Consider the following 51,579-nt stretch of genomic DNA (forward strand, 5'->3'; position numbering starts at 1 on the left):
AAAGCCATGAAACTGATAAATCTATGCCTTTCTAAATGTGCCTGTCCCCTTTATTTACCGTTCGTCAGTTAACCATTCATCTTTGAGCATTGCCTTTGGGTCTGAAAGCACAAAGCCATGAAACTGATAAATCTATGCCTTTCTAAATGTGCCTGTCCCCTTTATTCGCCGAAAGCGCGAACATCCCCAACAAAATGTACAGTGACTTAAAGATCGACCCAACACCAGGTGACTGAATTCTCTTAAAGCGAGACAACGGGAGTTTGTTTGCATCCGCACCGTAAAGCATCTGCTGTAAAATACTCCTCTCGATCTCCTGACGATCCACCGTTTCTACCTTCGTTTCAGCTTCGGTAATGAAAGTCGCGAGAGAAATATGAAGAACTGGCCGTCGATACGTCTTCAGAAAAGATTGAATAATGCTGCTCTTTCCTGAGCCATAAGGACCCGTCAGGGCTATATTTGAGATTTTAGAATTATTCGTTGCAAATCGTAACGCTTCTGAGTAGGTGCCTGCTTTATCCGCGTCATCTGTCGGAGCTAGATCTACGAACTTCGATTGCATATCGTTGGCGTTTTTTTGTTCCAACCAAGACACTGTTTTATCAAGCCCCTTGATGAGCCAACGTACAAATGAGGTAATTATTTTGTTCATATATGTATAGTTATTAGATTTAAACGAATTGGGGGGACACAATGACGGTACATGTATTTAGCTCTCTGTATTATGAATCTCTGCTAAATCAAAGGACTTAATCCAATCAACATCATAATGCAATCAGTACGATACTGAATCATTAGGGAAATTTGGTCAAATGCTGATGGTTAAAAATGGAATTATTAGAAACTCTAAATTAAAAAGGGGCACAAACGTGTTAGCAGTGACAGTGCTGGTACGTCTCGGTCCATGAGCCTACCAGAACGTATCGACTTGACACGTCTTGGGACATAAACAACGTGTCAGATCGATTCTACCGCATAAAAGTTGGGGCAAACACGCTTAGGGCGCAATGCGGAAAACGCTCTATCTAAGTGTTACCTCCTTAATCGCTCCTTTTTTAATGCACCTCTGAAATTGCGTACAGCAGATGATGCGTTTTTCCATGAGCATCATGCATTGGCAAAGACGAGGTAAGCACACCATCACGTTGTAAAATCTCTGCAAGCTCTTTCCACGTAGGAGAAATGTTGTCCCAGTTCTCGCTCGCACACCACCAATTCGCATTGCTCGTTATTTCAGTCACGGCAAGCAGCAAAACATGGTGCGGCAAATTGTTGTGATCATGAAGATAATTTAGCGTCTGTGCCCGTTTGAAATCAGAGAGCATTTCTTGGGCTTTTTCTATCGAATACAACTTCTTGGCTTCGACAGTCAGCATGAACTGTCCTTCACAAATCACATGTAAATCGATCCGGATGGGCTTGCCATCATGTGAATTTCTCACCACATTGCTGGTTTCTGGATAAACAAACCAGCCATTGTTCAAGCACTGGTGAGCAAACTGCGTGATTAAGTTGGCTTCAGGAATACCATTTTTTTCAGCGTTAATAACAGGGTTAAAGAGCCTCAAGTGCTTTTCGAGGCTCGTTGCGGTATTTACAAGCGCTTCAAGCAATAAACCTTGGTCATTCAAAGCAAAATCTCCAGTTTTATGTTTTCATTGTTATTGAAAAATCAGTCGTGCATCGTAGCCATGCTTTTCATTTGTTGACGCTGGTGCTATCAATCCGTAAGCGCGTCATAATCCGCCACTGCGTTGTGCAAAATGTCTCGGATCTCTTGTTTAAGGTGCAATGGCTCAAGCAGCACCGCACGATTACACATCGACAGTAACCAGCTGCGAAACTCTAAAGTATCGAACACCTCGGCAGTCACCAGATAGTCACCGTGATAAACGCTAAACTGCTGGTTGATGCTGAGTGGTGTTTCTTCCAGCAAGGTTTTGAGTACGCCATCAATCCACAATGTAACCTTAATCGGCTTACTCTCTGCGGCGCTCCCTTTTGATGTAACACGTTGCTCGTCAAGTTGACCAGAGTGGATGTAGTGCTCAAGGTCAAAACCCTCGGGAACTTCCGCGTTAAGTTGCGAGATTTTCGGGTTGGAAATACGCTGGGTTAACAGCTTCACCGTGTTGGTTTTGCCGTCAAAATGGCCAATTAAATAGCTGCGCTCGCCGCGGATCACTACACCATAGGGATGAAAGTCATAGCGTGTTGGCTTAGATTGTTGGATAGATTGATGTTCCAATCGTAAACACTTTTCTTGCAATACCGCCTGATAAATCACCTCAAGGTTTTCCTGACTGGTATGCGGCGATGGTATTAATTGAAACCCTCTCGCCATGGTGATGATCTTCTGATCCCAACGTCGCTGGTTTCGCAGATTCTTTTCAACTAAGTAGGCTTTGGCTTTTTCAATATACCCTGTCAGCGTTTCTTGCATCGCTTTAGGCAGCATGGCGTAAAGGTACTTCTCGACCATCAGAAAGGTAACGGCCGTGGTGAGGTCGAATGTGGCGAATAGACCGGTTTGGTGGGAATCGCAATACCACCCTTTCGGCTTACTACCGTCATCAACCAGATTGAATGGCAGCGCCAAATCCGCCAAATCACGCTGAATAGTTCTCAATGAAGCATGAATATTTTCTGCCGCCAGCTGCGCTTGTAAATCAGGCGCCGTGACGGGTTGGCGGCTCATCTTGGCAAGGATGGCCAGTTTACGTACCGTACTTGGATTGCTCACCGAACTCATTGAAAAACTTTATTAATTGTAATTAGAATCAGCAATATACACGCTATTTTAGACTCAGCAACCCACAAACGTCATGATATGTCGCTTGTGAGATATTCAGGATGTTTTACCACCGCACAATCGTCAAAAATACCTCTATCGAAACAGAGGAGTAGAACATCATGAAAGAGTCTTTAAACCCAAACAGCACTCAAGCTGCACAACATTCCACGTTGAGTCAAACGATTGAAATTTATAAACGTTTGGAAGATGACCTATCTTCTTTCGCACTGCTAAAGCCAGAAGAGATGACGCTGGAAATAATATGTGAGGCGGTAAGCCGACGTGGCACGCTCCTAGAGCAGGTTCTTGAGCCACGAATAACGCGCGAAATGTGCTTGCTAGCCATCAAAAACGATTTTAAAAGCCTGCTCTATGTGCCAGAAAAATTCATCGATCAAGCCTTTGTTGATTTCACGTGTATGCAATTAGACAGAACCGGCTCTTTTTATGAGGAAGACACTTACAAGCAGCTCTACCAGAAATTACCCAAGTGCCTACTGACACAATGGCACTACGAAAAGTTGATTGCCTCTAAAGGAGTGTTTTTGAAGTGGCTTTCAAGTGAGGTCATTGACTATGACCTGTGCTATGAGGCGTTGGTCTCCGATGGCATGTTACTTAAGTATGTACCTAATCACTTCCTCGACAAACCTATGTGTTACCTAGCACTTCATGATGACAGTGATGCACGCGCTTTTGTTCCCGACGCGCTGTGGGACAATCATTGTGAACGCATTCTCGCTAGAGAGGCAAAAGGTTGTCATTGGTTCAGCTATTGAATCGTCGATTTTTAGCACTGCCTAACTTTATTGCCTAGCAGCGAACAAGCTTACGCAGTCTGAAGCACATTTTATGGTTACCTCTTAGAAGTGGGAAAGTGGTTATGCGATTAGAAAAGAAGAAAATTGTGGTATTTACTGGGGCTGGGATCAGCGCAGAAAGCGGCTTAGCGACCTACCGAGATAGCGATGGGTTATGGAATCAACTGCCTGTGGAGAGTCTCGCTACGAAACAGGCATGGCAAAATAACCCTGAGCTAGTTTTAGCGTTTTATAACGAGCGCATTGCGAAGGCTAATGCCGCCAAGCCTAACGCCGCGCATTTGGCGATTGCCGAGCTTGAGCAATGCTTTGATGTTACTGTTATTACCCAAAATGTAGATGACTTGCACGAAAGAGCAGGGAGCACCAAAGTTTTTCACCTACATGGTAGGCTCAATTTTGCCCAAAGCAGTGCGGATGCGTCGCTGGTCTATCCTTGGCATGGAAAACCCATATTGACGGGGCAACAATGCGAATTAAATAGCCAGCTTCGCCCCAACATCGTTTTGTTTGGCGAACAGGTTCCCCATTTAGACGAAGCGCGAAAGCTTATCAAAGAGGCTGATAAAGTGCTTGCGGTGGGTAGTTCATTGACGGTTCAACCCGCAGCACGATTACTGAACAAAGCCCGTTTTCACGCAGATAAGGTCCTTATATCAAAAGAGATAAAGAAAAAGCCGTTTGGTTACCAATTCATTCGTGGCAATGCATCAAACCTTGTACCTGTGGTGTGCTCGAACTGGATGCGCGAAGCGCAGCACCAAAAAATAGAGATATAAAGAAATATTAATATCGGGGAAGTTTCCCCGTATTAACGGATTAGGATTTTCTAAGGAAAAATGCGGCTCATGATTTTATGGGTATCATTCCGCTAAAATCGTTTTGGGGCATAATCGAGCTAGATTCTAACCCTTATCGATCGCCCCACTACGCATTATACCCATAGTGTTAAATAGCTTTAGTTAGCTTTTTCATACTTCGTTGTCCGGCGCAGCGCTTGGAGCAATACTTCACGTCATCCCACACACGTTCCCATTTCTTGCGCCACGTAAACGGGCGCTCACACACAACACAGGTTTTCGAAGGTAACGTTTTTTTCTTCATTCAGTGTCCACCAATATCATCAATCTGGCCTTACGTGTCGTTTAAGTAAGCGATGCGCTTCACGTTGTACTTCGGGCAGCTTTCGCCTGCACAATTGAATACACCTGACGAAGACTCAAATTACCCCACGCTAAGTAGGCAGAAACCCAAAAACATCGATTGCATCCAAAAACAAATAGCGACAATCCGACTTTGTGGGTGCGCATGATTGTGACTATTGGTTCGACATCCAACGTCTTTTCTTTTGATCCGTGATGGAAAGAATCTACGAAGCGAACGAGCAATTAGATTGTTAGCGGCAGAAAATTAAAGACCCTATCGGGTAAGCATCTTAAAGACATCGCAAAGAAATGAAGCACATAGGAAAACGAGAGTGCAAACCATGTATTACTATTTAGACCAGCCACCAATTGCGGCAAGTATTGATAGGCAATGATTGCTCGCTTGGGTGTCGAGCATTAGCATTTCTCCAACTATAGAGAATCGGATATTGACGTGAAAACAAACATGCTAGCTTTTTTGGTCACATCAGCACTTTTATCTTTCACCGCTCGCGGTGAATATTCAGGGACAGCAACTGTTATCGAGGGAAGCGCTGACGTAAAAGTTGAAAACTTATATATATGCGAAAACGGAAGATCTCGTCCATCACCTATCGGTGAAAAACAAAGTGACGGGCAAACGTTCGTCGTGCCAGCAGACGTGCAGTACGAAGAGCAAAAGTTTGCAACCAACCTCTACGATCAGTGTTCAAACGTCAAACCCGGCTCTCTGGCTGATGTTGATGTGTCGGCAGTGCCTGTTGTTGAAGTCGATAGCGATGGCGAGATAGTGACGGGATATATTTTTGCGGACAATTACTTCGAGCTTTACATTAACGGCACCCTGATCGGTGTTGACCCTGTGCCTTTTACGCCATTCAACTCCAACATTGTCAGATTCAAAGTCAACAAGCCATATGACATCGCCATCAAGGTGGTGGATTGGGAAGAAAACTCAGGGCTGGGAAGCGAAAATAACCGTGGGAAGCGTTATCACGCCGGCGATGGTGGCTTAATCGCGAGCTTTACTGATGGAACGAAAACCAATGGTGATTGGTCAGCACAGACATTTTACACGTCACCGATTACCGATCTAAATTGTGTTGAAGAAAACGGCCAACATCGAATCACTGCGACATGCGACACGGACGGTTCTGACAGTTATGTGACAACTTACTCTTTGCATTGGGGTGTACCAAACGGTTGGAAAGCCAATGACCAGTTTGAGGCTTGGCCAAAGGCCACGGAATTCACGGAAGACGACATCGGCGTAAACAACAAAAAAGCCTACATGAACTTCCAAGAGCAATTCACAGGTTCTGGCGCGAAATTCATTTGGTCAAAGAACCTTGTTTTAGACAACCTCGTTCTATTCAGATACTCAGTAAAGTAATCGCGAGTAACGTTTAAACCAAACAGTTAAAACCCAAAAAGCGCCTTGGTCTCCCAAGACGCTTTTTTCGTTTTCATTCACGCTAACCGAATACTAAAACCAGCGCTCTAGCGACGATTTATCTAATTGCTTGAACGCGCGATTCAAGGTTTGCGCCAGTTCTTTGTAACGAGGGCGACTTTTGATGGGTTGTACTGCCCCACCTTCACTCACAATTTTCTCGTGCAGCTCGCGATACCAACCCGCCAATGCCGGCGGAAGTTGCGTGTCCCGACGTCTTCCCAGCCACCACATACCCTGTAGTGGCATACTCAATGCAAACAACGCCATGATCATTGCTTGAGGCAAGCCTGAGTAATTATTAAAGGCCATTTGCATCAATACACTCATCACTGCGACAGCAGGCATCACTTTGGTAGCAAACTGTGTTGCTCGAATCACCCGGTTTTCTGGGAACATCGGTGCCAATTCTTTTCGGATTGGCCATTCCGTCATGTATTTTTGACCATCACGAAAACTGTTCCACATCGATTTATTGCTCATACGGTGCATACCTCCCAGCGATGTCTCTGTATTGTCAGCTAAAATCCTGCTGCAAGCTTTAAAATAAAGTTTATAAACATTAATTCAAATCAATAATGACTTAAAAATTTTTGTTATCTGCCGCAAGTATCGCTATCCTTAGCCGACCTAAATCAATTGTTGCTCGGATTTGATTATCTCGCAACCACAGAAACGCCAAATGGATGACCGGCAGCGCAACAAATCACCAACGATGGTGAGCCTGTAGGTTAGTCTGTCTGGCGTTTTTCGTTGCATATCAGGGACCGATGAGCGATGCATCTATTCCGCGACAAATTTTTTGCTTATTGCTTTTGTGAGAAGAATAGTGACTTTTTTATCTACTATCCTTCTCCGATTAGTTAACAAACTCTATTTTACATCGAATAGGTAGTATTAAATGTCTAAGCTGGTTCTTGTTCTTAACTGCGGCAGCTCATCGCTGAAATTCGCTATCATTGACGCACAAACAGGTGATGAGCACCTGTCTGGTCTGGCGGAGTGTCTACACCTGCCAGAAGCTCGCATTAAGTGGAAATTGGACGGCAAACACGAAGCTCAACTGGGCGAAGGTGCTGCACACAAAGAAGCACTGAGCTTCATCGTTGAAACCATTCTGGCTTCTAAGCCTGAACTGGCAGAAAACTTGGGCGCAATTGGTCACCGTGTTGTTCACGGTGGCGAGCAGTTCACGCAATCTGCACTTATCTGTGACAGCGTTCTGAAAGGCATTCAAGATGCGTCTAGCTTCGCACCGCTTCACAACCCAGCACACCTTGTTGGTATTGAAGCGGCTAAAGCTGCATTCCCAGAGCTGAAAAACGTTGCAGTATTTGACACCGCGTTCCACCAAACTATGCCAGAAGAAGCGTACCTATACGCGCTGCCATACAAGCTGTACAAAGAGAACGGTATCCGTCGTTACGGCATGCACGGTACTTCTCACTTCTTCATCGCGCAAGAAGCAGCAAACCTACTTGGCAAGCCAGTTGAAGAACTCAACATCATCAACTGTCACCTAGGTAACGGCGCATCTGTATGTGCAATCAAAAACGGTAAATCTGTAGACACTTCAATGGGTATGACGCCGCTTGAAGGTCTGGTCATGGGTACGCGTTCTGGTGATCTTGATCCTGCGATCATTTTCCACCTGCACGATGCACTGGGTTACAGCGTTGAGCAAATCAACAACATGCTAACCAAAGAGTCTGGCCTTGCGGGTCTGACTGAAGTGACTTCTGATTGCCGTTTCGTTGAAGACAACTACGGTCAGAAAGAAGAAGCAACCCGTGCGATGGACGTATTCTGTCACCGTCTGGCTAAATACGTAGCAGGTTACACTGCATGTCTTGACGGTCGTCTTGACGCAATCGTATTCACTGGCGGTATCGGCGAGAACTCTGGCCCGATCCGTGAATTGGTTCTGAACCGTCTGGCTCTGCTGGGTGTTGAAGTTGACCAAGCACGCAACCTGAAAGCACGTTTCGGCGGCGAAGGCGTTATCACTACAGATAGCAGCCGTGTTCCTGCGATGGTTATCTCTACCAACGAAGAACTGGTTATCGCTCAAGATACTGCACGTCTGACGGGTATTTAATCAGTATTTGACGTGAACTTGCGACTGGTCAATGCGATCAGTCGTTTCAATTTGGCATAGTAATAGGCCACATTGAACACATTCACAAAGCCTGCCTCACGCGGGCTTTGCTCCTGACGTAGTAAAGAGGAATTAACCGTGTCCCGTACTATTATGCTCATTCCAATCGGCGCTGGCGTTGGCCTAACAAGCATTAGCTTAGGCGTATTGCGTGCGATGGAACACAAGGGCGTTCGCGTTTCGTTTTTCAAGCCAATCGCGCAACCTCGCCATGGCGACAATCAGCCTGACCTGACCACCACAATTATCGAAGCTAACAGCAGCATGAAAGTGGCTGTGCCACTCAGTATGGCAAAAGCTGAAGCGCTGATCCGTACTGACCAAAATGATGTGTTGATGGAAGAAATCATCGCACGTTTCAAAGAAGCCACTGCTGATACAGAAGTCGCGCTGATTGAAGGTCTAGTACCGACACGTAACCACCCGTTCGCTAACCAAGTGAACTACGAGATCGCGAAAACACTGGATGCGGAAATCGTGTTCGTGGCGACGCCGGGTACGGATAACCCATCGCAGCTTCGTGAGCGTATTGAGGTTGCGGTATCTAACTTCGGTGGTTCGAAGAACAAAAACATCTCTGGTTTGATCATCAACAAGCACAATGCGCCTGTTGACGAAGAAGGCCGCACTCGCCCTGACCTGTCTGACATCTTTGACGAGTCAAACGCGGCGAAACCAACCAACGTAGAAGTGATGGAGATTTTCAACTCTAGCCCTATCCGCGTTCTTGGTTGTGTGCCTTGGAGCATCGATCTTATTGCAACACGTGCAAGCGATTTAGCGGCGCACTTGAAAGCTGAGATCGTAAACGCAGGTGACATTAATACGCGTCGTATTAAGAGCATCACGTTCTGCGCACGCTCTATTCCAAACATGATCGAGCACTTCCGTCCGGGTTCACTGCTGGTGACTTCAGCAGACCGTCCTGACGTTATCGTAGCGGCATGTCTGTCTGCGATGAATGGTCTTGAAATCGGCGCCCTGCTGCTAACTGGCGGTTACAACATCCCAGAACAGCTTCAAGGTCTTTGTGCGCGTGCGTTTGAATCTGGCTTGCCAGTATTCACCACCAAAGGTAACACTTGGCAGACATCTCTGAATCTTCAGAGCTTCAGCCTAGAAGTGCCTGCTGACGACAAAGAGCGCGTTGAGTTCGTTAACGAGCACGTAGCAAGCCACATCGACGGCAACTGGATTGAATCGCTTTCTGAAGGTTCTGTTCGTGCGCGTCGTCTAAGCCCACCAGCGTTCCGTTACCAGCTTACTGAGCTTGCTCGTAAAGCCGCTAAACGTATCGTTCTGCCTGAAGGCGACGAGCCACGTACAGTGAAAGCAGCATCAATTTGTGCTGAACGTAAAATCGCTGAGTGTGTGCTTCTGGGTAACCCTGATGAAATCCGTCGCGTAGCCGCTCAACAAGGTGTTGAACTTGGCGCTGGCGTCACCATCATCAACGCTGACGAAGTGCGTGAAAATTACGTCGCGCGTTTGGTTGAGCTACGTGGTTCGAAAGGCATGACGGAAGTTGTGGCTCGCGAGAAGCTAAAAGATTCAGTATTCCTTGGCACCATGATGCTTGAAGCGGGTGAAGTTGACGGTCTGGTTTCTGGTGCGGTTCATACCACAGCAAACACCATCGTTCCTCCGTTCCAAATCATCAAAACAGCCCCTGATGCCTCTATCGTATCTTCAATCTTCTTCATGCTTCTGCCTGATCAAGTGCTTGTATACGGTGACTGTGCGATCAACCCAGATCCAACGGCTGAGCAACTTGCTGAAATCGCTATTCAATCTGCTGATTCTGCAGCGGCATTTGGTATCGACCCTCGCGTTGCAATGATCTCATACTCTACTGGTGAATCTGGTAAAGGTGCAGACGTTGATAAAGTACGTGAAGCAACGAAACTGGCACAAGCGAAACGTCCTGATTTGATCATCGACGGTCCGCTTCAGTACGATGCAGCAATCATGGAAAACGTAGCCGCTTCTAAAGCGCCTAACTCTCCTGTTGCGGGTAAAGCTACCGTGTTCGTCTTCCCTGACTTGAACACCGGTAACACCACGTACAAAGCGGTACAGCGTTCTGCTGATTTGGTTTCTATCGGTCCTATGCTGCAAGGCATGCGTAAGCCGGTAAATGACCTGTCTCGTGGCGCACTGGTAGACGATATCGTTTACACCGTGGCACTGACTGCGATTCAAGCGAAACAAGCTGACGACGCGGAAGCGGCGGCAGAATAAGCCAGGCGCTTATTGATAAAAAAAGCCGATGCTGATGCATCGGCTTTTTTGTCGGTCGCGGTTTGTGATTCCACCCATCGGCTACCCGTCCGTTTAACCCTAACCTATCGCCAATGCCGGCGTTGTTGCTGGCGAATCCCAAAGTTCAATCCACTCTGGTCGCGCATCAACCACGGTAAGAGAAATCCCGTCAGTATCCAATGTTGTTGCAAACGTCCCCACTAGGGTTCGCGCAACGGGCATTCCCTTTTCAGCCAATACTTTTTGGGCTTCTTCTAAAGCAAGATCCAGATCAGAAGCAAGGGCAGCACCCAGGCCATTGACCATCAAGATAGGCTGAGACGATGCGGCTTCCAAAGATTGCAGAATATCGTCGATCATTTTGGGAATGAGAACATTGATGGGCGATCTGGGAATACGTGAAATACCTAACTCACCATGTATACCCACACCATATTCCACTTCATGGCTTTCTAAAGACCCAGCCATTTTTCGAAAAGAGCATGTCGAAAAAGCAACGCCGATTGTTCGCGTGCGAGAAACAATGTCATCACCCAGTTCAGCCAAGGCCTCAAGCGTCAAGCCACGCTCTGCGGCAGCGCCCAGCATTTTTTCTACCACCACCACGCCCGCCAACCCTCGCGCGGAATCCCTATCCGATTGCGTCGCGTCATCGTTGACGAGAACCATCAAAGTATCACTCTCCGAGAGCTCTGCTGCTATTTCAAAGTTCATCCGATCCCCTTGATAATTTTTCACGATCAAAAGGACGCCCTTACCGGTATCAGATTGGTGAATAGCGGATGTAATTTGATCGGGAGAAGGTGACGTAAATATTTCGCCAGGGCACGCTGCATCAAGCATTCCTTCGCCCACAAACCCCGCATGCAGAGGCTCATGACCCGAGCCACCGCCAGAAACCAATGCCACTTTATTTTTCTGATAGTGGGGATGTCGAAAGACAACCAAAGGATCCCACTGAATGACGATGTTATCTTGATGGGTCTGTTCAAATTCCTTTAGGCGGCTTTTTACAGAAATGTCTTTGCTATCCTTTGCCATTTGATTTCGTCTCAATCTTCAAGAGATTCGAACTAAGGTGTTTTAACCGTTTCAATCGTTGCTACTAACTGCTTAGTATAATCTTGAATCGCCTTTTTGATGGCGGTGTTACTTTTCTCACTGCCCATGTCTGGAAATGAAACGGAGCAATGCACCATCTGCACTTTCTTATTCTCTAACGCTGACCGATTGGGGTGAGCCTCGGTATAAGCAGCGAGGAACTGACTCTCCTGCTCATCTGAAAACATGCAGACGTCAAAAATTTTGGGGATATGCTTAAACGGGATCGGCGTGTTGTACTCAGGGTTTGAAATCTGAGAAATAAAACTGCGATTTTTTCCTAACGCCTCCGCCAAGCGCTGCCGAATACCAGAAGGGCGCTGTTCAATAACGGTTCTAAGGATGACTTTGTATTTAGAGACTTTCGACCCTTCACTGCTCATGCATTACCACTCGTGAAACCCAATATGACAAACTCGCTTTGCATTGTGTTATCCATCTAATTGGAGAGAAATCAGCATATCAGATGCAGGATCAATCACCAATTGGATAGCCAGTTATCTATTCTCTCGTTGCTGACAGTCGACACCTTCGAGGCAATCCACGATCACAGACATCGCGGCGATCTTATCTTGTCCTGATGCCCTTATGTAAACGGGATAGTCCGAACGTAGCTTTAACCGCACCAAAGCCGCCTGACGTGTCGCACACACCCAAGGGCCATCAACCGTTTCAGCCAGCTCAACCCTCGCGTCATACCCTTGCATTAAGCGAGCTAAGCGGGCGGCTGGACGCACATGCAGGTCGAAACCACCTGTTAGCCAAACCTTGGCTTTTACATGTTCTTCCATTATCCACCAGCATGATTGAGTTCATTGGCCGCCAATTCGACTTGCTTGAGGCTTCCCCCAGCAACGGCCTTGTAAGATGCCACGATAACGCCTTCGACAAGCGGCGCATCGATAATTCTCACCACTTTGGCTTTTTCTGGCGAAAGCATGTCAATGGCGACTTCACTGTTAAGTTCCGTGCTGCCCATATCAACGAAGATCGCCACACCCGCAGGAGACCACACAGAGGTTATCGCGTCATAAATGGCATCAGCATTGCAACCGAGTTGACCATCAGACGCTCCCCCCGTCCATGCGATAGGCACAGCGTCGGTCACAATTTGTGTTGCCATATCAGCAACGCCTTGCGCCACGAGCCGCGAATGCGAAACGATCACTAAGCTAATCGGATTGTTCAAGGTTCGTCATCTCCATCATTCCATTCATTGCAGCTTTCATCGCTAGCATACAAGAGCAAGCACCGGGATCGATATGCCCCACGCTTCTCTCACCGAGGTATGCCGCTCTCCCTTTTTGCGCAAGCAGATTTTTTGTGTTTTCACAGTGGGTTTCAGCGAGACGCTGAACAATAGGCCACGTATCAACGCCAAGTGCTTTCGTCTCAAAATGCCAATATGCAGCAAAAGGAACCAGCACATCCAACATGGTTTTATCACCCACCGTGGACTTCCCTCTTCGTTCAACCGATTCAACCCCAAGGTAAAATGCCGCATCAATGGATTTACCTTGGTTGAGCGCCTTGCCCCAGGTTAAAAACAAGGTGCCATACAAGGCGCCAGAGGCGCCACCAATGTGCTTTAACACGCATTCGCCTAGTGCCTTTAGAAAGGCGTCATCCATTAAGTGTCGCCACTGCGGTGCGGCTTCCAAAACGGCTTCCGCGCCCCTAGAGATGTTAAACCCATGGTCACCATCTCCAATCTCAACATCTAATCGCGTAAGCAAATCTTGATGAGAGAGCAAATCATGACAGACTCGATTCACTATCTGCTCTCGCCATATCTGTTGACTAATACGTTATCCCTCGCAGTCTCAGACCTGCTTTATCAAATAAAACCGGATTCATAAAATCGAACGACACACGCTCACTTGGTTTCAACGTGGTATTTGAAGGCACCAACATTGTGATTTTCTCTTGATGAAAATCCAGATGCAGATGGCATTGATCCCCCAAATGTTCCACTCGTCGCACGACCGCCGAATATTTTCCTTCCCCGCTCGCCTTTAACAACAAATGCTCGGTTCTCACCCCAACGAACGCCACGTCTTCCTCAGAGAAATGTTCATCGAAACATTGCTTCGGCAACACATTGATTTGAGGTACCCCCAGTCTCGTCGCGACATAGTCACTGTTTGGGTTGCTATAGATTTCCTTTGGTGTGCCGACTTGAACAATCTCGCCGTCTTTCAGCACACCAATACGATCACCCAGCGTCATGGCTTCAATTTGATCGTGTGTGACATAAAGTATAGTGGCACCAAGCTCTTGCTGAATCCGCTTCAGTTCAACCCTGAGATCCGCACGCAGTTTTGCATCCAACGATGATAAGGGTTCGTCCATCAAATACAGCGCGGGGCGGCGAACTAACGCACGTCCAATAGCGACTCGTTGCATTTCACCACCCGACAGTTTCGTTGCTTTGTTTTGCAGCTTATGGCTAATCCGCAGCACTTCAGCCACTTTCCCGATACGTTTTTTGATGTCGGCTTCAGGCATATTTCGGATTTTCGAACGCAGCGGAAAGGCCAAGTTGTCATAAACACTCATATGAGGATAAAGCGAATATTGCTGAAAAACGAAAGCAACATCTCTCTCAGAGGGAGCCACGGAATGCATGTTTCGATTCGCTAACGTGATATCGCCCTCGTCACACGTTTCTAGCCCAGCCGCCAAACGCAACAAGGTCGTTTTACCTGCGCCAGTTGGCCCAAGCAACACCATAAACTCCCCTTCTTTAACGTCTAAATTGATTTGCTTCACCGCTTCAATATCACCAAAGCGTTTAAAGACATGATTAAATTTAAGCTTGGGCATGGTATGCCTCCTCATAACGCGTGTTCATTATCACTTGATCTGTTTCGCGATCGAATACCGAGGTATGTTCAGGGTTTAACTGAAGATAAACTTGCTGGCCTCGCTCAACATCGATGTGGCTATCAACACGCGCTTTTAATTTTCCAATCATTGAGTTAATTGTCAGTACTTGTGTTGTTCCCAAGTATTCAACGGCATCAATCATTCCTTTCAAGTGGGAGAACTCAACCAATGATACATGCTCAGGGCGGACGCCCAATGCCAGTTTCTTGGTTTGAACCCCCTCAACAATGCGCGCAACGGCAATCTTGATACTGTTGATGCAGACAGAGTCTGCTCCCTGCGCAACGCTCCCTTCAAACTCAATGATGTTCATTGAGGGTTCCCCGAGAAATTTGGCGACAAATATGGTGTTGGGAAAATCGTAAATAAACTGTGGCGCTCCCACTTGTTCTATCACGCTATGGTTCATCACCATGATTTTATCGGCCATCGACATCGCTTCTAATTGGTCATGCGTAACATAAACCGTCGTTGCCCCCATTCGATTGTGCAGCTCTTTGAGCTCAGAACACATCAGGTGGCGAAACTCACTGTCCAACGCACCTAAAGGCTCATCCATCAAAAAAGCCTGTGGTTTTCGGATGATTGCCCTACCCAGCGAAACGCGCTGTTTATCACCGCTAGATAACCCACCGACAGGGCTGTCTAGGAGATGCTCAATACGTAAAATGTCGGCCACTTCCGCGACCCGTTCTTTTATTTCCGCTCTCGCGACACCCTGACACTTCAGCGGGAAGCTGATGTTTTGACGAACATTCATGTGCGGATAGAGTGCGAACATCTGAAAGACAAACGCAATATCTCTCTGGCTTGCGCGCAGAAATGAAACGTCATCTCCTTCGATTTTTATTTGGCCTGAGGTAGGTAACTCCAGCCCTGCAATCATCCTTAATGTGGTTGTTTTCCCGCACCCAGAAGGACCGAGTAAGACAAAAAACTCACCATCATTAATCGTAAATGTCGAATTTTTTACCGCGACAAAGCGATCAAATCGTTTGTGCAAATTAGCCACTGTAATATCAGCCATAAACTTCTCTCCTATTCTGGAAAATGGCTGACAATCAGAAAGCTGACTGTGCCGAACAAAATGACGCTGAACGAATATGTAAATGCGGTCATGACAAAAGGTTGCATCAGCATAAAGATGCCAAGCCCTATCAATACGCATGAGACATTTTCCAAGAAACCTCTACGCAGGTAGCGGCTGGTTAATAATCTATTTTTCATTACTTCCTCACTGCTCCAAACGTAATTCCTCGTAGCAGGTGCTTTCTGAGAACCACGGTAAACACAACAATTGGGATGAGGAACAAAGACGTGCCTGCTGCAACAGCCGGCCAATCAAGCCCTCCTTCACCGATAATGATGGGGATGAATGGCGGTGCGGTTTGGGCATTACCACTGGTCAACAGCAATGCAAACGCATATTCATTCCACGCAAACACCAAACAGAAAATGGCGGTAGACGCGATGCCCGTTGCCGCTTGTGGTAACACCACTTTGATAAAGGCTTGAAATCGGCTGTATCCATCAATCATTGCGGCTTCTTCATACTCTCGCGGGATCTCATCAATAAAGCCTTTGAGCAACCACACCGATAAGCTGACATTGACCGCGGTATACAAAATAATCATCCCAAGATGGGTATCTGATAGCCCTAACTGCCGATACATCAAATAGATGGGGATGGCGACCGCAATGGGTGGCATCATTCGCGTCGACAGAATAAAGAACAGCAGATCATCTTTTAGCGGCACCTTAAATCGTGAAAAACCATACGCTGCTAACGTTCCTAGGAATACGGCTAGAAATGTCGAACCGAAGCCGATGATCATCGAGTTGGTATACCGCCCTAAAAAGCGAGAAGGCCCCGTAATGACCATGTTTTGGTCACGAACGATTTCGTCATACCACGTCGAGGGTGGCGGCAACGATGCCATGTGCTCTTCGGTTTGACGCGAACGACTGGTGAACAAGTTAACGTACCCCTCTAAGCTGGCTTCGAATGTCACTTTAGGAGGGTAAGCAATGGCGTCAGACGGCGACTTAAAGCTCGTCATCAATATCCATATCAGCGGAGCAATGGAAATCACGCCGTAGAAAATGACTACCGCAGCTGCCATTTTTTTTGAGCGTCCGCTTGGCTCAATTACAGAAAATGCAGAATCACTCATCGACTTTTCACCTTATTCATCGCTTTAACATAGATATTTGCGGCACCAAATACGGTGACAAACAAAATAACGGCGAATGCAGAGCTATAGCCCGTCTTCCATTTTTCAAACGCTTCCCGCTTGAGATTAATTGACGCCAACTCTGTTATTGACCCAGGGCCTCCCGAGGTTAGCTGCACAACCATGTCAAACATTTTGAAGTTCTCTATTGCTCGGAATAAAATGGCTAACATCAAAAATGGCATCACCATCGGCAGAGTAATCGAGAAAAACTGACGTATATTTGAAGCACGGTCTACCTCGGCTGCTTCATAGATACTGCCCGGTATCGACCTCAACCCAGCGAGACAAATCAGCATCACATAGGGTGTCCACATCCATGTATCCACTAAGATGATCGACCACGGCGCAAGTGTGGTATCGCCAATCATGTCGACGGGACCAACATCCACAAAGAAGTTAACGACGTAAGAAAAGACACCAGATTGTGGCTGATAGAGATAGGTCCAAAATGTCCCTACCACGGCGGGTGCCATCATCATTGGGATCAAAATCAAGGTCGTCCAAAAACTGTGACCTTTAAAGTTTTTATTAATGAGTAGCGCAAGACCAAAACCAATAGTGAATTGGAGAATCATCGTCCAGCTGACAAAGTGCATCGTCGCTTGGAGATACCCCCAAATATCCTCATCATTTAAGATTTTTATGTAGTTCTTTAACCCCACCCATTCCACATCACGATCAAGTCTGTTCGCGCGGTAATTGGTAAAGCTCAGATAGATCGTCCAAATGAGAGGGAAAATGTTAATGGCTAACAGGAGTAGAATGGTGGGAGAAATAAACCACCAGGCCATTGCACGGTCAGACATCGACCACGTCTTCCGTGACGAGCCCTCCAATGCGTTGACAATATTGTCAGCACTCTGTATTGACTTCATTTTATTTACTTCCATGGTGCAACCGTTTTTGCGAGTCACTGAAGTTAAGCAGAGAGAGCGAGGCTCTCCCTGCCTCGGAGAATTACAGCTGTCCGCCGTCTTCTAAGATTTCCTGCCAGTCATCTTTCAGTTTTTCAAGAGCTTGCTCTGGTGTGCCCTTGCCTGCGACGACATAGTCATGAAGTCGTTTTTGCATTGCCTGAAGAAGTTCTGCGTAGTTCGGCTCCTGCCAAAAATCTTTCACGTTTGACATCGCTTCTACAAAGTCGGCAGCAAAAGGTGCAGTACTCGCAAAATCGGGATGCTCAACCACCGCTCGGTGTGCAGAGTAACCACCCAGTGTCCACCAGTCTGATTGCACCTGAGGTTGGGCGAACCATTTGATGTATTGCAACGCTAAGTCTTTCTTATCCGAATAAGAAACCACAGAGATGCCTTGCCCACCCAGTGTTGAACCTTCGGTAGTTTGTTTTGGGTTTAAGAAAAAGCCCGAGTTTTCACCCCCAACGTTGGGGTCTTTGACAATGCCAGGGAAGAAAGCGAACCAGTTCATTTGCATGGCAACCTGACCTGATTTATACGCATCAAGGTTTGCCACCATATAGGCATTCGAGTGGCCTGGCGGGGTGCAGCAATCATACAGTTCCTTGTATGCTTTCAGACCTTCTGCCGCTTCGGGACTATTTACAAAGCCTTCTAAATCATAAGGTTTGTTAGGGTTTTGATATTGAAAGCCATGTGCATAGAGCGCTGATGTCGCCCCCATGGTAATACCTTCTGAGCCACGTTCGGTGTAGATAGCCGCACCGTAGACTTTTTGGCCATCAATCTCTCGACCTTGAAAAAAGCTCGATACTTCTTTTAACTCTGTCCACGTTTTAGGCGGCGTGAGTTCTCGGCCAAATTCCATTTCAAATTGGCTCTGAATATCTTTTCTTGAAAACCAATCTTTACGATAAACCCAACCCAACGCATCACCCATTGCAGGGAGCGCCCAGTAATTGTCAGACCCTTTGGGCCAGGCAGAATATGCATCAACCGTTGCGGGGATAAAGTCACTCATGCTGATCCCTTCTTTTTCAAAGAAATCATTTAGCTTGATGTAGTGACCATTTTCAGCAGAACCCCCAATCCATTGGCTATCACCAATAAGCAGGTCGCAAAGCTTGCCGCGAGAGTTCAATTCATTTTGGAAACGGGAAGAAAAACTCGTCCAAGGTACAAATTCGAAATTCATTTCGATACCTGTCTCAGACGTAAAGTCTTTTGAGAGTTCAACGAGTGCATTGGCGGGATCCCAAGCAGCCCAGCAGAGTGTTAAAGATTGCTCCGCACTCTGCGCGGCAGTACTACTTACTCCGAGTCCGATTGCTGTTACCGCAATGACGGCATTTAACTTGTGCCTCAATTTCATTAGATCAGCTCCTTTTGTTTCTTCCTTGAACCTTTTTGGTTCATTACAAATCCTGTCTGAGACCATCTTCATCCAACGATTCTCTGGTGCGTGACCGCAGATCAGGTTCCATCTCGACGAAGATTGTGTTCAATAACCAAAGTTCACTAAACACACAAAAACACTGAGCCAACGCTTAACAAAATGCAAGCTATATTTAACTTAATAATAACAATTGATTTTCATCCATTTTTAAATAAATAAAAAACAATAACTTAAAGACATTTAGTGTTTAACAGTAAAATTACACCGTTGAGTTTCATCGTAAAAGTGTTATGTTTACCTCACGAGATCAATCATAAATCACTAAACTTTTTGTTCAGCTTTAGAGTCTAATGTTTAGTAAATCAGGGAGTAAGATGAATGAGTCGTTTCTATGCACATGACAACCAACACGTGCCTTTAGCTATCCAAGGCTATCTCGCAAGCAATGCCCATCGCCCACTCGCGATGCTGGAAGGAGAGCAGAGCATTAAGGTGGTTATCAGAACTGATTGGGACAAAAGCAAGGTTGCGATTTTGTCAGGTGGCGGTGCGGGTCATGAGCCAGCACATGTTGGGTTTGTTGGACAAGGAATGTTAACGGCTGCCATTGCAGGCGACGTATTTTCCTCTCCAAGCGTTGAAGCGATCCTACAAGCGATTGTCGCGACAACAGGGAAAAGCGGCTGTTTTCTGATCGTGAAAAGTTATACCGGCGATCGCCTCAACTTCGGCCTAGCCGCGGAAAAGGCACGCGCCATGGGCTATCAGGTCGACATGATCATTGTGGGAGACGACATTGCACTGCCCGATGTGGCAAATCCACGCGGCATTGCTGGAACATTGTTTGTCCATAAATTGGCGGGGCATCTTTCAGAGCAAGGGAAAAGCCTCGAAGAGGTAGCGACGATCACGAAAGCAGCAGCCCAAGGCATTCACTCCATCGGGTTGGCGCTCTCATCGTGTGCATTACCTTATGATGAAACGGGAGAACTTAAGTATGCGCCGGAAATTGGGATGGGGATCCATGGTGAGCCAGGGTTCGAAAAAGTCGACATCGCCAATGCCAAACAAGCCGTCACAATGATGCTAAATAAACTGGCGCCGTATACCGGAGATCCCGATAAGCGTTTTGCTCTTTTAATCAACAATCTAGGATCAGCGACAGAGCTTGAGCTTCAAATTATTACTCAGCAAGTTCTTGCCTCTCCCTTGCAGAAGCAACTCGATATTGTGTTTGAACCCGGTGCATACATGACATCGCTGAATATGTATGGCATTTCTCTGTCTTTGATTGCACTAGACGACACCGTTCGTGAAGCCCTCCTATCCGATGTCGCGCCAACCGCGTGGCCAGCACCAGGTGTTTGTGGCGACGTTGCGCGGGTTCCAATGCATAACTTGACGACCCATACCTCGTATCTGTCAGAGGAGAATTCGACCGTTGAGCAACTCATTGTGCACGTGTGTCAGGAACTCGTAGCACAAGAGTCCTATCTCAATAACCTTGATGAAAAGGTCGGTGATGGGGACACGGGAACAACGTTTTCTAGTGCTGCGAAGGCTATTCTCGCCAAATTGGACAATGAAGGACTCCCTCTGAACACGCCAGAAAAACTCTTTCAATGTATAGGCCAAGAGCTCTCAACGGTGATGGGAGGATCAAGCGGTGTTCTTCTTTCCATTTTCTTTACCGCTGCGGCTTCAGCCAATAGTTCAGGTCACTCGCTCAGCAGCTCTCTTTTAAAAGGCATCGCCAAAGTGCAGCAATATGGAGGCGCTAAACTCAATGACCGCACCATGCTTGATGCCGCAATACCCGCATTAGAGGTGTATAGCGAAACCGGGAATCTCGAACAGGCCGCTCATGCCGCGCTTTTGGGTGCAGAAGCGACTGCACACATGACAAAAGCACGCGCGGGTCGTTCTTCTTATTTAAGGGAGGACAGTCTGAAGGGCAATGTAGACCCGGGCGCGATGGCTATTGCCAAGGTCTTTCACGTTATTTGGCGTTGTACTCAAGATCAAAAATAATCACTCAAATCACGATAAAGGAGCTTTGCCTCGCTCCTTTACTCTTTCGTTGACTGAGCGCTTAACCTGTTTTCTTTTTCAAATCTTTAAGGTGGTCTTCTGCAGTCAGAAAATCAAATTGGCCTATCGCCTCTTGCAAACGCTGGAATTCCTCAAGCTGGTTGCACCATTGCGGCAAGGCTTTCGCCAAAACAGTCACCTTATCCTGCACCTCAATATCAAACTCTTGCAAGCTAACCTGCAACGCATTGAGCTGCTCAACAAGATAAGCATCAAGCGGTTTGATTTCTTCGTCAACTTGCGGCTCAGGCGTTTCTTCCGCGCTAGCGGCTATTTCATCAAACTTTTCAATGGCAGCGATAATCATCGATTTCAGCACGAGCACTTCACTTTCTGACACTGGCTCGCCCGCGTTGTATTTGTCTTCCAACGCAGAGGCGACATCGGCCATTTCATCCGCGCCTATGTTGCTGCCGGCACCTTTACACGAGTGCGCCAAAATGCCTTTCTCGCTGTTGTCATCCGACGTCAGCAATTGCTCGACAGAACTCACCTGAGAATTGAGGAAAAGCGACAGGATTTTGAGATATTTTGCTTTGTTGCCCCCCAAGCGTTTAACGCCGTCAGCAAGATTGATACCAGGGACATTATCCACCATCAGGTCGAACATGGTTTCGGTGTATTCCATTGTTGCTCTCCTTCGGTTTTTTCCTGCCTCATCACCTTGTTGTTGCGGTTGCGATGTGAGTACGATTTCTGGCTCTGGTTCAGGTTTTGATTCTGGTACTAATTCCGTTTCTTTTTGCGTATCAGCTTGCACCTCAGCCTTAACTTCTGGCTCTGGCTCTGGCTCTGGCTCTGGCGCATGAGACAACGTTTTAGCCATTAACACTGCCTCACTATCAGCTTGGCGCTTTTCATCCAAAGAAGCCGCTTGGGATGTTGTGACCGATGGAGAAATCTCGGTTTCTGATGTGACAGATTCGATTGGAGGTGCCGCAGGATCACCTTTGGTTAGCCAATGAATTAAGCGATCTTTCAAGAGTTCAAAATTGATGGGTTTCGCGATGTGCTCATTCATGCCCGCTTCCCGACAGGCCGCCACATCATGGGCATCCGTATTTGCCGTCATGGCTAAAATCGGTAGCGCTGTCATCCCCATTTCTCGACGGATAATCTTTGTGGCTGTCACGCCATCTATCACGGGCATCTGCATGTCCATTAACACTAAATCGACGGCATGTTCTTTCAGTATTTGAATCGCCTCATCACCATTATTTGCCACCAATACATTGATGGGTAAACACTCCATGGCACCAATAGCGACTTCTTGATTGATCAAGTTGTCTTCAACCAGCAGCACCATGCGATCGCGTATCACCAACTCCCACTCAGGAATATCTTCAAGCTCTAACTCTGAGTCGCGATCATAAGCACTATGCCTGATTGGGGCGACAGAGTGGCGCTCATCGGTAATCGCACGAAGCAATGCAGAAGGAAGTGTCGGCAGGGCTAGCCATTTAAACGTAAAGGATGGGCGAGTTTCCGGCACATCCAAGCAGTGATCGGGGCCAGAAAGCAGCAATACCGATGGCGATGTCTTTAAGCCACTCAGAACAGAGGTCAATAACGACGTCATTTCTGCACTAATACCTGCCCAATCGACGACAATGTTTGCGTAATTCCCTCTTTCTATTCCTTTTTGACACTCTTCTAATTCAGCAAGATTACGACATTGACTGACGTTTGCTCCGGCATAAACGAGTGGGTCACAAATGTTGCCTTGCAGGGTCGTATTGGTTGCTATCACCAACACACTTTTTGTCGTTAATGCGCGCGACCATGCACCACCCAATCGCGTATTTCCCCTCACGCCAGACTGACAAGGCAGCGTGAAAGAAAGCATCGTTCCTTCACCAAGCCGACTCTCCACTTGAATATTGCCGCCCATCAGCGCCACCAACTCTTTCGCCAACGACAAACCGAGCCCTTTCCCCCCCTTGGAGCGAGACGTCGATGAATCGGCTTGAGAAAATGGCTGAAACAACAGATCGAGATCTTTTCGCTTAATACCGATCCCAGTGTCATTGACCGCAAATCGGATCTTCACATCGTCTTCGCGACGCGACTCCAAGGAAACAGAGATCGTGACCTCGCCTTCGTCAGTAAATTTGATCGCATTATCGCCGAGCGCCATCAATACCTGCGTCATGCGAACGGTATCCGCATCGATCACCTTTGGAATGTTCATGTCGACATTGACACATAACAAGAGGCCTTTTTCATCAGCGCGCTCACCCAATGTCTTAGTTACCGGTGAAAGAATGGTTTCAACATTACACTCCACCCATTCAATTTCGAGGTTGCCCGCTTTTACATTGGTAAAATCTAGGGTGGCATTGACCGCTTCCAATAAAGAATGCGCAGAGGTGACAACACGCCGTATATAACGCTGCTGCTTGGAGTCTAAGCCGCTATCTAGGGCAAGTTGAGACATACCCAAAATCGCGTTGAGCGGTGTTCTAAATTCATGAGACATGTTGGAAAGAAAATCGCGCTTAGCCTGATGCGATACCTGCGCAGATTTTTTTGCGATTTGTAGTTCCTTTTCTTTTTGCATTAACGCTTGTCGTTGTTCTCGCAACTCTTCTTGCGCGCGCTTATTCATGGCGCTGTTAAAGATTAACGCACCAGCGAGAGCAAGAAGAAGGATAACCAGCAATGTGATGATACTCGTTGCATCAGCCACAACGCTTTGATCAACCGGAGGAAGGCTCGTCCCCGACAAATATCCATGCTCTTCCTTGCCCAATACAGACAAAGGAAAAGACAATGTAAACACACCAAACAATTTTACTAGTTGGGTCATAGTCACCGCAGAGTGCTGTCTCAAACAGCACATTTCCATTATGTCGAATTGCAATCCGCCCGCGTCGAAATCAAAACGGGCACCTACCTTTGGGGCCGAAAAACATCATTCGCATGCTGCCAATAAACCAACAAGGCTTTCGTTGGTACATCAAGCATCTCGTTTTGACGCTAAATGCATGTCTCAAATTAAATTAATGCGACTCATAGTTGGAACATTATTAAGAGTAGACCTAGGATTGAATTAGTGAAAAGTGAATCAGGATCCCGTTGATGGAGTCACCGGAAAGCAAACAGAAAAAACGCGCAACCATCCTGGTCGTTGACGATACGCCCGAGAATCTCGTGTTCGTCAGTGAAATGCTGAAAGACAGTTATGAAGTAAAAGCAGCAACGAACGGCCAAACTGCGCTAGCTATCGTAGAGAAGTTTTCTATCGATCTCATTCTGCTGGATGTCGTTATGCCTGGCATGGATGGCTATGAAGTGTGTCGCCAAATTAAAGCGAAAAAGAGTGCATGCGACATACCCGTGATTTTTCTCACCTCAAAATCAAAAGCTGAAGACCAAGAATTTGGCTTTACCGTTGGTGCTGCGGACTACATTAAAAAGCCATTAAGTCCGCCCATCACGATGGCTCGCATCAAGATCCACCTAGAAAACAAAGCATCCCAAGATTTTCTACACGATCAAAATGAATACCTTGAAGCCGAAGTTCAACGTCGGGTGAAAGAGCTCAGTGTCATTCAAGATGTCACCATCAATGCATTGGCAAGTCTTGCTGAAACCCGCGATCAGGAAACGGGTAATCACATCGTACGTACACAATACTATGTGAAGATTTTGGCCGACCAGCTCTATTTGCGAGGCAAATACCCGGAGCTTGTGACTGCAGAATACATCACCATGGTGTTTAAAACCGCGCCGCTGCATGACATTGGCAAGGTAGGGATCCCTGACGCTATCTTGCTCAAGCCGGGCAAACTCACAGCAGAAGAATTCGAGATAATGAAAACCCACGCCAAGCTGGGTTATGACGCCATCGTAAAAGCGGAAAAAGAAGTGGACGCGCATTATCCGTTCTTGAGTGCCGCAAAAGAAATTTCTTATGGGCACCACGAGAAATGGGATGGTTCGGGCTATCCGCAAGGTCTGATCGGAGAAGACATTCCGCTCAGTGCGCGACTCATGGCTGTTGCCGATGTATTTGATGCGTTGGTGAGTAAACGCGTTTACAAATCAGCCATGTCGCACGATGAAGCGTTTGAAATCATTCGTGAAGGCAAAGGGACCCATTTTGATCCCATGCTGGTCGATTTGATGTTTGATATGAAAAACGATTTTATTAAAATTGCAGACACCTACAAAGACTAACCAACCGCCAACCAAACACCGACAGCCATCATTAATGTACCTGCAATACGGTTCATCAGCCGCACATTCCCACTTTTTTGTAGGAAATGGCGTAACGTGCGCCCACCACTCGCATACAACATCAAACAGCTAAACTCTGTCATCAAGATTATGCCGATCAGTACCGCTAGCTGAGGAGGAAGTGCAGCTTGAGGGTTAATAAATGGTGGCAGCAAGGACACCATAAATGCCCAGCCTTTAGGGTTGGCAATAGCAGTCACAAACCCTTGCGTTGCCAACGATAGTGGAGAGGTATTTCCATTCACTGATAAGTCATCTGGAATGGCCATTTTTCCGCGAGATAGCCACATCTGAATGCCCAGATAAAACAAGTAGGCACCACCAACGTACTTGAGCACCATGAACAAGCTCGGATAATTGAGCATGATCGCAGCGACACCGACCACTGACGCCAAAGAGACCAGCCCAACGCCAATCAGCTCACCCCACATCATATGCAGACTTTTTCTTACGCCAATACTCATGCCGAGCGTCATGGCAAAAGTCATACACATTCCAGGGGTCACTGAAACAAAGAAAAAGGTGGGAATAAACACCGCCAACATGGCGATATCAACAGCAGATGTCACGTTATCTCCAGACAAAAGCAAACTAAAAGTCGCTTAGTAGAAACTGTGCAGGGTCATTTCGTCAAGTGTAATTAATGAGACAAAAAAAGCCTCCCAAAAGAGGCTTTAAACTCATCAAAATTTATCCGTATACCAATTCAGGCAGCCATGTCGCGAGCGTTGGCCAATAGGCAAGCAAGCCCAGCATTAGAAGCTGAATGAAAATGAATGGTATAACGCCACGATAAATATCAGACGTTGATATGGAATCAGGCGCAACACCTCTCAGGTAGAACAACGAGAAACCAAACGGCGGGGTGAGAAATGACGTCTGCAGATTCAAGGCAATCATGATACCCAGCCACACAGGGTCAACACCCATGGTCAGCAGAATCGGCGCTACAATCGGAACAACCACAAAAGTGATCTCGATAAAATCGAGGAAGAAGCCCAATAAGAACAACACCAACATCACCAGTGCCATCGCGCCAAATACGCCACCAGGCAGACTTGTCAGAAAGTCTCTCACAATGTCATCGCCACCAAAACCACGAAATACCAAAGCAAAGAGTGACGCACCAATGAGGATCAAGAACACCATCGCCGTCACTTCAGTGGTGCTACGCAGCACATGACGAAGTATTGACAGATTAAACATGCCCTTGCTCATTGCCAAAATGATTGCACCCACAGAGCCGACAGACGCGGCTTCTGTCGGCGTTGCTACGCCGCCTAAGATTGAACCCAACACCAGAACAATCAACATCACAGGTGGGAACAATACGGTCAACACCTGCATCCAAAGCTCTTTGCTCACTTTGCGCTCTTCCGCTGGGATCGGCGGCACACGCTCAGGTTGCGTAATGGCAACGAAAATGAGGTAAAGAATGTACATACCCACCAGCATGAAGCCTGGGATCAACGCGCCCAAGAACAAATCACCAACAGTGACGCTGTCTGGCGAAAAAATCCCTTGGTCTAGTTGCGCTTGTTGATACGCAGAGGAAATGACATCCCCCAGCAATACCAAGACAATTGACGGTGGAATGATTTGTCCCAGCGTTCCCGAGGCGCAAATAATGCCCGTTGACAGCTTGGGGCAATAACCGCGCTTCATCATCGATGGCAATGAGAGCAAACCCATGGTGACCACGGTTGCGCCCACAATGCCGGTACTGGCGGCAAGCAGCATCCCAACGATCGTCACGGAAATACCTAACCCCCCCGCCAAGCCTCCAAACACTTGTCCCATGGTGTCCAGTAAGTCTTCGGCAATACGAGATTTCTCTAGCATGACCCCCATAAAAACGAACAACGGAATCGCAACAAGCAACTCATTGGCCAAGGTGCCTTGAATACGGTTGGGTATCGCTTCTAAAAAAGCAGGATCAAACGTACCCGTGACTGTCCCAATAAACGCGAACAAGAGCGCAGAACCGCCAAGCGTAAACGCGACGGGATAACCCACAAGGAGGACGCCAAAGGTAAACAGAAAAAGAAATAAAGCGAGGAATTCACTCATAACGCGTGCTCCTCGTCGTGGTCTTCGAGTTGTTTAGCAATGTCTTGATGCCCAGTAATCGTGAGTACTGATTTAAGGGCTTCAGCAATACCTTGTAAAATCATCAAAGCAGGCATCAATAAAATACTGGTTTTAAAAAGGTATTTGGCATCAACGCCACCCGCTTCTTGCGAGCCTTCCATGACGTGCCATGAGGCCGCTACGTAATCCCATGCGATATAGAAAATGAACGCGCATGTCGGAAGTAATAAGAACAAAAAGCCAAGCAGGTCGACCCAGGCTTTTTTCTGTTCAGACGCGGGGCGATAAAAAATATCAACGCGAACATGGGCGCCTTTTAACAGCGCGTAAGCAGCGCCAAGCATGATGACGTAGTTGTGAAAATAAAGGACGGATTCTTGCAGAAAAACAGATCCCGAGTTAAACAAATAGCGCATAACGACGACCACAAAGGTAATCAGCACAATGGCTAACACGAACCAAGAAACAAAACGTCCTGTCCAGTCACTAAAACGATTAATGCCCTTAATAAGGGCAATAAGACGAGGAGAGGCGGTATCCATACTACTACTCTAACTTCAGCCTTTTGGGCTTAATGGAAAAGAAAAAGAGGCTGCCATAGACAGCCTCTTAAAGGTTATTGCGGATTACGGGCATTCAACATAGCTTGCTCAGAAATAGCATGCCAATCAATCGCTTGGTCACGGAATGATTTGTAAGAGTTGTACACTTTCTTACTCACTTCATCCACTTCAGCTTGCTCGGCAACCACTTGATCCGCCAACACTTGCAGTTCACTCAGCACTTCCGCTGGGTAAGGACGAAGCTCGACTTTGTGCTCACCAATCAGGCTTTCCAATGCAGCGTTGTTACGGGCAGTGAACTCAGCCAACATGTCAGCATTCGCTACGCGCGTCGCCGCGAGAACGATAGATTGAAGATCTTTAGGTAGCTTATTAAACGCTTCTTTGTTGATCAGCGCTTCTAGCGTTGTACCTGGCTCATGCCAACCTGGGTAGTAGTAGTATTTTGCGGCTTTGTGCAGACCAAAGGCCAGATCATTGTATGGGCCAACCCACTCAGTCGCATCAATCGCGCCAGATTGCAGTGACGGGAATATCTCACCACCGGGCAGCAATACTGGTGTACCACCCGCACGTTTCAATACTTCACCGCCAAGGCCTGGAATACGCATTTTTAGACCTTCTAGATCGCCAATGGTATTAATTTCCTTGTTAAACCACCCCCCCATTTGCACACCGGTGTTACCCGCAGGCATAGGGATGATACCGAAAGGTTCATAGGCTTCAGCCCAAAGCTCAAGACCACCACCGTTGTAGATCCAACCGTTCATTTCTTGTGCTGTCAGACCAAAAGGAACCGCTGCAAAGAACTGACCTGCAGGCGCTTTGCCTTTCCAGTAGTAACCTGCACCGTGACCCAGTTCTGCTGTGCCGCGAGATACCGCATCAAACACATCCAGTGCGCCAACAAGTTCCCCTGCACCGTATACTTTCACGTCCAAACGCCCATCACTCATCTCGGTGATTAGCTCAGCAAGGTTATTTGCACCTGTACCTAGCCCTGGGAAGTTTTTCGGCCAAGTCGTTACCATTTTCCAACTAATTTTTTCTTGTGCTGCTGGCTGAGCCTGCGCACTTGCTTCCTGCTTTTCTTCACCACAACCAGATAGCAGCACACTCAGTGCGACTGCTGTTGCGGCAAGAAACGAACGACGTTTATACATGAGAGTTATCTCCTTGCTTGGGAAAGGCGAAAGGTTTAGCAGTACTGAAGGTTTACATCTAAAAGTAGGCACTGCCTTACTAACACGATACTCATCAATCACACCGATGAGTTAATGGTTTGTTGCGATAACTTTACCTATTATCGCAACCAGCAAGTAGTAAAAGGGCAAGGTTGTTTGAAGTTGGTCAAACAATGATCACTAGAAATATAAACATATGATAGATAACGCGCTCTGTGAGCGACCAATGACGTGCTACGCCGCGTCAACCTTATCCCTGCGCGTTGTGTTTACATTTTTTTGGTAGAGACGAAAATGCCTTCCCACAGGAAGGCATGTCATCGTGTTTTTTGTCGAAACAAAAAACGTTTTCGCGTTAACTTAACGCATCTTTAAATGTCACCATATATCGGCAAATCAACGCATCAATGACCCCCAAAGTCACCTTGAAGACCCAAGCCATTGGAAACGCAATATCCTGAAAACGATGCTGCAAACAATGACGTTCCACAACCCGATTTTTCCGATGGCGATAATGCCCTCAATGCAAGGCGAGCGAGAACATATCAACGGTTTTGAAGCATGTTGCATGCGGAAGAGTCGAGTAGGATCGTATTTATTAAGCGAATAGAATTAACGAAAGACCGTAGTGTAAATCGACATTAGAAACGTGCATTAGTGCAAAAACCAATCAGTTGTTTCACGAACAACAGAAATTTAATTACAAACCGTTCAGGTTTGGGTATTGCTATAGAGCCCTTCCCCGTAAGCATCCTGCCTTGCTGAGATTTCTTAAAACACAGTCTTTGTGCTTCCCTTAAATAAACGTATAGACGTCTAGCCGTAAAAATACCTATTGACTTGTCGTTCGACTATAAATAGCATCAAATTCCAGAGTGAGGAATAAAAGCAACGATTATCACTACATTTTAACGATTATTTAACACAATTTTGTCCAGGATGGATTATGATCGAAATTAGTCAGGTTAATAAAGAATTCAAGCAGGGCGTGAAAACAATTCATGCTTTGCGTGATATTGACCTTCACATTCCACAGGGCAGAATTTTTGGGGTTATCGGCGCATCTGGCGCAGGTAAAAGCACCTTGATTCGTATTGTTAACTTGTTGGAACGCCCAACAAGCGGAAGTGTGAGCGTCGATGGTGTTGAACTCACCCGCCTTTCAGCGTCAGAACTGACGCGAGAACGCCAAAAGATCGGCATGATCTTCCAGCACTTTAATTTGCTCTCTTCCCGCACTGTATTTGATAACGTGGCGTTGCCACTCGAATTAGCTGGCAAAGAACAGGCACATGTCCAAAAGAAAGTGACCGAGCTACTCGAACTGGTCGGCCTTGAAGACAAGCACGATACTTATCCTGCGAATCTGAGTGGCGGTCAAAAGCAACGCGTGGCGATTGCGCGCGCACTCGCCAGTGACCCAAAAGTCCTACTATGCGACGAGGCCACCAGCGCCTTGGACCCTGCCACCACCCATTCAATTTTGAATCTGCTGCAAACGATTAATCAAAAGTTAGGTTTAACTATCTTGCTGATCACCCATGAAATGGATGTGGTAAAGCGCATCTGTCATGAAGTGGCAATTATTGGTGACGGAAAATTGGTAGAAAAAGGCACGGTCGGCGATATTTTCGCCCATCCAAAAACCGAGCTTGCCCGCGACTTTATTCGCGCCACCCTAAACCTGTCGATTCCTCAAGATTACGCAGCGCGTCTGCAAGTTGAACACACAGGCTCACTGCCGCCCTTGGTGCGTCTTGAATTTACTGGCACCAGCGTGGATGCCCCATTAGTGAGCCAAGTTTCGCGCAAATTCAATATCGATGTGAGCATCCTAAGTGCAGACATGGATTACGCAGGCGGCGTGAAATTCGGCCTCATGCTGGCAGAGTTTTTCGGTGATGCACCAGATGTCACACGCGCATTGGAATACTTAAAAGAACACAACGTCAACATCGAGGTGCTTGGTTATGTCGCTTAATATTGCTGCTATTTCTGGCTGGTTCGCGGAAAACGAACGACTTGTAGGCTTATTGATTGATGCACTCGGCCAAACCCTCACCATGGTGTTTGTCTCTGGTTTCATCGGCTTTGTGTTTGGTATTCCTTTAGGTGTCTTGCTTCATCTGTCCAAACCACGTGGGTTGCTGGAAAACAAGCTACTTAATCGCAGCTTAGGGGCCATAGTGAACATTGGTCGCTCTATTCCCTTCATCATATTACTGGTTGCCATCATTCCGTTTACTCGCCTTGTGGTGGGTAGCTCGATAGGTACAGCCGCAGCCATCGTGCCTTTGATTGTTGGCGCTATTCCTTTCATTGCCCGTCTTGTGGAAGGTGCACTGATTGAAGTGCCTTCAGGTCTTGTTGAGGCGGCGCAAGCAATGGGTGCCACACCGCTGCAAATCATCCGTAAGGTTTTGTTACCAGAAGCCCTGCCTGGCATCGTGAACAGCGTAACGATCACCTTGGTCACGCTGGTGAGCTATTCCGCGATGGCGGGAGCCGTTGGCGGCGGTGGCCTGGGCGATGTCGGCATTCGCTACGGATACCAACGCTTTGATGGCACCGTCATGATGATCACCATTGTCATGCTCGTCATACTGGTGCAAATGATTCAATCGGCCGGTGATTACTTCGTAAAACGGGTCGACCACAGATAAATATAGAAAATCAAAAATAATGGAAATTTAAGCTCATAGGAGATGCGCAAATGACTTTCAATCTTAAAAAAATCGCCACCGCTTTAGGTTTAGCGTCAGCACTAGTACTCACTGGCTGTGGTGAAGAAAAAGCGGTCGATCTGACCAAAGTGAAAATCGGTGTGATGGCGGGTGCAGAAGAGCAAGTTGCCGAAATCGCAGCAAAAGTGGCAAAAGAAAAATATGACTTAGACGTGGAGCTGGTGACGTTTACGGATTACGTTTCGCCGAATGCAGCACTGGAAGAAGGCGCCATTGATGCCAATGCTTTCCAGCACAAGCCATACTTGGACCAGCAGATCAGCGACCGTGGTTACAAATTCACTATTGCAGGTAACACCTTGGTTTACCCAATTGCGGGTTACTCAAACACAGTGACGTCTGTTGAGCAAATCCAAGATGGCGCACAGATCGCGGTACCTAACGACCCAACAAACCTAGGCCGTTCTTTGATTCTTCTTGAAGAGCAAGGCTTGCTGACGTTGAAAGAGGGCGTAGGCCTTCAAGCAACGGTACTGGATATCGTAGGCAACCCAAAGAACTTGGATATTGTTGAGCTAGAAGCGGCGCAACTTCCACGCTCACTGGACGATGTGACCCTCGCAATCATCAACAGCACGTATGCAGCGACTATTGGTCTTTCACAAGAAAAAGACGGTGTCTTTGTTGAAGATAAAGAGTCTCCGTACGTGAACCTGATTGTGGCTCGCACTGACAATGTTCAAGCGCAGAACGTTCAGCAATTCGTTCAGGCTTACCAATCTGATGCGGTATTCAGTGCTGCAATGGACATCTTTGACGGTGGCGCAGTGAAAGGCTGGTAATCACTTACCTTTCATTTCGAACTAAAGCCTGTGCTCGTCACAGGCTTTTTCTTTTCTGTGTTACTGGTAACCATTCTCTCGCCGTGGTATCAACACTCAATCGCAGCATAACGACTGCCAACCCATCTCTTGTTAACTGAGCGAATATGGATATTCTCGCAACCTTTGGCCTATTTGTCGGCTCACTGATCTCAAATACTCTCGCCTCTCTCGCTGGCGGCGGCGCAGGCTTACTTCAACTTCCCCTGTTGTTATTCCTTGGTCTGACATTTTCTATCGCGCTTGCGACCCACAAAGTGGCGTCTGTTGCCCTTGGTTTGGGTGCAGCACTGAAACACTGGAGAAGCGGTAACCTCGACCCCGCACTCACGCTTTATGTGGTTTTAGCGGGTGCTGCGGGCGTGATAACAGGTGCGAATCTTATCTTGTTTGTACCCGGTCCTTTGGCAGAAGCACTGCTGGGAGCGCTGATCATTGCGCTCGGCCTCTATTCCCGAATGCGAAAAAGCTTGGGGCAAGATGCAGAGCCAAAGCATCGTGACACCTTGGGCTTGGTGATAGGCTGCATCGGGTTAAGTGTGATTGGCATACTCAATGGCTCTTTAACAGCGGGGACAGGGCTTTTCGTGACGCTGTTTTTGGTACGATGGTTCGGTTTAGATTACAAACAGGCCGTTGCGCTTACATTGGTCAGCGTCGGTATCTTTTGGAATGGATTAGGGGCGATAACACTTGCTGTCGCCGGCGCCAATATTTACTGGCCTTGGATACCCGCACTACTGCTTGGGTCGTTACTCGGCGGTTACTTGGGCGCTTACATGGCTGACAAGTACAGCAATCAGCTGATAAAAGTCGCCTTTGAGTGGCTCACGTTCGCTATCGGACTAAAACTGCTTTGGGGCGCATGGTAAGGAACATCATGGACAAAATGAATATCGATATTTACTACTGCCGTCAATGCAACTGGATGTTGCGATCGTCCTGGATGGCGCAAGAACTGCTTTCTACCTTTAGTGAGGAAATTGGCAGCCTTACACTTCACCCTGATACCGGCGGACGTTTTGAAGTCCACTGCAATGGGGTGATCATTTGGGAGCGCAAACGCGATGGTGGCTTTCCCGAAGCCAAGGTGCTGAAACAACGCGTCCGCGATGTGTTCGATCCTGATCGTGATTTGGGACATAACGACCGCTAAGGCTTTTCCAACCCAACGCGCAGTGATCTCAACACATAGCCTAGTCCGACAACATCCCGTACATGACGATACTGTTGTAACTCACGACACCCAAGACTTCGCCATTATCGATCACTGGCGCTCGGCTAATACCAAAACGCTCAAACAGTCGAGCGCAATACTTTACGTTCATGTTTGCCGACACACCCAATGCGGGCTTGGTCATGATCTCATAAATATTAACGCGTTCAGGCGAGCGATTTTGTGACAGTACCTTTTTGGCGATGTCATTCATCAGCACCAAACCGTATTCGTCATTTTCATCACGCTTATCTACCACAAGTGCTTTGATATGCTTATCTCGTGCAATGCGAATTGCCTCAGCAACGGTAATTAATCCGTCTACTACGGCAAAATCATCTTTCATGACGTCACCAACGCGTTTCGTTACTTTCATAATTCATCCCCAATCACGCTACTCAATTCTTGCACTTGATGTGCCACACCGACCGCATCTTCGATATCTAACTGTACGGCAATCCCTTTTCCAGACGTCGCATCAAACTCGCCGACTTGATTAATGGTCTCCAAAATACTGCGAGCGAGGTGCTCTTCCACCACAAAAAGCAGTACGTCACGCTGCACATCAAGGGTCAAACCAAAAAAGGTTTTCTGCTTGGTGAGCCCTTCACCTCGCGCATTGTTAATGACGGTCGCACCCGTCGCTCCTGCCTTTCTTGCGGCATCAAGCACCGCATCGGTTTTTGAATCTTCAATGAAAGCGACAATCAGTTTGAATCGCATTATGGTTCCCTCGTTTCTTTTTGAGCCGATCCGCGTTTTGCTGACCACTCGGTTAACTGTGCATATCCCATGACGGTGATCATTGGGAATAAGCTGGCAAAGGCAATCAAACCAAAACCATCAATTAATGGGCTTCTCCCTGGAACCGTGGAGGCAAGGCCAAGGCCTAGTGCAGTCACTAACGGCACCGTTACCGTAGATGTTGTTACCCCGCCTGAGTCATATGCTAGCGGGACAATAAATTTGGGCGCATAAAAGGTTTGAATAACCACCAATACGTAGCCAGCAATAATGTAGTAATGGATAGGATCGCCGGCGACAATACGATAACAACCCAACGAGATACCGAACGATACCCCAAGCGCCACTGAAAATCGCAACCCGTTTACACTGATCGCCCCCCCCGACACCTGCGCCGCCTTTATTGCCACAGCGATCAAGGAAGGTTCTGCCACTGTGGTGCTAAAGCCTATGGCCGCAGCAAAAATGTACACCCAATAGTAATGCTGCCAATCCACCACAGCGGGCATGACCGCGCCTTCACCGTATAGAAATTCCGGTGCAGTGAGCTGAATTGCCATCGACTCGCCAAGTGGGAACAAGGCCATTTCTAGCCCCATCAAAAACAAAGACAGCCCTAAAATAACGTAGGCGAAACCGAAAATGATTTTCTTTAGGTTCACCACAGGTTTGCGTAAAACCGCAAACTGAAAGCCAAAAATGATACAGACGATAGGAAATACGTCTCTGACCGTCGAAAGTAAGGTGTCGAAAAAGGTTGGGATAAGGGAAAGGAATAGGGTCATACCGCCACCATCCCGTAAACCATGACGAATATCATCGGGGATAGGGAGGCAAAGGCAATCAAACCAAAGCCATCAATCATCGGGTTGCGCCCTTTAATCACAGTGGCTAAACCAACGCCTAATGCGGTCACAAGCGGCACGGTAATGGTGGATGTGGTCACTCCGCCTGAATCGTAGGCGATGCCAATAATATAGCGCGGTGCAACCATGGTCATCGCCACCACCAGCATGTAGCCACCAATGATAATACGGTGGATAGGCCAGCCTTTGAGTATGCGCAACACACCCAGCATAATGGCAAAGCCAACCGAAAAGGCGACCGTGAGCCTAAGGCCATTAGCATAGGAAGACTGCGCTTCTTCGGTGAGAGGGATCATCCCCCCTTCAGCAGCCACTTCTGCGGCCTCTGCTGCGACAGCAGTGAGTGCAGGTTCGGCAATCGTGGTACCAAAACCCAGCAGAAACGCGAACACCATTAGCCAAAATACACTGCCTTTTTTCGCCAGCGCGTGAGCCATGGATTCACCGATGGGGAACAAGCCCATCTCCAAACCAAAAACAAAGAACGTTAGCCCCATCACGACGAGAACTAGGCCGATAACAATTGAAATCCAGTCTGGCAACGGCTGCTGCAAGACAACGACCTGAAAAAAACCAATGACCAAGATGATAGGCAGCAAATCTTTAAAACTTCCTAACATCGCGGTGAGCAATGCAGTAAATCCCTTCACACTCATTCCATTTGAATATACTCAGGTCACTAGCACTTCCCGAGTACGAACGGCAAACCAATAATAAAGACGATAAGACAATATACTCAAACAACCTCAAGATGCTTGAGTATATGCTGTCTTTATAACCCTGAGCCACTGTACAGGTATTTGCCATCCCACAATGTCTATAGGGTGATAAAGGTAACAAGGTTTTCTTTAAAATCGGTATCGTGGTCATTTCTGTATTTGGCGAGATAGTGATCATTCAACCGATTGAATGCATACTAATCTTATCGCTCATCGAAAGGATTATTCCCATGCACATTCTTGTCACTGGGGGAACGGGCTTAATTGGTCGTGCGCTCATCGCTCAACTGGAACATCATCAGGTCACTGTTCTTACCCGCTCACCAGAGATGGCCAAGAAAAAGTTACCCAGCAGAGTTCACCTGATTAAAGAGTTGGATGCGCTATCAGACTTCAATGGCATTGACGCGGTCATTAATCTGGCAGGCGAACCTATTGTTGACAAACGATGGACGGAACAACAAAAAGGCATTATTTGCACCAGTCGTTGGGGGATCACTGAAAAACTGGTGAATCATATCCTTGCGGCTGAAACGCCTCCTCATACCTTTATCAGTGGCTCTGCCGTTGGCTATTATGGCGATCAAGGCGATAAGATTGTCGATGAATCACTGAAGGTTGATGCGACTGATTTTGCTCACTCAGTTTGTGCAAACTGGGAAAAAATCGCGATGAAAGCCGATTCAGACCATACCCGCGTTTGCCTCCTGCGCACGGGGATTGTGCTGAGCAAAGAAGGCGGCGCTCTCAAGAAAATGTTATTGCCCTATCAATTCGGACTGGGCGGACCCATTGGTGATGGCAGCCAGTATTTTCCGTGGATCCACATTAATGACATGGTATCGGGCATTATCTTTCTGCTTGAGCATGCAGAAGCACGCGGGCCCTTTAACCTCACAGCCCCGCATCCCGTCACCAATAAAGCCTTCAGCAAAACACTGGCAGCAACGCTGAAACGACCTCATCTGCTTTTCACGCCAAAAGTGGCGATATCATTGATGCTGGGCGAGGCAGGTCAACTGCTTTTAGAAGGGCAACGCGCGGTGCCACGAGCGCTAGAAAATCTCGGGTTTGGTTTCGAGTATCCTGATTTGCCGCCGGCATTGGACGATCTGTTGAGTTAGCAACCTGCTACGTGAGCCACCAATCAGCCTAATCATAAATACAGCAAGACCGCGAATTTTCAAAAGAAACAAAAGAGAGAAAAAGAAAGGCACGTTTTCACGTGCCTTTTTGGTTTTCGTATTTTCAACACATTATTGTCTAAGCGGCTGTAGCAACCCTCTTATCATCCATGCGACGGTTAAGAAAACCAATCCAACCGCAAGCGTGGGCAAGCTAAGCCAAACTTCTGGGTGTAAGCGAACAGGCAATTCGACGCCCCACTTCAACAGCGCTGCCATCGCCAATTCTGCCCCCCCCACCGCCATGCAACCCGAAACAAAGGCCATGATGCCGTATTCCGCCCACAAGGTAGTATTGATACGCTTCTTACTCGCGCCCAAGGTACGATACAGCATGATTTCACGTTGTCGTTCTGACAAGGTAATGCGCAGCAAGGTCAGCAACAGCAATAAACCACTCACCACCGCCAAGCCAGCCAGTACCGACAACGACAAACTGATTTGCTTCAAAATCACTTGGATTCTGCCACTCATGGTGCGCAAATCGAGCAAGGTTATGGTGGGGTAATCACGGCCTAACTGATTGAGAACATCGCTTTGCTCTTGCTCCAAACGAAAACTTATCAGCCAGTTCGCTGGCAGTGTCTCCACGAGCGCAGGGTCAAAGATGAAGTAGAAATTTGGCTTCATGTTTCGCCATTCCACATCGCGAATTGAGTTCACGGTGGCAGTAAACTCCTGACTACTGACGCTAAAAGTTAGCTCGTCGCCCAAACGTAAACCAAGACGTTCAGCAATGCCGCTTTCGACAGATACACCGCCTTCACTTGGCCAAGTACCTTGCAATACCTCATTGTGGCTCGGCAATGTGTCTCGCCATGTGAAGTTCAGCTCGCGACGTAACGCTTCATCACGTTCCTCGCGATTAGGCTCAAGATCCGCATAGTTGTCGCCGTTTTTACCTATCAATCTGCCGCGAATAATCGGGTACGCTTCCGATCGTTCAATGTTGTTTTCATCAACACGAGACAGGTAATCATCCAACTCTTGTTTAGCGATGTTCAGGGCAAACACATTGGGTGCATCAACAGGCAAGGTCTGCTGCCAATCTTCTAACAGGTCCGTTCTTAGCAGCCAGATAATCGACAGCAGCATGAAGGAGGTTGCCAATGCACCCAGTTGTGCACCGCTCGAAGCAGGATTACGGGTAATCCGGCTCAAGGCCAGTTTGAATGCAGGTCGTTTTACGCGTTTTTGTGCAAAGCGAAGCACCATAACGCCAAGCCCTGCCAGCAGGCTAAGCATAAGCACCAGTGCCGCCAACACCAGCCACAGCAAGCGATTGTCGTAGGACCAAGCAATCAGCGCTAAGATTGGCACAGAGGCAAGCGCCCAGCTCCAGGGATTCTTTCTTGCTCGCACTTTGCTTTGTTCTTGCAGCACACTCATTGCGGGGGCTTCAATTAAACGGATCAGCGGAATACCCAGCGCAGGTAATGCCACCAGCAAAGCCACTAATGGGCCTAAGATCCACGGCAACATGCCATAACTTGGCAGTGGCGAGGGCAACACATCAGCCAAAGGCAGGCGCAGTAAGTATTCCAGCGCTGCGCCAATGCCCAAGCCCAGCACGGTCGCCATGACCATCAACATCAGCAACTGCCTTGCTAGCCAGCGACGAACCCAACTTCGTTGTGCCCCAAGGCTTTTGACCATGGCTAATGTTTGGGTGCGACTGTCCGCGTAATGTTGGCAAGTCAGCAACAAGGTCGCCGCTGCCATGATGATGACCAACACGACGGTTAACGACAAATACCCGCGACTGCGCTCAAGCATGTCACCGGTGCGATCCCCGTCGTTTTCGTCAATCCAACGCTGACCGTCAGTGAGGGTGTATCCAGATTTTACAGCGGCTAATTCATTGTCGCTGCCACGAAAGAAATAACGGTAGCTGACTCGACTGCCAGGGCGCACAACACCGGCGGCTTCAACATCGCTTTGGTGCATCAATGCCGCTGGCATTTGGCTAAACGGATTGAAAGATAACTCAGGCTCTGAAACGATCATCCCGGACACCGTGAGGGTTAAATCTCCCACATCAACCTGATCCCCGCGTTTCACGTCCAGCAGTGAGAAAAGGCGCTCTTCCAGCCACAACTCGCCCGGCTGAACCTTGTCATGCATCTCGGCGTCACTTTGTAGCTCCAACGCCCCACGTAGCGGATAGTTGCTCTCAACCGCCTTCACGGTGATGAGTTGCATGTTGTTGTCACTGAATGCCATGGTGCCAAAGCGCGTTTGATCTGAGCCTTCCGCGCCGGAAGCGTCAAGTGCAGTCAGTACCTCTGGTGCCAAAGGCTGGTTACTGCGAAGCACCAAATCCGCCGCCAGCATCGAGCGGCCTTGCTGGGTTAAAACAGACTCAATACGCCCCGCCAATGCCGACAGCGCAAAGACACAAGCAATAATAAGTGCAAGCGCCGCAACAACAGGCCAAAGCTGACCATGAAACAATTCACGCCACGCCCAGCGCCAAACCAAATTCTTCCTCATGCCGCCCCCACCATTTCACCCGCATTAAGATGCAAGGTTCGGTGGCAACGATCAGCCAAAGCAGGATCGTGAGTCACCAAGATCAGTGTTGTTCCGTGGTCGCGATTGAGAGAGAAAAGCAGGTCAATCACGGTTGCTGCGGTGTGCTGGTCAAGGTTGCCTGTCGGTTCGTCCGCAAACAGCACACGAGGCTTGGTCATAAACGCTCGTGCAATGGCTACGCGCTGTTGCTCACCGCCAGAAAGCTGCGAAGGCAAATGGGTTTCACGGCCATTGAGCCCAACTGAGGCAAGCAATTCCATGGCGCGTTCTTCGTCTTCATCCTCACCGCGAATCGTGCAAGGAAGCAGTACGTTTTCCAGGGCAGTCAAAGAAGGCACAAGCAGGAAGCTTTGGAAAACAAACCCGATAGATTCAGCCCGCAGTGCAGCACGCTGATCGTCATCAAGCTGGCTAAGAGGCTTGCCCAATAATTCGATTTCTCCGGTACTTGGTGTATCCAATCCGGCAAGCAGTGTCATTAGTGTTGACTTGCCTGCACCAGAAACGCCCACCAAAGCAATACTTTCCCCTTGCTCGACCTGAAGCGAAACATCCTGCAATATGGTCAGAGACTGCGTATTCGTTGTTACTTTTTTTGAAACATTTTTCGCCCTGATCACTGGAGTTGTCATGATTCGCATCCTTTCTTTTTGTCTTTTAATTCTGAGTCAAAGCGCTGCGGCGCAGACGCTGCTTGTATTGGGTGACAGCCTAAGTGCTGGATACCAGATGCCCATTGAAAAAAGTTGGCCAAGCCTCTTAGAGCCTAACGTTGTTTCCGCTAGCCCTATCGAACGCGTCATTAATGCCAGTATTTCGGGTGATACCAGTGGCAATGGCCTCCACCGTTTACCCGCCTTACTTGAACAGCATTCTCCCGATTGGGTATTCATAGAGTTAGGCGCAAATGACGGGCTGCGAGGCTTTCCACCCAAGCAAGTACGCAACAACCTCGCCAAATTGATCACCCTCAGTCAGGAAAGTGGCGCAAATGTCGCTATCATGCAGATCCAGATCCCACCAAACTATGGTCAACGATACAGCAAGGCCTTTGCTGATATCTATCTGACATTGAGTAAAGAAATGCAAATCCCACTTATTCCGTTTTTTATGGAGAAGGTGGTATTGACCGAAGGATGGATGATGTCTGACGGCCTCCACCCCAACGAAATTGCTCAACCTTGGATTGCCGAATTTATGACCGAACAACTTCTCCCTCATCTGAACAAACAAGGATAGTAAAAACAATGACAAGTACCGTTTTGATAACTGGATGTTCAACGGGAATTGGTTACGCTTGCGCCCACGCATTGGCAAAGAAGGGCTTTGATGTCATTGCGTCATGTCGAAAAAAAGAAGATGTGGCAAGACTAAATGCCGAAGGACTGAATTGCATTCAGCTCGATTTAGCGGACACAGACAGCATTCTTGCTGCGGTTGAAGAAGTCAGAACACACACGGGCGGAAAGCTATATGGTTTATTTAACAATGGCGCTTACGGCCAACCCGGTGCATTAGAAGACCTCCCCACCGATGCACTTCGGAAACAATTTGAAACCAATTTCTTTGGGTGGCACACGCTTACTCAAGCCGTTATCCCGATGATGATGGCAAATGGCAAAGGCCGTATCGTGCAAAACAGCTCTGTGCTGGGTTTTATTGCGCTGAAGTTTCGCGGCGCATACAACGCCAGCAAATTTGCGGTGGAAGGCTGGACTGACACACTGAGACTGGAACTAAAAGGCACCCCCATTCAAATCAGTTTGATTGAACCGGGTCCGATCGATAGTCGCTTTCGCGCCAACGCGCTTGATGCCTTTCTTCAGGCTATCAATCTCAATACCAGCCGCTTTAAAAAAGATTATCTCGCCCAACAATCACGCCTCGAAAGTGAGCATTCCACCAACAAATATACTTTGCCATCAGAAGCGATCATTGCACCTTTGTTACACGCACTAACCGCGCCAAACGCAAAAATCCGTTACCGTGTGACAAAACCGACCCACTATATGGCGATATGTAAAAGACTGCTCCCCGCAAGCGTGCTTGACCGTCTGTTGGCGAAAGGAGGCTAAAGGCGGTAACTGTCGATTGGTTCCCAAAAACTGCTGAAAAACAATCTTATCAAGTTCATATTTTTGTCATAAATGATCGGTAGGCTTAACCCTGTACCGTGAAACACCTGCCCCACCCTTCAACTTCAACGTGATGTGAGTCGGATCAGGCCGTAAACGGGGACGAAAACAAAAACAATAATTCCCCTCAAGGAGCCGGACTATGTCCTTAAGCCAATTGAACTGGCTCTGTTTGAGTGTAACGCTGGCTATTTTGCTTGTGTTCTAAGTCAGCGTTTCATATCGACAAACGCCAAGAGGAAGGCCACTGATTATCAGTGGCCTTTTTCATTTCTCGCCAGTGATAGCCATGAAAACTCTCATCTTTGCCATCAAGCACTAATTTCATGCGCTAATGCCTTGAATTTTCGGTGCTCTCCCCCCACCTTTACAGCATTACTCCTTTAATCAGGCGATAACATGCAACCTAATTACATTGTTGAACTTACCGAGCAAAACTTTCAGCAAGTGCTGGAAAACTCAGTAACAACACCCGTCCTGATCCACTTTTGGGCTCAGATGAGTCCTGAAAGTACGGAAATCATTCCTGCAATCGAAAAACTGGCACATGAATACGCAGGGGCGTTCACACTGGCATTGCTCGATTGTGAGCAGCAACAAATGTTGGCGCAACAGTTTGGCGTGCGCGCTTTACCAACCATTGCCCTGTTCAGCAATGGGCAACCTGTCGATGGTATTGCGGGCCCACAAACCGAAGACACTATTCGTGAAATGCTGACGCGTCATCTGCCTAGCCAAGATGAAATGGCATTCAAGCAAGCACTGGCACAAATTGCCGAAGGTAACCACGCAGAAGCACTGCTGCAATTGAAGGCACTAGAAGCCACGCTGAGTGAGGCGGGAGCCTATAAATTGGCGTTGGCGGAATGTTATGTCGAAACACAGCAATATGATGCGGCAGACGCGATTCTTGCGACCGTATTAATGCAAGATCAGGATGCGCAATACAAGGCGCTCGTTGCCAAAGTTGAACTGCACAAGCAAGCTGCTGACACACCGGAAATTCGCGAGCTTGAGAAAGCATATGAAGCAGACCCAAGCAATGCTGAAGTCGCCTATGAACTCGCTGTTCAGTACAGCCAAGTTAGCCGACAAGAAGAAGCGCTGGAGATCTTGATTGGTCTACTACGTAAAGATCTGAACTGTGCCAACGGCGACGCGAAAAAGACCATGATGGATCTTCTCGCTGCACTGGGGCAAGGCAATGAGATAGCAAGCCGTTATCGTCGCCAGCTCTACTCACTGCTCTACTAATTGACACACCACTGAAATAAATCATCATTGCCTCATTATTATATAGCCCCTTATCTATAGGGGTTATTCCTCTTTAAAATCATCACTGCCCACAAAAACACACAGCAAAAGTCTCACTTTTGAACCACACTAAACCTTGAACTTGCAGCTAATGAGTATCAATCCTGCTCGACAAAGTACGCCAGTGGAGAAAAAGCCATGTTAATGAATAAGTTAACCATCAAATCAAAACTACTGATCGGTAATTTGATCACAGCTTCGTTACTCGTGGTGCTTTGTGGTATTGCGTGGAGTGGGATCAACACCATGGATAAAACCGCTGACATGGTGAGCCACACTTACAAAGTCATCGATAACTCCAATGGCCTTGTCAACGCGATGGTAGACAAAGAAACGGGTTTAAGAGGATTTGCTATCGGTGGCGGTGATGACTATTTAGAGCCTTATTACGCTGGGATCACCGCGTTTGATGAAAGGCTGAAAACAGTCAAAAAACTTACCAGTGATAATCCCGCTCAGCAAGTACGATTCGACGATGTGGCCAAAGATGCCGCTGCATGGGATGCCTATGCAGAGGGTGTTATCACTTTGCGAAAAGATATTCGTGAAGGTGAAAAAGCCAATACTCAACTCAAAGAACTTATTGCTTCCGGTATTGGTAAGGAAAAATTTGATGGCCTTCGCGCAGAAATTGCCACAGGAAATTTTGGTCTCGCTGGCACTCGCCTTCTTGAAGCTATGGTGAACATGGAAACTGGCTTACGTGGCTTTATGCTCAACCGCCAGGAGGAATATTTGGAGCCGTACCTGGGAGGCAAAGAAACGGTAAACAACATTCTAAAAACGCTTCAGGGCACAAAACTCGCGGCAGATGCAAATGGCTGGATTGACGGCTATGCCGAAAAAGCCATCGCAACGGTTCGTGAGGCCAATCAATATGCAACAACGTCAGACTTGTTCAACAAGCTATCTAAAAAAGAAGGTAAAGCTTTTATGGATAGCCTGAGAGAAAAAGTCTCCGCTATTGTTGCCGTGGAAGAGAGCTTAAAAGATCAACGCTATATTGCTGCCCACCAAGCATCAACCGTCGCATCAAACGTGATCATTTTCGGTGGGCTGCTTACCATTATCGTGGCGATTTCTTTTGGTATTTTCGTTTCGAACTCCATCACTAAGCCCATCAACAAAGTGGTGGTCGCAGCAGGAAAGCTCGCAAAAGGCGACCTGACCTTCAATCTGGATAAAGGTCACAAGAACGAAGTTGGTGAGCTGCAAAATGCGCTGATTGCAACATCAGAAAGCCTCAGTAACATTATCAGTAACATGGCTAAAGCCAGCGACCGATTAACAAACGCGTCAAACGAGCTAGGGAAAACCACCCACGCCACCAGTCAAGGGGCGCAAAACCAGTTAAAAATGACAGACCAAGTTGCTGTTGGTATGCAGGAAATGGCCAGTGTTGTTGGGGAAGTATCTGCTAACGCCGAGTCAGTGGCACGTCTTGCCGATGAAGCTCACGGTCATGCTCAGTCAGGCATGAAGGTGGTACAAGGAACCATCAGTAGTATCCAGCAACTTGAAGGGGAAGTGAAAACAACAGCCAATCGCCTTAATGAGCTCGCGCAGGAGACAGACAATATCGGCGGCATTCTAGATGTGATATTAGGTATTGCCGATCAAACCAATCTACTCGCCCTCAATGCGGCCATTGAAGCTGCCCGTGCAGGTGAACAAGGCCGAGGGTTTGCCGTTGTGGCGGATGAAGTAAGAGGATTGGCACAGAGAACGCAAAATTCCACATCAGAAATACAGTCACTGATTGAAAGGCTGCAACAAGGAACACGTGAAGTAGTCACGAGTATGGAAAAGAGCAGCACTATTGTTCAATCTAGTGTGGCTGATGCTAGCAAGTCGGGAGATGCGTTCGATACGATCACTCAAGCCATCAGTGAAATTCAACAGTTCAGCACATTAAATGCCACAGCCTGTGAAGAGCAAAGCGCAGCAACCAATGAAATAAATAATAATGTTCAGGAAGTCAGCATCATATCGAAGAAAAGTGCGGATGGTGTAGAAATCACGGTTAAGTCCACTGATGAGCTCTCGCAATTAGCAAGTACTCTGAAGGGAATTGTGGATCAATTTAAGCTCCGACAAGCCTGAGTGTAAACTAGCTCCAACATGTAAAAAGGCCGCTTTGATAGCGGTCTTTTTTCTTTCTGTTACCCGTCCTAAATAAGGTTGACACTTTTCTATTCAAAAACTGGAGAGTGTTATGAAATCAACCACCCGTTACCCAAAATTTGGTTTCAACGCACCTTCCCCAGTTAAGGGCATACATAAGTCTTTGTGTATCAAATCACGACAAGTGTTATATACCAGTCGAGCAATTATCGTTCCAACAAGACTGATAGCAGATGCCCGAGAAAGTGGCTAGCCAGCACACTAATTGGTCGTCAGTCTTCAGTTCTCATCGATGCGTTTTCACTGTTCGAAGACAGAGCTTCGATGATGGGACAGCAAGCACTTTCATCTCCAGGACATGCACTAGCTAAGGATTTTAGCGACGTTTTCATCGCCTGAAGTTCTTTGATTTTGTCGTCAATCTCAGCGATTTTCTCTAACGCTTTTTGTTTTACATCAGCGCTGCGACGGTTCGGATTACGTGACATATCCAATAGAGTTTGGCATTCATCCAAACTAAACCCGACCAATCTCGAACGCTTGATCATTTGCAATTCATTGATATGACATTCGTTATAGGCGCGATATCCATTCTCACTTCGCTCAGGTTCACTGATGACCCCTTTTTGCTCATAGAAACGAATAGTCTTCGCTGTCAGCCCCGTTAAACGAGAAACCTCATTTATTTTCATCAATGACTCCCAGTCTCAAATTCACGCTTGACCTTACAGTTGATGGAAGGTTTATGCTCTGTATTATGAACAATTAGCCTGCCTGACTGCAAGTCATGCAAATGCACAATAAGGTTACCGCTATGGCTGACATTGAAATGACAAACGCAACCACGCCACAAAAGGCACAAGCGCTGATCACTCTGCCCCTATCAGGGCTAAGCTGCATGAACTGCGCCCGAAAAGTCATGGCGGCGGTTGAACCTATTGAAGGCGTTCATTCTGTCACCGCAGATAAAACCTCCCTGACCATCAATGCCGATGCACCTATTCAAGAGGTTATCAAAGCCGTCGAGTCATTAGGCTATCAAGCAGGTGAAACCCTAACCGTGCCATTGGCAGGGTTGAGCTGTGGACGCTGTATTGCAAAACTCACCAGCGCCTTCGAGCAAAGCGACACCATTTTTTATGCCGTTGTGAGCAAAACAGAGGCGACAGTGACAGGCACGATCGACAGAGCGGGCATAGTCGCTATTGTCGAAAAAACGGGCTATCAGGTACCTGGTCGGCAAGACGAAGTGATCGCAGGCATTGAGGCTAACGCTGAGGCACAAACTGAATCAGTGGATCAATCACCATCACTGCCTATCGATGCTGAGTCAGTAAAAGATACCGTGACCACGAACCAAACAACTGACAGCGTGACACAACAATTCATTTTGTCAGGCATGAGCTGCGCAAGCTGCGTCTCTTCGGTGGAAAGCGCGCTAAAAAGTGTTACTGGCGTTGATAGCGTGAACGTCAATTTGGCCGAGCGTACCGCACTGGTATCTGGTCAAGCCGCTGCAGCAGCATTGATTCACGCAGTTGAAGAGGCGGGATATGGTGCTGAACTTAGTGAAGATGAAACAACACGTCGCGAGCGCCAAGCCACGCTGTATGCGCAGCAGTTTGCAGAACACAAACGCAATACATGGCTGGCGTTAGGATTAGGCGCACCGCTAATGGCGTGGGGTCTGTTCGGTGGCTCAATGACCGTTGACAGCACCACCAGCCAAATCGCGTGGGGCATCATTGCTGCGCTAACGTTCGCCCTACTGTGCACGGCAGGGAAACACTTCTTTGTGGATGCTTTTAAATCAGCGCGTCATCATAGAGCAACCATGGATACCTTGGTTGCTTTGGGCACAGGCTCCGCCTGGCTGTATTCAGCTGCGGTCGTTGTCGCGCCAGCGCTGTTCCCCGATCAAGCTCGTCACGTCTATTTCGAAGCCACAGCAATGATCTTGGGTTTGGTCACACTCGGTCATGCCATTGAAGCCAAAGCCCGCGCATCAACGTCTAAGGCATTGGATCGACTGCTCGATTTGCAACCGCAAAACGCGTTGGTTGTGGAAAACGGTCAAGAGCGTGAAGTGCCATTGGCTGCCGTCACCGCTGGCATGGTGCTTCGCATCAAGCCGGGTTCAAAAATTCCTGTCGATGGCGTCGTAGAAAGCGGTGAAAGCTTTGTCGATGAATCCATGCTCACAGGCGAGCCATTGGCAGTAAGAAAAACGCTCGGTGATACTTTGCATGCGGGTACCGTCAACCAAAACGGCAGCATGTTGTTTAAAGCCACTGGCATTGGCAGCGACACCATGTTGTCACGCATCATCAATCTTGTTCGTCAGGCGCAAAGTAGTAAGCCCGCTCTAGCAAGAATGGCTGACACGGTATCGTCGATTTTCGTCCCAACCGTGATGATCATTGCGATTCTCACTGCGCTGGGTTGGTACAACTTCGGCCCTGACCCAAAACTCAGCTTCATGCTGGTCACAGCGACCACGGTGCTGATTATCGCCTGCCCTTGCGCACTTGGGTTAGCAACGCCCATGTCCGTCACCACAGGCGTTGGGCGTGCTGCTGAGCTCGGCGTATTAATCCGTGATGCAGAAGCGCTTCAACATGCGGCTGGCGTCGATACGGTTGTTTTGGATAAAACCGGCACGCTGACAGAGGGTAAACCTCAAGTCACGTCATTGGTGAATTTTGGACTCGACGATAATGTTGTTCTGCAACTCGCCGCAAGCTTAGAGCAAGGCTCAGAGCACCCGCTAGCAAAAGCAGTACTCGATGCAGCCAAGAGCAAATCACTGACATTGTCGAATATCGACCAATTTGAAGGTATTCCTGGCAAAGGGCTTCAAGCTGTCATCGACGGCGACACTTACCTGTTAGGTAATGCGCGTCTGATGGAAGAAAAAAGCGTGGACGTAAGCAGCGCCAGCGACGCTGCAGCGAAACAAGCAAAACGCGGTGAAACGGCGGTTTATCTCGCCCAAGGTACGACGTTGATCGGTCTAATTGGCATCAGCGATCCACTGCGACATGATTCAACGACTGCCGTCGCACGCATGAAGAGTTTGGGCTACAAGGTCGTCATGTTGACGGGCGATCACCCTGATACAGCCAACGCGATCGCTGCACTTGCAGGCATTGATGACGTGATTGCAGGCGTGCTGCCTGATGGCAAAGCAGACGCCATTATCACGCTGCAGGCCCAAGGCCGTAAAGTTGCCATGATAGGAGATGGGATTAACGACGCGCCTGCGCTTGCGAAAGCCGAAGTAGGCATCGCCATTGGAAGCGGTAGCGATGTTGCGATTGAAAGTGCGCAAATGACCCTGATGCGTCATTCCATTGATGCAGCAACTGATGGACTAGAACTGTCCAAAGCAACGTTACGTAATATGAAAGAGAACCTGTTTGGCGCATTTGTTTACAATTCTCTGGGTATTCCCATTGCAGCGGGTGTGCTATATCCCCTCACCGGTGCATTGCTTAGCCCCGTGGTAGCAGGCGCAGCCATGGCGTTGTCTTCTATCACCGTGGTGAGTAACGCAAACCGACTGCGCTGGTTTAAACCTCGCAAAGGAGGCAATCATGTTGGTTAATCTGATAGGCATTGGCCTGATTGCTTTAATCATTTGGTGGTTCTGGCTATCTGGCAAGAAAGATAAACAATAAAACTAAACATTTAGCCACGCGCCCTTACAGGTGCGCGTGGTGATAAAGATCTTAAAAACACTGAGGAGATAATCATGAAAACTCTACCTAAACTTGCCGCCTTTTCCCTCGCTCTTCTTTCAGCAAGCACTTTTGCGGCAGCAGGCATCACGTATAAATCCCCTTATTGCGGTTGCTGTAAAGAGTGGGTAAAGCACATGGAAGACAATGGCTTTGAGATGACCGCTGAAGACCATGTGAACATGAACCCCATCAAACAAAAGTTTGGCATCAAACCGCAGCTCGCTTCTTGCCATACTACTGTGATTGATGGCTACGTATTTGAAGGTCATATTCCTGCTAGTGACGTTAAGAACTTCCTTGCTGAAAAACCTAAGCTAGCCGGCCTTGCGGTTCCCGGCATGCCGATGGGCTCACCTGGCATGGAATACGGTGATCAAAAAGATGCCTATAACGTGATTGGCTTTTCAAAAAATGGCATGACGATGGTCTTTAACAGCCACAATTAACAACGCATAGTGACTTATTGGCAATGGGTCTCCATACTTTGATTTCATCAGCATGGAGGCTCAATGTTAAAAGTTATTACAATTCTTATCTCACTGTTTTATTGCACTTACACAGCCGCAGAACCCACTGTTTGGCAGGCAAAAAAAGGGCAACTGACTTTTGTGTTGATGGGGTCTGTCCATATGGGCAAACCTGATTTCTATCCCCTTCCTAGCAGTATTCTCGACCCTTTCCCACACACAACAGGGTTAGTCGTCGAAGCTGATCTAAACAAAGATACCCAGTTTGAGATTCCGCAGGGAGCGACGACAAAATCTCTTTTGAACAAACAAGAACTTCGCCGTCTGACGGAGATAGCCAAAGAGATTGGCGTACCCGAAATCGCCTTATACAACATGCCGCCATGGCAAGCAGCGTTGGCCATTCAACAGGCGCAAAGTGAGCAGTTTGAGCTCGACGCAACCCTTGGGGTCGATCTGCACTTTCTCTCTCTGGCGCAAAAAAAAGATATCCCAATCATTGCGTTTGAAACGGTTCAAGAACAACTGGATATGATTGCTTCAATGGGAAAAGACGGCCTACCGCTACTCGCAGATACCCTGAACTACTGGGAAGACTCGAAAGCACTACTACCTTGCATGTTCAGCGCTTGGGAAAGCGGCGACAGGCAAACCATGACGGCAATCGTTGATGACATGATGCAAGAGGCGGGTGTGCTGGAACACGTCATATTCACAGACAGAAATGAAAATTGGGTACAGCAATTAAGTAATACGGGTCGCTTTACTGATGGCACTTACACGGTTGTTGTCGGTGCACTTCATTTTTATGGCGAAGAGGGCTTACTTGCTTTGCTCGAAAGCAAAGGGTTTACCATCGAACCGTTAACTGAAAGCCGAAAAGCCGATTGCGACATTTCGGCGCTCCTGTCGCGAGAAGGTGTGTCGTAAAACTTAGCCGCTAACCACCACATTTGTGACAAGCATAGAAACCACGAAAAGCAGAATGAACCAGATGATGAATGACTTGCGCATGAGATGTCCTTACAACGTGGGCGCGATACGCGCTGAAAGTGAATTCAGTTTAACGTAAACACCCCCTCCAACGCAGCGACAATTCTGATTTTGTTACACACTCAGCAGCCAAAAAACGAAAAAGCCTCTGCATTTCTGCGAGGCTTTCGAATGGTTGGTCGGTGAAGAGGGATTCGATTGGTGCGGCATTCCGAGGACCTGCCATCAAGCGGGGCGGCCTTCCAAGCCCGACCCTCTGGTCCGTCTTTATTCTGAAGCAGAGATGCGCTACCAAACTGCGCTATTCACGTGCAGCGTTTCGCTCTACGTCAGATGCAAAAAAGCCTCGCATTTCTGCGAGGCTTTTCAATGTTTGGTCGGTGAAGAGGGATTCGATTGGTTCGGCATTCCGAGGACCTGCCATCAAGCGGGGCAGCCTTCCACGCCCGACCCTCTGGTCCGCTTTTATTCAGAAGCAGAGATGCGCTACCAAACTACGCTATTCACGTGCAGCGTTTCACTCTACGTCAGATGCAAAAAAGCCTCGCATTTCTGCGAGGCTTTCGAATGGTTGGTCGGTGAAGAGGGATTCGAACCCCCGACCCTCTGGTCCCAAACCAGATGCGC

Annotated in this window: 48 protein-coding genes; 20 read left to right on the plus strand and 28 right to left on the minus strand. The window is 47.7% G+C overall.

What is annotated here, in order from left to right:
• Nucleotides 1–142: 142 nt before the first annotated feature.
• The 3 genes from ACED36_RS07630 to ACED36_RS07640 all read right to left on the minus strand — a co-directional run bounded on the left by ACED36_RS07630 (nucleotide 143) and on the right by ACED36_RS07640 (nucleotide 2,746).
• Nucleotides 143–655 carry a hypothetical protein gene (locus ACED36_RS07630; RefSeq protein WP_371733036.1) on the minus strand — a complete coding sequence of 171 codons (513 nt, stop codon included), beginning with the start codon at nucleotides 653–655 and terminating at the stop codon, nucleotides 143–145.
• Nucleotides 656–1,058: 403 nt separating this feature from the next.
• Nucleotides 1,059–1,634 (minus strand): hypothetical protein, encoded by a 576-nt coding sequence (locus tag ACED36_RS07635; RefSeq protein WP_371733037.1) that lies wholly within the window; start codon nucleotides 1,632–1,634, stop codon nucleotides 1,059–1,061.
• A gap of 89 nt (nucleotides 1,635–1,723) precedes the next feature.
• On the minus strand, nucleotides 1,724–2,746 hold the full coding sequence (locus ACED36_RS07640) for a helix-turn-helix transcriptional regulator (RefSeq protein ID WP_371733038.1): 1,023 nt from the start codon (nucleotides 2,744–2,746) through the stop codon (nucleotides 1,724–1,726).
• A gap of 170 nt (nucleotides 2,747–2,916) precedes the next feature.
• Here ACED36_RS07640 and ACED36_RS07645 point away from each other — a divergent pair, with 170 nt between their 5' ends.
• Together ACED36_RS07645 and ACED36_RS07650 are read left to right on the plus strand one after the other, a co-directional pair.
• Nucleotides 2,917–3,576: a hypothetical protein gene (locus ACED36_RS07645; protein WP_371733039.1), complete on the plus strand. Its 660-nt coding sequence runs from the start codon at nucleotides 2,917–2,919 to the stop codon at nucleotides 3,574–3,576.
• 104 nt (nucleotides 3,577–3,680) lie between these two features.
• Nucleotides 3,681–4,397 carry an NAD-dependent deacetylase gene (locus ACED36_RS07650; RefSeq protein ID WP_371733040.1) on the plus strand — a complete coding sequence of 239 codons (717 nt, stop codon included), beginning with the start codon at nucleotides 3,681–3,683 and terminating at the stop codon, nucleotides 4,395–4,397.
• Between the two features lie 169 nt (nucleotides 4,398–4,566).
• On the opposite strand, the gene ACED36_RS07655 is transcribed toward ACED36_RS07650, so the two are convergent.
• Nucleotides 4,567–4,722 (minus strand): DUF2256 domain-containing protein, encoded by a 156-nt coding sequence (locus ACED36_RS07655; protein ID WP_371733041.1) that lies wholly within the window; start codon nucleotides 4,720–4,722, stop codon nucleotides 4,567–4,569.
• A 507-nt stretch (nucleotides 4,723–5,229) separates the two neighbouring features.
• Here ACED36_RS07655 and ACED36_RS07660 point away from each other — a divergent pair.
• On the plus strand, nucleotides 5,230–6,156 hold the full coding sequence (locus ACED36_RS07660; protein WP_241824008.1) for a hypothetical protein: 927 nt from the start codon (nucleotides 5,230–5,232) through the stop codon (nucleotides 6,154–6,156).
• A 93-nt stretch (nucleotides 6,157–6,249) separates the two neighbouring features.
• Here the strand turns inward: ACED36_RS07660 and yfbV are convergent, their stop codons facing one another.
• A complete protein-coding gene (gene yfbV, locus ACED36_RS07665; protein WP_017004724.1) occupies nucleotides 6,250–6,699 on the minus strand; it encodes a terminus macrodomain insulation protein YfbV in 450 nt (149 codons plus the stop codon).
• A gap of 418 nt (nucleotides 6,700–7,117) precedes the next feature.
• Here yfbV and ACED36_RS07670 point away from each other — a divergent pair, with 418 nt between their 5' ends.
• Nucleotides 7,118–8,314 (plus strand): acetate kinase, encoded by a 1,197-nt coding sequence (locus ACED36_RS07670; RefSeq protein ID WP_017005509.1) that lies wholly within the window; start codon nucleotides 7,118–7,120, stop codon nucleotides 8,312–8,314.
• Between the two features lie 153 nt (nucleotides 8,315–8,467).
• A complete protein-coding gene (gene pta / locus ACED36_RS07675; protein ID WP_016959362.1) occupies nucleotides 8,468–10,615 on the plus strand; it encodes a phosphate acetyltransferase in 2,148 nt (715 codons plus the stop codon).
• A gap of 99 nt (nucleotides 10,616–10,714) precedes the next feature.
• Here the strand turns inward: pta and ACED36_RS07680 are convergent, their stop codons facing one another.
• The 11 genes from ACED36_RS07680 to ACED36_RS07730 all read right to left on the minus strand — a co-directional run bounded on the left by ACED36_RS07680 (nucleotide 10,715) and on the right by ACED36_RS07730 (nucleotide 19,152).
• Nucleotides 10,715–11,677 carry a dihydroxyacetone kinase subunit DhaK gene (locus tag ACED36_RS07680; RefSeq protein ID WP_016959361.1) on the minus strand — a complete coding sequence of 321 codons (963 nt, stop codon included), beginning with the start codon at nucleotides 11,675–11,677 and terminating at the stop codon, nucleotides 10,715–10,717.
• A gap of 32 nt (nucleotides 11,678–11,709) precedes the next feature.
• Entirely contained in the window at nucleotides 11,710–12,120 is a 411-nt protein-coding gene (locus ACED36_RS07685) for a hypothetical protein (protein WP_016959360.1), read from the minus strand.
• A 114-nt stretch (nucleotides 12,121–12,234) separates the two neighbouring features.
• The gene (locus tag ACED36_RS07690) at nucleotides 12,235–12,528 is read right to left on the minus strand and encodes an HPr family phosphocarrier protein (protein ID WP_016959359.1); all 294 of its coding nucleotides are present in this window, start codon (nucleotides 12,526–12,528) and stop codon (nucleotides 12,235–12,237) included.
• Entirely contained in the window at nucleotides 12,528–12,905 is a 378-nt protein-coding gene (dhaM, locus tag ACED36_RS07695) for a dihydroxyacetone kinase phosphoryl donor subunit DhaM (protein ID WP_277814487.1), read from the minus strand. The genes ACED36_RS07690 and dhaM overlap by 1 nt, the downstream gene beginning before the upstream one ends.
• Nucleotides 12,906–12,909: 4 nt before the next feature.
• A complete protein-coding gene (gene dhaL, locus ACED36_RS07700) occupies nucleotides 12,910–13,512 on the minus strand; it encodes a dihydroxyacetone kinase subunit DhaL (protein WP_016959357.1) in 603 nt (200 codons plus the stop codon).
• A 25-nt stretch (nucleotides 13,513–13,537) separates the two neighbouring features.
• Entirely contained in the window at nucleotides 13,538–14,563 is a 1,026-nt protein-coding gene (locus tag ACED36_RS07705) for an ABC transporter ATP-binding protein (RefSeq protein ID WP_371733042.1), read from the minus strand.
• Nucleotides 14,550–15,653 (minus strand): ABC transporter ATP-binding protein, encoded by a 1,104-nt coding sequence (locus ACED36_RS07710; protein WP_016959355.1) that lies wholly within the window; start codon nucleotides 15,651–15,653, stop codon nucleotides 14,550–14,552. Before ACED36_RS07710 ends, ACED36_RS07705 begins: the two co-directional genes overlap by 14 nt.
• Nucleotides 15,654–15,664: 11 nt before the next feature.
• A complete protein-coding gene (locus ACED36_RS07715; protein ID WP_016959354.1) occupies nucleotides 15,665–15,853 on the minus strand; it encodes a hypothetical protein in 189 nt (62 codons plus the stop codon).
• The gene (locus tag ACED36_RS07720) at nucleotides 15,853–16,800 is read right to left on the minus strand and encodes a carbohydrate ABC transporter permease (RefSeq protein ID WP_016959353.1); all 948 of its coding nucleotides are present in this window, start codon (nucleotides 16,798–16,800) and stop codon (nucleotides 15,853–15,855) included. Before ACED36_RS07720 ends, ACED36_RS07715 begins: the two co-directional genes overlap by 1 nt.
• Entirely contained in the window at nucleotides 16,797–17,738 is a 942-nt protein-coding gene (locus ACED36_RS07725; RefSeq protein ID WP_016959352.1) for a carbohydrate ABC transporter permease, read from the minus strand. Before ACED36_RS07725 ends, ACED36_RS07720 begins: the two co-directional genes overlap by 4 nt.
• Before the next feature lie 82 nt (nucleotides 17,739–17,820).
• A complete protein-coding gene (locus ACED36_RS07730) occupies nucleotides 17,821–19,152 on the minus strand; it encodes an ABC transporter substrate-binding protein (RefSeq protein WP_016959351.1) in 1,332 nt (443 codons plus the stop codon).
• A 402-nt stretch (nucleotides 19,153–19,554) separates the two neighbouring features.
• On the opposite strand from ACED36_RS07730, the gene ACED36_RS07735 reads away from it, so the two are divergent.
• Entirely contained in the window at nucleotides 19,555–21,207 is a 1,653-nt protein-coding gene (locus tag ACED36_RS07735) for a dihydroxyacetone kinase subunit DhaK (RefSeq protein WP_016959350.1), read from the plus strand.
• Nucleotides 21,208–21,268: 61 nt separating this feature from the next.
• On the opposite strand, the gene ACED36_RS07740 is transcribed toward ACED36_RS07735, so the two are convergent.
• Entirely contained in the window at nucleotides 21,269–24,076 is a 2,808-nt protein-coding gene (locus ACED36_RS07740) for an ATP-binding protein (RefSeq protein ID WP_371733043.1), read from the minus strand.
• 272 nt (nucleotides 24,077–24,348) lie between these two features.
• Between ACED36_RS07740 and ACED36_RS07745 the strand changes: the two genes are divergently transcribed.
• Complete coding sequence (locus ACED36_RS07745) at nucleotides 24,349–25,449, plus strand: two-component system response regulator (RefSeq protein ID WP_017004719.1); 1,101 nt, start codon at nucleotides 24,349–24,351, stop codon at nucleotides 25,447–25,449.
• Here the strand turns inward: ACED36_RS07745 and ACED36_RS07750 are convergent.
• The 4 genes from ACED36_RS07750 to ACED36_RS07765 all read right to left on the minus strand — a co-directional run bounded on the left by ACED36_RS07750 (nucleotide 25,446) and on the right by ACED36_RS07765 (nucleotide 29,326).
• Nucleotides 25,446–26,054, minus strand: coding sequence for a LysE family translocator (locus ACED36_RS07750; protein WP_198928386.1), 609 nt, complete (start codon nucleotides 26,052–26,054; stop codon nucleotides 25,446–25,448). The two genes, ACED36_RS07745 and ACED36_RS07750, sit on opposite strands and share 4 nt — an antisense overlap.
• Before the next feature lie 145 nt (nucleotides 26,055–26,199).
• Nucleotides 26,200–27,579, minus strand: a complete 1,380-nt coding sequence (locus ACED36_RS07755) for a TRAP transporter large permease subunit (protein WP_017005504.1) — start codon at nucleotides 27,577–27,579, stop codon at nucleotides 26,200–26,202.
• Nucleotides 27,576–28,142, minus strand: coding sequence for a TRAP transporter small permease subunit (locus ACED36_RS07760; RefSeq protein WP_371733044.1), 567 nt, complete (start codon nucleotides 28,140–28,142; stop codon nucleotides 27,576–27,578). Before ACED36_RS07760 ends, ACED36_RS07755 begins: the two co-directional genes overlap by 4 nt.
• 74 nt (nucleotides 28,143–28,216) lie before the next feature.
• The gene (locus ACED36_RS07765; protein WP_371733045.1) at nucleotides 28,217–29,326 is read right to left on the minus strand and encodes a TRAP transporter substrate-binding protein; all 1,110 of its coding nucleotides are present in this window, start codon (nucleotides 29,324–29,326) and stop codon (nucleotides 28,217–28,219) included.
• A 967-nt stretch (nucleotides 29,327–30,293) separates the two neighbouring features.
• Between ACED36_RS07765 and metN the strand changes: the two genes are divergently transcribed.
• The 5 genes from metN to ACED36_RS07790 all read left to right on the plus strand — a co-directional run bounded on the left by metN (nucleotide 30,294) and on the right by ACED36_RS07790 (nucleotide 34,068).
• The gene (gene metN, locus ACED36_RS07770) at nucleotides 30,294–31,328 is read left to right on the plus strand and encodes a methionine ABC transporter ATP-binding protein MetN (protein WP_016959343.1); all 1,035 of its coding nucleotides are present in this window, start codon (nucleotides 30,294–30,296) and stop codon (nucleotides 31,326–31,328) included.
• Nucleotides 31,318–32,010, plus strand: a complete 693-nt coding sequence (locus ACED36_RS07775; RefSeq protein WP_016959342.1) for a methionine ABC transporter permease — start codon at nucleotides 31,318–31,320, stop codon at nucleotides 32,008–32,010. Before metN ends, ACED36_RS07775 begins: the two co-directional genes overlap by 11 nt.
• A 50-nt stretch (nucleotides 32,011–32,060) precedes the next feature.
• Nucleotides 32,061–32,873 (plus strand): MetQ/NlpA family lipoprotein, encoded by an 813-nt coding sequence (locus tag ACED36_RS07780; protein ID WP_371733046.1) that lies wholly within the window; start codon nucleotides 32,061–32,063, stop codon nucleotides 32,871–32,873.
• 146 nt (nucleotides 32,874–33,019) lie between these two features.
• Nucleotides 33,020–33,784: a sulfite exporter TauE/SafE family protein gene (locus ACED36_RS07785; protein ID WP_371733047.1), complete on the plus strand. Its 765-nt coding sequence runs from the start codon at nucleotides 33,020–33,022 to the stop codon at nucleotides 33,782–33,784.
• An 8-nt stretch (nucleotides 33,785–33,792) separates the two neighbouring features.
• Complete coding sequence (locus tag ACED36_RS07790; RefSeq protein WP_371733048.1) at nucleotides 33,793–34,068, plus strand: SelT/SelW/SelH family protein; 276 nt, start codon at nucleotides 33,793–33,795, stop codon at nucleotides 34,066–34,068.
• A 40-nt stretch (nucleotides 34,069–34,108) separates the two neighbouring features.
• Here ACED36_RS07790 and ACED36_RS07795 read toward each other — a convergent pair whose 3' ends face one another.
• The 4 genes from ACED36_RS07795 to ACED36_RS07810 are packed head-to-tail and all read right to left on the minus strand — an operon-like array spanning nucleotide 34,109 to nucleotide 36,388.
• Nucleotides 34,109–34,504, minus strand: coding sequence for a CBS domain-containing protein (locus ACED36_RS07795; protein WP_016959338.1), 396 nt, complete (start codon nucleotides 34,502–34,504; stop codon nucleotides 34,109–34,111).
• Nucleotides 34,501–34,851 (minus strand): P-II family nitrogen regulator, encoded by a 351-nt coding sequence (locus ACED36_RS07800; protein WP_016959337.1) that lies wholly within the window; start codon nucleotides 34,849–34,851, stop codon nucleotides 34,501–34,503. Before ACED36_RS07800 ends, ACED36_RS07795 begins: the two co-directional genes overlap by 4 nt.
• A complete protein-coding gene (locus tag ACED36_RS07805; protein ID WP_016959336.1) occupies nucleotides 34,851–35,657 on the minus strand; it encodes a DUF1538 domain-containing protein in 807 nt (268 codons plus the stop codon). The genes ACED36_RS07800 and ACED36_RS07805 overlap by 1 nt, the downstream gene beginning before the upstream one ends.
• Nucleotides 35,654–36,388 carry a DUF1538 domain-containing protein gene (locus ACED36_RS07810; protein WP_016959335.1) on the minus strand — a complete coding sequence of 245 codons (735 nt, stop codon included), beginning with the start codon at nucleotides 36,386–36,388 and terminating at the stop codon, nucleotides 35,654–35,656. Before ACED36_RS07810 ends, ACED36_RS07805 begins: the two co-directional genes overlap by 4 nt.
• A gap of 299 nt (nucleotides 36,389–36,687) precedes the next feature.
• Between ACED36_RS07810 and ACED36_RS07815 the strand changes: the two genes are divergently transcribed.
• The gene (locus tag ACED36_RS07815) at nucleotides 36,688–37,581 is read left to right on the plus strand and encodes a TIGR01777 family oxidoreductase (RefSeq protein WP_016959334.1); all 894 of its coding nucleotides are present in this window, start codon (nucleotides 36,688–36,690) and stop codon (nucleotides 37,579–37,581) included.
• A gap of 132 nt (nucleotides 37,582–37,713) precedes the next feature.
• Here the strand turns inward: ACED36_RS07815 and ACED36_RS07820 are convergent, their stop codons facing one another.
• Together ACED36_RS07820 and ACED36_RS07825 are read right to left on the minus strand one after the other, a co-directional pair.
• Nucleotides 37,714–40,134 carry an ABC transporter permease gene (locus tag ACED36_RS07820; RefSeq protein ID WP_016959333.1) on the minus strand — a complete coding sequence of 807 codons (2,421 nt, stop codon included), beginning with the start codon at nucleotides 40,132–40,134 and terminating at the stop codon, nucleotides 37,714–37,716.
• Nucleotides 40,131–40,808 (minus strand): ABC transporter ATP-binding protein, encoded by a 678-nt coding sequence (locus tag ACED36_RS07825; protein WP_016959332.1) that lies wholly within the window; start codon nucleotides 40,806–40,808, stop codon nucleotides 40,131–40,133. The genes ACED36_RS07820 and ACED36_RS07825 overlap by 4 nt, the downstream gene beginning before the upstream one ends.
• Here ACED36_RS07825 and ACED36_RS07830 point away from each other — a divergent pair.
• The 4 genes from ACED36_RS07830 to ACED36_RS07845 all read left to right on the plus strand — a co-directional run bounded on the left by ACED36_RS07830 (nucleotide 40,807) and on the right by ACED36_RS07845 (nucleotide 45,728).
• Nucleotides 40,807–41,415 (plus strand): arylesterase, encoded by a 609-nt coding sequence (locus ACED36_RS07830; protein WP_016959331.1) that lies wholly within the window; start codon nucleotides 40,807–40,809, stop codon nucleotides 41,413–41,415. The genes ACED36_RS07825 and ACED36_RS07830 overlap by 2 nt on opposite strands.
• Nucleotides 41,416–41,423: 8 nt before the next feature.
• Nucleotides 41,424–42,251 (plus strand): SDR family oxidoreductase, encoded by an 828-nt coding sequence (locus ACED36_RS07835; protein ID WP_017004714.1) that lies wholly within the window; start codon nucleotides 41,424–41,426, stop codon nucleotides 42,249–42,251.
• Nucleotides 42,252–42,710: 459 nt separating this feature from the next.
• Nucleotides 42,711–43,565 carry a co-chaperone YbbN gene (locus tag ACED36_RS07840; RefSeq protein ID WP_371733049.1) on the plus strand — a complete coding sequence of 285 codons (855 nt, stop codon included), beginning with the start codon at nucleotides 42,711–42,713 and terminating at the stop codon, nucleotides 43,563–43,565.
• A gap of 198 nt (nucleotides 43,566–43,763) precedes the next feature.
• Complete coding sequence (locus tag ACED36_RS07845) at nucleotides 43,764–45,728, plus strand: CHASE3 domain-containing protein (protein ID WP_371733050.1); 1,965 nt, start codon at nucleotides 43,764–43,766, stop codon at nucleotides 45,726–45,728.
• 293 nt (nucleotides 45,729–46,021) lie between these two features.
• Here the strand turns inward: ACED36_RS07845 and cueR are convergent, their stop codons facing one another.
• Nucleotides 46,022–46,441 (minus strand): Cu(I)-responsive transcriptional regulator, encoded by a 420-nt coding sequence (gene cueR, locus ACED36_RS07850; RefSeq protein ID WP_016959326.1) that lies wholly within the window; start codon nucleotides 46,439–46,441, stop codon nucleotides 46,022–46,024.
• A 122-nt stretch (nucleotides 46,442–46,563) separates the two neighbouring features.
• On the opposite strand from cueR, the gene ACED36_RS07855 reads away from it, so the two are divergent.
• The 3 genes from ACED36_RS07855 (at nucleotide 46,564) to ACED36_RS07865 (ending at nucleotide 50,889) form a co-directional block, all read left to right on the plus strand.
• Nucleotides 46,564–49,356, plus strand: coding sequence for a heavy metal translocating P-type ATPase (locus ACED36_RS07855; RefSeq protein WP_371733051.1), 2,793 nt, complete (start codon nucleotides 46,564–46,566; stop codon nucleotides 49,354–49,356).
• Between the two features lie 147 nt (nucleotides 49,357–49,503).
• A complete protein-coding gene (locus tag ACED36_RS07860) occupies nucleotides 49,504–49,938 on the plus strand; it encodes a DUF411 domain-containing protein (RefSeq protein WP_016959324.1) in 435 nt (144 codons plus the stop codon).
• Nucleotides 49,939–50,001: 63 nt separating this feature from the next.
• The gene (locus ACED36_RS07865; RefSeq protein ID WP_371733052.1) at nucleotides 50,002–50,889 is read left to right on the plus strand and encodes a TraB/GumN family protein; all 888 of its coding nucleotides are present in this window, start codon (nucleotides 50,002–50,004) and stop codon (nucleotides 50,887–50,889) included.
• Nucleotides 50,890–51,579 lie beyond the last annotated feature (690 nt).

This window comes from Enterovibrio sp. FF113 (assembly GCF_041439165.1).
GTDB classification, from domain to species: Bacteria; Pseudomonadota; Gammaproteobacteria; order Enterobacterales; family Vibrionaceae; genus Enterovibrio; species Enterovibrio norvegicus_A.

Coding starts and splice junctions, on each gene's coding strand:
- ACED36_RS07730 (WP_016959351.1), bottom strand. CDS start 19,152: ATGAAATTGAGGCACAAGTTAAATGCCGTCATTGCGGTAACAGCAATC.
- ACED36_RS07715 (WP_016959354.1), bottom strand. CDS start 15,853: ATGAAAAATAGATTATTAACCAGCCGCTACCTGCGTAGAGGTTTCTTG.
- cueR (WP_016959326.1), bottom strand. CDS start 46,441: ATGAAAATAAATGAGGTTTCTCGTTTAACGGGGCTGACAGCGAAGACT.
- ACED36_RS07795 (WP_016959338.1), bottom strand. CDS start 34,504: ATGAAAGTAACGAAACGCGTTGGTGACGTCATGAAAGATGATTTTGCC.
- ACED36_RS07660 (WP_241824008.1), top strand. CDS start 5,230: ATGCTAGCTTTTTTGGTCACATCAGCACTTTTATCTTTCACCGCTCGC.
- ACED36_RS07645 (WP_371733039.1), top strand. CDS start 2,917: ATGAAAGAGTCTTTAAACCCAAACAGCACTCAAGCTGCACAACATTCC.
- ACED36_RS07775 (WP_016959342.1), top strand. CDS start 31,318: ATGTCGCTTAATATTGCTGCTATTTCTGGCTGGTTCGCGGAAAACGAA.
- ACED36_RS07785 (WP_371733047.1), top strand. CDS start 33,020: ATGGATATTCTCGCAACCTTTGGCCTATTTGTCGGCTCACTGATCTCA.
- ACED36_RS07685 (WP_016959360.1), bottom strand. CDS start 12,120: ATGAGCAGTGAAGGGTCGAAAGTCTCTAAATACAAAGTCATCCTTAGA.
- ACED36_RS07845 (WP_371733050.1), top strand. CDS start 43,764: ATGTTAATGAATAAGTTAACCATCAAATCAAAACTACTGATCGGTAAT.
- ACED36_RS07705 (WP_371733042.1), bottom strand. CDS start 14,563: ATGCCCAAGCTTAAATTTAATCATGTCTTTAAACGCTTTGGTGATATT.
- ACED36_RS07755 (WP_017005504.1), bottom strand. CDS start 27,579: ATGAGTGAATTCCTCGCTTTATTTCTTTTTCTGTTTACCTTTGGCGTC.
- metN (WP_016959343.1), top strand. CDS start 30,294: ATGATCGAAATTAGTCAGGTTAATAAAGAATTCAAGCAGGGCGTGAAA.
- ACED36_RS07800 (WP_016959337.1), bottom strand. CDS start 34,851: ATGCGATTCAAACTGATTGTCGCTTTCATTGAAGATTCAAAAACCGAT.
- ACED36_RS07690 (WP_016959359.1), bottom strand. CDS start 12,528: ATGGAAGAACATGTAAAAGCCAAGGTTTGGCTAACAGGTGGTTTCGAC.
- ACED36_RS07655 (WP_371733041.1), bottom strand. CDS start 4,722: ATGAAGAAAAAAACGTTACCTTCGAAAACCTGTGTTGTGTGTGAGCGC.
- ACED36_RS07670 (WP_017005509.1), top strand. CDS start 7,118: ATGTCTAAGCTGGTTCTTGTTCTTAACTGCGGCAGCTCATCGCTGAAA.
- ACED36_RS07780 (WP_371733046.1), top strand. CDS start 32,061: ATGACTTTCAATCTTAAAAAAATCGCCACCGCTTTAGGTTTAGCGTCA.
- ACED36_RS07725 (WP_016959352.1), bottom strand. CDS start 17,738: ATGAAGTCAATACAGAGTGCTGACAATATTGTCAACGCATTGGAGGGC.
- ACED36_RS07855 (WP_371733051.1), top strand. CDS start 46,564: ATGGCTGACATTGAAATGACAAACGCAACCACGCCACAAAAGGCACAA.
- ACED36_RS07720 (WP_016959353.1), bottom strand. CDS start 16,800: ATGAGTGATTCTGCATTTTCTGTAATTGAGCCAAGCGGACGCTCAAAA.
- ACED36_RS07740 (WP_371733043.1), bottom strand. CDS start 24,076: ATGACCCAACTAGTAAAATTGTTTGGTGTGTTTACATTGTCTTTTCCT.
- ACED36_RS07840 (WP_371733049.1), top strand. CDS start 42,711: ATGCAACCTAATTACATTGTTGAACTTACCGAGCAAAACTTTCAGCAA.
- ACED36_RS07865 (WP_371733052.1), top strand. CDS start 50,002: ATGTTAAAAGTTATTACAATTCTTATCTCACTGTTTTATTGCACTTAC.
- ACED36_RS07825 (WP_016959332.1), bottom strand. CDS start 40,808: ATGACAACTCCAGTGATCAGGGCGAAAAATGTTTCAAAAAAAGTAACA.
- ACED36_RS07735 (WP_016959350.1), top strand. CDS start 19,555: ATGAGTCGTTTCTATGCACATGACAACCAACACGTGCCTTTAGCTATC.
- ACED36_RS07790 (WP_371733048.1), top strand. CDS start 33,793: ATGGACAAAATGAATATCGATATTTACTACTGCCGTCAATGCAACTGG.
- ACED36_RS07750 (WP_198928386.1), bottom strand. CDS start 26,054: ATGTTGGCGGTGTTTATTCCCACCTTTTTCTTTGTTTCAGTGACCCCT.
- ACED36_RS07815 (WP_016959334.1), top strand. CDS start 36,688: ATGCACATTCTTGTCACTGGGGGAACGGGCTTAATTGGTCGTGCGCTC.
- ACED36_RS07630 (WP_371733036.1), bottom strand. CDS start 655: ATGAACAAAATAATTACCTCATTTGTACGTTGGCTCATCAAGGGGCTT.
- ACED36_RS07745 (WP_017004719.1), top strand. CDS start 24,349: ATGGAGTCACCGGAAAGCAAACAGAAAAAACGCGCAACCATCCTGGTC.
- ACED36_RS07710 (WP_016959355.1), bottom strand. CDS start 15,653: ATGGCTGATATTACAGTGGCTAATTTGCACAAACGATTTGATCGCTTT.
- ACED36_RS07835 (WP_017004714.1), top strand. CDS start 41,424: ATGACAAGTACCGTTTTGATAACTGGATGTTCAACGGGAATTGGTTAC.
- ACED36_RS07760 (WP_371733044.1), bottom strand. CDS start 28,142: ATGGATACCGCCTCTCCTCGTCTTATTGCCCTTATTAAGGGCATTAAT.
- ACED36_RS07820 (WP_016959333.1), bottom strand. CDS start 40,134: ATGAGGAAGAATTTGGTTTGGCGCTGGGCGTGGCGTGAATTGTTTCAT.
- ACED36_RS07805 (WP_016959336.1), bottom strand. CDS start 35,657: ATGACCCTATTCCTTTCCCTTATCCCAACCTTTTTCGACACCTTACTT.
- ACED36_RS07650 (WP_371733040.1), top strand. CDS start 3,681: ATGCGATTAGAAAAGAAGAAAATTGTGGTATTTACTGGGGCTGGGATC.
- ACED36_RS07680 (WP_016959361.1), bottom strand. CDS start 11,677: ATGGCAAAGGATAGCAAAGACATTTCTGTAAAAAGCCGCCTAAAGGAA.
- ACED36_RS07765 (WP_371733045.1), bottom strand. CDS start 29,326: ATGTATAAACGTCGTTCGTTTCTTGCCGCAACAGCAGTCGCACTGAGT.
- ACED36_RS07830 (WP_016959331.1), top strand. CDS start 40,807: ATGATTCGCATCCTTTCTTTTTGTCTTTTAATTCTGAGTCAAAGCGCT.
- ACED36_RS07860 (WP_016959324.1), top strand. CDS start 49,504: ATGAAAACTCTACCTAAACTTGCCGCCTTTTCCCTCGCTCTTCTTTCA.
- pta (WP_016959362.1), top strand. CDS start 8,468: ATGCTCATTCCAATCGGCGCTGGCGTTGGCCTAACAAGCATTAGCTTA.
- yfbV (WP_017004724.1), bottom strand. CDS start 6,699: ATGAGCAATAAATCGATGTGGAACAGTTTTCGTGATGGTCAAAAATAC.